This window comes from Paraburkholderia sp. EG287B, from assembly GCF_040965595.1.
Taxonomy (GTDB): Bacteria; Pseudomonadota; Gammaproteobacteria; order Burkholderiales; family Burkholderiaceae; genus Paraburkholderia.
The window spans coordinates 340982-397804 of record NZ_JBFRCG010000007.1 but is presented as its reverse complement, the minus strand read 5'-3'; the positions used below and the strand labels follow the sequence as shown (position 1 = coordinate 397804).

49 protein-coding genes and 1 pseudogene (2 of these 50 only partly in view) are annotated in these 56823 nt (G+C 63.9%); 21 read left to right on the top strand and 29 right to left on the bottom strand.

Annotation, left to right across the window (positions count from 1 at the left end; genetic code table 11):
- The 4 genes from AB4Y40_RS15180 to AB4Y40_RS15165 all read right to left on the bottom strand — a co-directional run.
- On the bottom strand, window positions 1-523 hold the 5' portion of the coding sequence (locus AB4Y40_RS15180; RefSeq protein ID WP_368688389.1) for an OmpW family protein. 179 nt of this gene lie to the left of the window's left edge; only the first 523 of its 702 coding nucleotides appear in the window; it begins with the start codon at window positions 521-523; the stop codon falls past the left edge of the window.
- A gap of 120 nt (window positions 524-643) precedes the next feature.
- A complete protein-coding gene (locus AB4Y40_RS15175; RefSeq protein WP_368688388.1) occupies window positions 644-2428 on the bottom strand; it encodes an acyl-CoA dehydrogenase C-terminal domain-containing protein in 1785 nt (594 codons plus the stop codon).
- Window positions 2429-2442: 14 nt separating this feature from the next.
- On the bottom strand, window positions 2443-3390 hold the full coding sequence (locus AB4Y40_RS15170; RefSeq protein ID WP_368688387.1) for an electron transfer flavoprotein subunit alpha/FixB family protein: 948 nt from the start codon (window positions 3388-3390) through the stop codon (window positions 2443-2445).
- A gap of 23 nt (window positions 3391-3413) precedes the next feature.
- Window positions 3414-4163 (bottom strand): electron transfer flavoprotein subunit beta/FixA family protein, encoded by a 750-nt coding sequence (locus tag AB4Y40_RS15165; RefSeq protein ID WP_368688386.1) that lies wholly within the window; start codon window positions 4161-4163, stop codon window positions 3414-3416.
- A gap of 267 nt (window positions 4164-4430) precedes the next feature.
- Between AB4Y40_RS15165 and AB4Y40_RS15160 the strand changes: the two genes are divergently transcribed.
- Window positions 4431-6170, top strand: coding sequence for an AAA family ATPase (locus AB4Y40_RS15160; RefSeq protein ID WP_368688385.1), 1740 nt, complete (start codon window positions 4431-4433; stop codon window positions 6168-6170).
- Between the two features lie 6 nt (window positions 6171-6176).
- Window positions 6177-7202, top strand: coding sequence for a LuxR C-terminal-related transcriptional regulator (locus tag AB4Y40_RS15155; protein ID WP_368688384.1), 1026 nt, complete (start codon window positions 6177-6179; stop codon window positions 7200-7202).
- Between the two features lie 12 nt (window positions 7203-7214).
- Here the strand turns inward: AB4Y40_RS15155 and AB4Y40_RS15150 are convergent, their stop codons facing one another.
- From AB4Y40_RS15150 to AB4Y40_RS15120, 7 genes are all read right to left on the bottom strand, one after another.
- A complete protein-coding gene (locus AB4Y40_RS15150; protein ID WP_368688383.1) occupies window positions 7215-8537 on the bottom strand; it encodes a DUF445 domain-containing protein in 1323 nt (440 codons plus the stop codon).
- The gene (gene phaZ, locus AB4Y40_RS15145) at window positions 8534-9385 is read right to left on the bottom strand and encodes a poly(3-hydroxyalkanoate) depolymerase (RefSeq protein ID WP_368688425.1); all 852 of its coding nucleotides are present in this window, start codon (window positions 9383-9385) and stop codon (window positions 8534-8536) included. Before phaZ ends, AB4Y40_RS15150 begins: the two co-directional genes overlap by 4 nt.
- Window positions 9386-9463: 78 nt before the next feature.
- Window positions 9464-9886, bottom strand: coding sequence for a TIGR01841 family phasin (phaP, locus tag AB4Y40_RS15140; protein WP_176365821.1), 423 nt, complete (start codon window positions 9884-9886; stop codon window positions 9464-9466).
- Between the two features lie 65 nt (window positions 9887-9951).
- On the bottom strand, window positions 9952-11658 hold the full coding sequence (locus AB4Y40_RS15135) for an alpha/beta fold hydrolase (RefSeq protein WP_368688382.1): 1707 nt from the start codon (window positions 11656-11658) through the stop codon (window positions 9952-9954).
- Window positions 11659-11705: 47 nt separating this feature from the next.
- A complete protein-coding gene (locus AB4Y40_RS15130; RefSeq protein ID WP_368688381.1) occupies window positions 11706-12170 on the bottom strand; it encodes a MaoC family dehydratase in 465 nt (154 codons plus the stop codon).
- 37 nt (window positions 12171-12207) lie between these two features.
- Window positions 12208-13851, bottom strand: a complete 1644-nt coding sequence (locus AB4Y40_RS15125) for a fatty acid--CoA ligase (protein ID WP_368688380.1) — start codon at window positions 13849-13851, stop codon at window positions 12208-12210.
- A 459-nt stretch (window positions 13852-14310) separates the two neighbouring features.
- Window positions 14311-15486, bottom strand: coding sequence for a porin (locus AB4Y40_RS15120; protein WP_368688379.1), 1176 nt, complete (start codon window positions 15484-15486; stop codon window positions 14311-14313).
- Window positions 15487-16094: 608 nt separating this feature from the next.
- Here AB4Y40_RS15120 and AB4Y40_RS15115 point away from each other — a divergent pair.
- Together AB4Y40_RS15115 and AB4Y40_RS15110 are read left to right on the top strand one after the other, a co-directional pair.
- Complete coding sequence (locus tag AB4Y40_RS15115) at window positions 16095-16910, top strand: hypothetical protein (RefSeq protein WP_368688378.1); 816 nt, start codon at window positions 16095-16097, stop codon at window positions 16908-16910.
- 390 nt (window positions 16911-17300) lie between these two features.
- Window positions 17301-18485 carry a porin gene (locus AB4Y40_RS15110; RefSeq protein ID WP_368688377.1) on the top strand — a complete coding sequence of 395 codons (1185 nt, stop codon included), beginning with the start codon at window positions 17301-17303 and terminating at the stop codon, window positions 18483-18485.
- A gap of 340 nt (window positions 18486-18825) precedes the next feature.
- Here AB4Y40_RS15110 and AB4Y40_RS15105 read toward each other — a convergent pair whose 3' ends face one another.
- From AB4Y40_RS15105 to AB4Y40_RS15095, 3 genes are all read right to left on the bottom strand, one after another.
- On the bottom strand, window positions 18826-20013 hold the full coding sequence (locus AB4Y40_RS15105) for a TIGR03118 family protein (RefSeq protein ID WP_368688376.1): 1188 nt from the start codon (window positions 20011-20013) through the stop codon (window positions 18826-18828).
- A 451-nt stretch (window positions 20014-20464) separates the two neighbouring features.
- Entirely contained in the window at window positions 20465-20692 is a 228-nt protein-coding gene (locus tag AB4Y40_RS15100; protein ID WP_368688375.1) for a hypothetical protein, read from the bottom strand.
- Window positions 20693-20918: 226 nt separating this feature from the next.
- On the bottom strand, window positions 20919-22250 hold the full coding sequence (locus AB4Y40_RS15095) for a PLP-dependent aminotransferase family protein (RefSeq protein ID WP_368688374.1): 1332 nt from the start codon (window positions 22248-22250) through the stop codon (window positions 20919-20921).
- A gap of 90 nt (window positions 22251-22340) precedes the next feature.
- Between AB4Y40_RS15095 and AB4Y40_RS15090 the strand changes: the two genes are divergently transcribed.
- Both AB4Y40_RS15090 and AB4Y40_RS15085 read left to right on the top strand, forming a co-directional pair.
- Window positions 22341-22937: a DJ-1/PfpI family protein gene (locus AB4Y40_RS15090; protein WP_368688373.1), complete on the top strand. Its 597-nt coding sequence runs from the start codon at window positions 22341-22343 to the stop codon at window positions 22935-22937.
- 101 nt (window positions 22938-23038) lie between these two features.
- The gene (locus tag AB4Y40_RS15085; protein WP_368688372.1) at window positions 23039-23473 is read left to right on the top strand and encodes a MarR family winged helix-turn-helix transcriptional regulator; all 435 of its coding nucleotides are present in this window, start codon (window positions 23039-23041) and stop codon (window positions 23471-23473) included.
- A gap of 31 nt (window positions 23474-23504) precedes the next feature.
- On the opposite strand, the gene AB4Y40_RS15080 is transcribed toward AB4Y40_RS15085, so the two are convergent.
- Window positions 23505-24281 carry an enoyl-CoA hydratase-related protein gene (locus AB4Y40_RS15080; RefSeq protein ID WP_368688371.1) on the bottom strand — a complete coding sequence of 259 codons (777 nt, stop codon included), beginning with the start codon at window positions 24279-24281 and terminating at the stop codon, window positions 23505-23507.
- Between the two features lie 598 nt (window positions 24282-24879).
- On the opposite strand from AB4Y40_RS15080, the gene dinB reads away from it, so the two are divergent.
- Window positions 24880-26025 (top strand): DNA polymerase IV, encoded by a 1146-nt coding sequence (gene dinB / locus AB4Y40_RS15075; RefSeq protein WP_368688370.1) that lies wholly within the window; start codon window positions 24880-24882, stop codon window positions 26023-26025.
- Between the two features lie 49 nt (window positions 26026-26074).
- Here the strand turns inward: dinB and AB4Y40_RS15070 are convergent, their stop codons facing one another.
- Window positions 26075-27850, bottom strand: a complete 1776-nt coding sequence (locus AB4Y40_RS15070; RefSeq protein ID WP_368688369.1) for a phospholipase D-like domain-containing protein — start codon at window positions 27848-27850, stop codon at window positions 26075-26077.
- A 122-nt stretch (window positions 27851-27972) separates the two neighbouring features.
- Window positions 27973-28716, bottom strand: a complete 744-nt coding sequence (locus AB4Y40_RS15065; RefSeq protein WP_368688368.1) for a FadR/GntR family transcriptional regulator — start codon at window positions 28714-28716, stop codon at window positions 27973-27975.
- A 308-nt stretch (window positions 28717-29024) separates the two neighbouring features.
- Between AB4Y40_RS15065 and AB4Y40_RS15060 the strand changes: the two are divergent.
- From AB4Y40_RS15060 to AB4Y40_RS15035, 6 genes and pseudogenes are all read left to right on the top strand, one after another.
- Window positions 29025-29577, top strand: a pseudogene (locus tag AB4Y40_RS15060) (hypothetical protein).
- Window positions 29578-29659: 82 nt separating this feature from the next.
- The gene (locus AB4Y40_RS15055) at window positions 29660-30781 is read left to right on the top strand and encodes a branched-chain amino acid ABC transporter substrate-binding protein (protein WP_368688367.1); all 1122 of its coding nucleotides are present in this window, start codon (window positions 29660-29662) and stop codon (window positions 30779-30781) included.
- Window positions 30782-30801: 20 nt separating this feature from the next.
- Complete coding sequence (gene lhpH / locus AB4Y40_RS15050; RefSeq protein WP_368688366.1) at window positions 30802-31809, top strand: trans-3-hydroxy-L-proline dehydratase; 1008 nt, start codon at window positions 30802-30804, stop codon at window positions 31807-31809.
- A gap of 193 nt (window positions 31810-32002) precedes the next feature.
- Complete coding sequence (locus tag AB4Y40_RS15045) at window positions 32003-32308, top strand: hypothetical protein (RefSeq protein ID WP_368688365.1); 306 nt, start codon at window positions 32003-32005, stop codon at window positions 32306-32308.
- A 62-nt stretch (window positions 32309-32370) separates the two neighbouring features.
- Window positions 32371-32598, top strand: a complete 228-nt coding sequence (locus AB4Y40_RS15040; protein WP_368688424.1) for a hypothetical protein — start codon at window positions 32371-32373, stop codon at window positions 32596-32598.
- 71 nt (window positions 32599-32669) lie between these two features.
- A complete protein-coding gene (locus tag AB4Y40_RS15035) occupies window positions 32670-33068 on the top strand; it encodes an H-NS family nucleoid-associated regulatory protein (RefSeq protein WP_342918827.1) in 399 nt (132 codons plus the stop codon).
- Between the two features lie 41 nt (window positions 33069-33109).
- Here AB4Y40_RS15035 and AB4Y40_RS15030 read toward each other — a convergent pair whose 3' ends face one another.
- The 6 genes from AB4Y40_RS15030 to AB4Y40_RS15005 form a co-directional block, all read right to left on the bottom strand.
- On the bottom strand, window positions 33110-33748 hold the full coding sequence (locus AB4Y40_RS15030) for an NUDIX hydrolase (protein ID WP_368688364.1): 639 nt from the start codon (window positions 33746-33748) through the stop codon (window positions 33110-33112).
- A 10-nt stretch (window positions 33749-33758) separates the two neighbouring features.
- A complete protein-coding gene (locus AB4Y40_RS15025; protein ID WP_368688363.1) occupies window positions 33759-34484 on the bottom strand; it encodes a haloacid dehalogenase type II in 726 nt (241 codons plus the stop codon).
- Window positions 34485-34763: 279 nt separating this feature from the next.
- Window positions 34764-35984 carry a PLP-dependent aminotransferase family protein gene (locus AB4Y40_RS15020; protein WP_368688362.1) on the bottom strand — a complete coding sequence of 407 codons (1221 nt, stop codon included), beginning with the start codon at window positions 35982-35984 and terminating at the stop codon, window positions 34764-34766.
- Window positions 35985-36170: 186 nt separating this feature from the next.
- Window positions 36171-37343: an NAD(P)/FAD-dependent oxidoreductase gene (locus AB4Y40_RS15015; protein ID WP_368688361.1), complete on the bottom strand. Its 1173-nt coding sequence runs from the start codon at window positions 37341-37343 to the stop codon at window positions 36171-36173.
- A gap of 106 nt (window positions 37344-37449) precedes the next feature.
- Complete coding sequence (locus AB4Y40_RS15010) at window positions 37450-38949, bottom strand: aldehyde dehydrogenase family protein (RefSeq protein ID WP_368688360.1); 1500 nt, start codon at window positions 38947-38949, stop codon at window positions 37450-37452.
- 251 nt (window positions 38950-39200) lie between these two features.
- The gene (locus AB4Y40_RS15005; RefSeq protein ID WP_368688359.1) at window positions 39201-40352 is read right to left on the bottom strand and encodes a branched-chain amino acid ABC transporter substrate-binding protein; all 1152 of its coding nucleotides are present in this window, start codon (window positions 40350-40352) and stop codon (window positions 39201-39203) included.
- A gap of 473 nt (window positions 40353-40825) precedes the next feature.
- On the opposite strand from AB4Y40_RS15005, the gene AB4Y40_RS15000 reads away from it, so the two are divergent.
- The gene (locus AB4Y40_RS15000; RefSeq protein WP_368688358.1) at window positions 40826-41449 is read left to right on the top strand and encodes a helix-turn-helix domain-containing protein; all 624 of its coding nucleotides are present in this window, start codon (window positions 40826-40828) and stop codon (window positions 41447-41449) included.
- Window positions 41450-41459: 10 nt separating this feature from the next.
- Here AB4Y40_RS15000 and AB4Y40_RS14995 read toward each other — a convergent pair whose 3' ends face one another.
- On the bottom strand, window positions 41460-42485 hold the full coding sequence (locus tag AB4Y40_RS14995) for a DUF1338 domain-containing protein (RefSeq protein ID WP_368688357.1): 1026 nt from the start codon (window positions 42483-42485) through the stop codon (window positions 41460-41462).
- Between the two features lie 155 nt (window positions 42486-42640).
- On the opposite strand from AB4Y40_RS14995, the gene AB4Y40_RS14990 reads away from it, so the two are divergent.
- From AB4Y40_RS14990 to AB4Y40_RS14975, 4 genes are all read left to right on the top strand, one after another.
- Complete coding sequence (locus AB4Y40_RS14990) at window positions 42641-43552, top strand: LysR family transcriptional regulator (RefSeq protein ID WP_368688356.1); 912 nt, start codon at window positions 42641-42643, stop codon at window positions 43550-43552.
- 102 nt (window positions 43553-43654) lie between these two features.
- Window positions 43655-44896, top strand: coding sequence for an NAD(P)/FAD-dependent oxidoreductase (locus AB4Y40_RS14985; protein ID WP_368688355.1), 1242 nt, complete (start codon window positions 43655-43657; stop codon window positions 44894-44896).
- 61 nt (window positions 44897-44957) lie between these two features.
- Window positions 44958-45866, top strand: a complete 909-nt coding sequence (gene lhpI / locus AB4Y40_RS14980) for a bifunctional Delta(1)-pyrroline-2-carboxylate/Delta(1)-piperideine-2-carboxylate reductase (RefSeq protein WP_368688354.1) — start codon at window positions 44958-44960, stop codon at window positions 45864-45866.
- 72 nt (window positions 45867-45938) lie between these two features.
- The gene (locus tag AB4Y40_RS14975; protein WP_368688353.1) at window positions 45939-47018 is read left to right on the top strand and encodes an asparaginase; all 1080 of its coding nucleotides are present in this window, start codon (window positions 45939-45941) and stop codon (window positions 47016-47018) included.
- A gap of 46 nt (window positions 47019-47064) precedes the next feature.
- On the opposite strand, the gene AB4Y40_RS14970 is transcribed toward AB4Y40_RS14975, so the two are convergent.
- Together AB4Y40_RS14970 and gltA are read right to left on the bottom strand one after the other, a co-directional pair.
- Window positions 47065-49344, bottom strand: coding sequence for a glycogen debranching N-terminal domain-containing protein (locus tag AB4Y40_RS14970; protein WP_368688352.1), 2280 nt, complete (start codon window positions 49342-49344; stop codon window positions 47065-47067).
- A gap of 249 nt (window positions 49345-49593) precedes the next feature.
- Window positions 49594-50895, bottom strand: coding sequence for a citrate synthase (gltA, locus tag AB4Y40_RS14965; RefSeq protein ID WP_368688351.1), 1302 nt, complete (start codon window positions 50893-50895; stop codon window positions 49594-49596).
- Between the two features lie 372 nt (window positions 50896-51267).
- Between gltA and AB4Y40_RS14960 the strand changes: the two genes are divergently transcribed.
- On the top strand, window positions 51268-51669 hold the full coding sequence (locus AB4Y40_RS14960; RefSeq protein ID WP_368688350.1) for a hypothetical protein: 402 nt from the start codon (window positions 51268-51270) through the stop codon (window positions 51667-51669).
- Between the two features lie 98 nt (window positions 51670-51767).
- Here AB4Y40_RS14960 and AB4Y40_RS14955 read toward each other — a convergent pair whose 3' ends face one another.
- From AB4Y40_RS14955 to AB4Y40_RS14945, 3 genes are all read right to left on the bottom strand, one after another.
- Window positions 51768-52553, bottom strand: a complete 786-nt coding sequence (locus tag AB4Y40_RS14955; protein ID WP_368688423.1) for an alpha/beta fold hydrolase — start codon at window positions 52551-52553, stop codon at window positions 51768-51770.
- Between the two features lie 237 nt (window positions 52554-52790).
- Window positions 52791-53846 (bottom strand): rod shape-determining protein, encoded by a 1056-nt coding sequence (locus tag AB4Y40_RS14950; protein WP_368688349.1) that lies wholly within the window; start codon window positions 53844-53846, stop codon window positions 52791-52793.
- Between the two features lie 359 nt (window positions 53847-54205).
- Window positions 54206-54856, bottom strand: coding sequence for an alpha/beta hydrolase (locus AB4Y40_RS14945; RefSeq protein ID WP_368688348.1), 651 nt, complete (start codon window positions 54854-54856; stop codon window positions 54206-54208).
- Between the two features lie 274 nt (window positions 54857-55130).
- Here AB4Y40_RS14945 and AB4Y40_RS14940 point away from each other — a divergent pair, with 274 nt between their 5' ends.
- Complete coding sequence (locus AB4Y40_RS14940) at window positions 55131-56702, top strand: DHA2 family efflux MFS transporter permease subunit (protein WP_368688347.1); 1572 nt, start codon at window positions 55131-55133, stop codon at window positions 56700-56702.
- A 108-nt stretch (window positions 56703-56810) separates the two neighbouring features.
- On the top strand, window positions 56811-56823 hold the 5' end (the start) of the coding sequence (locus tag AB4Y40_RS14935; RefSeq protein ID WP_368688346.1) for a glutaminase. Its footprint extends 914 nt past the window's final position; the window shows 13 of its 927 coding nt (coding positions 1-13); it begins with the start codon at window positions 56811-56813; its stop codon lies off the right edge, out of view.

The following is a 56823-nucleotide window of genomic DNA, read 5'->3' as shown; positions in this document are numbered from 1 at the left end:
CCGCATTGAACGCTGGATTCCAGGACGGACTCAAGGAACTCTCGACATGGCTGCCCGGCCCGGCGAACTGCTGCAATGCGCCGCGAAAGGTCGAATTGAGTTCGGTATGGGAATACCACGTGTAATTCACGCCCACGCCCGCGAACGGGCGGAATTTCGACTGCGCGTCCCCAAGGTAATACTTCACGAACAGGATCGGCGGCCACGAGCGCGTGGTGGCGAGCGGTTGCAGGTTGCCCAGGTCGAGCCCCGGACCGCTCGGCCCGACCGGCGTCACCCTGCCCTGCGCATAGAGCTTGAGCTTGGGCGGTATGCCGCTCGCCAGATCGAGCGCGATGTGGTCCGTGACGAAATACGTCAGCGAGAGTTCGGCGGTGAACGTATTGTGGATCTGCCCGCCCGTACCCGGCGATGTATAGGTGCCGAACGCCGTGGTGCTTGTCATGGGCGTCGCCGACGATTGCCCGAAGTCGAGCCACGCCCCGCCCACGCTGGTGATGAGGCTGCCCGCACTCTGGGCCATCGCGCTACTGCATATCGCCCCCGGTATCAGGGCGAGACAAACGAATTTCTTCACTTTCATTTTGATATGGATTCCGAATTGATAGCAACGGAGGTTTCTGAAAATTCCGTGCAGCCGGCTTTACAGTTGTTCGACGACGACCGCGCCCGATGTGCCGGCCTTGATCGCCTCGAGCAACGCAGAGGCTTTGGGCAGGATCTTTTCCGCGTAGAACCGTGCGGTGGCGAGCTTGGCTCGATAGAACTCCGGATCTTCCTGCGCCGCCAGCTTCTGCGACGCCACCGCTGCCGCGCGCGCCATCTGCCAGCCGCCGCACACGTAGCCCACGAGCATCAGGTAGTCCGCCGAACTGCCGAGTGCTTCGTCGGCGTCTTTGGCGAACGCGCCCAGCATCCAGGCGGTAGCGTCTTCGAGTGCCTGCACGGCCGCGGCAAAACGCGTGCCGATCGATACGACTTGCGCTTCGGCGTTGCGCTCCAGTGCGGGCAACACCTCGCGCATTTGCGCAATCAGCGCTGCCATCGCCGCGCCGCGATCGGCCGCCAGCTTGCGGCCGGCCAGATCTGCCGCCTGAATGCCGGTCGTGCCTTCGTAGATCGTCGCGATCCGCGCATCGCGCAGGAACTGGCAGGCGCCCGTTTCTTCGATGTAGCCCATGCCGCCATGCACCTGCACGCCCATCGACGCGATCTCGACACCCAGTTCGGTACACCAGCCCTTGAGCACCGGAATCAGCAGATCGATGCGAGCCTGGTGACGCGCACGCTCGTCGCCGTCGGGATGCCGGTGCGCACGATCCATCTCGCTTGCCATCACGTAGGCAAAGGCCCGCATCGCTTCGACCTGCGCCTTCATCGTCATCAGCATGCGGCGCACGTCCGGGTGATGCACGATCGCCACCGCGTTGGGCGACTTGCCGCTCGCGAGGCGCCCCTGCACGCGTTCCTTCGCATATTCGCGGGCCTGCTGCCAGGCGCGCTCCGCCATCGCGAGGCCCTGGATGCCGACCTTCTGGCGCGCTTCGTTCATCATCGTGAACATCTGCGCCAGGCCCTTGTTCTCCTGGCCGACCAGGTAACCGATCGCGCCGCCGTTTTCGCCGAAGCTCATCACGCAAGTCGGGCTCGCATGAATGCCGAGCTTGTGCTCAAGAGAGATGCAGCGCACGTCGTTGTTGGCGCCGGGCGTGCCGTCGTCGTTCAGCAGGAACTTGGGTACGAGGAAGAGCGAGATGCCGCGCACGCCTTCGGGCGCGTCAGGCAGGCGCGCGAGGACGAGGTGGATCACGTTGCCGGTCATGTCGTGATCGCCCCACGTGATGAAAATCTTCTGGCCGTGGATACGATAGCGTTCCCCCTCAGGCACGGCTTTCGTGCGCACCGCCGCGAGGTCCGAGCCGGCTTGCGGCTCGGTCAGGTTCATCGTACCGGTCCATTCGCCGCTCACGAGATTCGGCAAATAGCGCTCCTTCAGCGTCTGCGAGCCGTGCAGGCGGATCGCTTCCGTGGCGCCCGCCGTGAGCATCGGGCACAGCGCGAATGCCATGTTCGATGAATTCCACATCTCCACCGCGGCTGCATGCATCAGTTCCGGCAAGCCCTGACCGCCGAATTCCGGGTCTCCGGCGAGGCCGCACCAGCCGCCCGAAACATACTGCTCATAGGCACGCGCGAATCCGTCGGCAGCAGCCACGCCATGCCCGGTCAGGCGCGCACCCTGCGCGTCGCCGGGCTTGCTGAGGGGATCGAGCACTTCTGTCGCAAACTTCGCCGCTTCGTCGAGCACGGCATCGGCGAGCTCCGGCGAGACGTCATCGAAACCGGGCAATGCCGCGATCGCCTCGAGGCCAGCCAGTTCGTTCATCACAAAGCGCATGTCGCGCAGGGGGGCAATATAGGTCGTCATGGTCGGCTCCTTCGTCAGCCTTGCTGCAGTTTGTCCAGTTCGTGCGAGAGTTCGGGCAGCACCTTGAAAAGGTCGCCGACGATCCAGTAATCGCAGACCTGGAAAATCGGCGCTTCCTCATCCTTGTTGATCGCAACGATCACCTTCGAGTCCTTCATGCCGGCCAGATGCTGGATCGCACCCGAAATGCCCACCGCAACATAGAGTTGCGGCGCGATCACCTTGCCGGTCTGCCCCACCTGATAGTCGTTGGGCACGAAGCCCGCATCCACTGCCGCGCGCGAAGCCCCCACCGCTGCACCAAGCTTGCCGGCGATATCTTCGAGCAGCGCGAAGTTCTCTCCGGACGCCATCCCGCGTCCGCCCGAAACCACGCGTCGCGCAGCGGTCAGCTCCGGCCGCTCGGAGCGTGTAAGTTGCTGGCTCACGAAACGGGCACCGGGCATTTCAGGCGCAGGCTCCAGCGGCTCGACTGCTGCGCCGCCGCCTTGCGTGCTCTCGGCGTCGAAGGCCGTGGTACGCACGGTAATGACCTTGATGCGGTCGGCGCTGCGAACGGTCGCGAGAATGTTGCCCGCGTAGATCGGGCGCACGAACGTATCGGCGGATTCCACGGCGATGATGTCCGAAACTTGCGCGACATCGAGCAGCGCGGCCACGCGGGGCATCACGTTCTTTGCGGTCGTGGTGGCCGGCGCCAGCACGTGGCTGTATTCAGGCGCGACCTTCACGACGAGCGCCGCGAGATTTTCGGCCAGCGCGTGGCCGTAATGGGCAGCATCGGCCACGCGTACGCGGGTCACGCCGGCAATGCGCGCCGCCTGTTCGGCCACGTTCGCGCATTGCGAACCGGCCACGAGCACGTGGATGTCGTCCGAGAGACGCGCGGCGGCGGTCACGGCGTTGAGGGTCGCTGCCTTGAGCACCTGATTGTCGTGCTCTGCAATGATGAGGACTGTCATTACTGTTTCCTTTTCCTTGGCGATCAGATGACCTGGGCCACGTTGCGCAGCTTCGCCACGAGTTCCGCGGCGTCGGCCACGCGCACGCCGGGTTCGCGCTTCGGCGGTTCGGTGACCTTCAGTGTTTGCAGTCGCGGCGCGACGTCCACGCCCAGCGCGTCGGGCTTCACCACGTCGAGCGGCTTTTTCTTCGCCTTCATGATGTTGGGCAGGCTCGCGTAGCGCGGCGTGTTCAGACGCAGATCGGCGGTAATGACCGCGGGCAGGTCGACTTCGATCGTCTCCAGCCCGCCGTCGATCTCGCGCGTCACGACCGCCTTGCCGCCTTCGATCGCCACCTTCGAGGCGAACGTCGCCTGCGGCCAGCCGAGCAGCGCCGCCAGCATCTGGCCGACCTGGTTCGCGTCGTCGTCGATGGCCTGCTTGCCGAGCATCACCAGCTGCGGCTGCTCCTTGTCCACCAGCGCCTTCAGCAGCCGGGCGACGGCGAGCGGCTGCAGCTCCACATCGGTTTCGACGAGGATGCCGCGGTCGGCGCCTGTCGCCATTGCCGTGCGCAGCGTTTCCTGGCAGCCCGGCACGCCGCAGGACACGGCGACCACTTCCGTCGCGGCGCCGGCCTCTTTCAGGCGAACGGCCTCCTCCACGCTGATCTCGTCGAAGGGGTTCATCGAGAACTTCACGTTTGCGACATCCGCACCGCTGCCGTCCGCTTTCACACGCACTCTCACGTTTGCGTCGACGACGCGCTTGACTGGTACAAGTACTTTCATTGCCTGCTCCGCTCCTTTAAGTCACCCAATGATCTGGAGAACGAACTGTTCTCCGTGCTTTCCCGCGCTGTGGCCTTGTGCGCTGCAACGTAATTCGTCGCGCTCAACCGCGCCAGCTTCGCAGCGGTTGCGCTATTATTTTTCCGACCGCTTCGTTAGATGCCATGGTCTCTCAGGCTGACGCGGTGCAATATCCCCCATACAGGGGTGACCGAGCGAAAAAAAAGGGGACGCAGCCGGGGCGAACCCGCAGACACGGAGCAGCCCATGCACGTGACCGAAGCGTCAGGAGCGGTGACTGGAGGGGCGTTCGCGGCCAGACCTCCGGTTTTGCTCGCGACGAAGATCTTTCCGCCCCGGCTGCCCGCGGGCCTGATCGACCGCCCGCGCCTTGTCTGTCTCGCCGGGGAGGCCGAGAACAAACGTCTCACCGTCATCAAGGCCCCTGCGGGCTTCGGCAAGACCTCGCTTGCACTGACCTGGCTCGAGCGCTTGCGCAGGGAGGGCGTACTGGTGGCGTGGCTGTCGCTCGACAGCGAAGACGACGAGCCCGCGCGCTTCCTCTATCACCTCGCGCAGGCCCTGCAGCAGGCGTGCGACGACGTCGGCGCGTCGGCCATCGGGCTCACGACAGCGGCGTCGCTCGTGCCGGCGCAGTCGATCGTCTCGACGCTCATCAACGAGCTCGTCGAGGTCGCCGACGAGGTCTGCATCTTCCTCGACGACTTCCATCTGATCAGCCTGCCGGCCATCCACGACGCGGTGTCGTTTCTGGTCGAAAACGCGCCGTCGCACGTCCACGTGGTGATCTGCACGCGCACCGACCCGCCGCTGCCGCTCGGCCGCCTGCGAGCCGGCAACAGCCTGCTGGAGCTCGACGCCTCCACGTTGCGCTTCGACTTCGACGAAACGCGCAGCTTTGTCGAGCACGAATGCCCGGGCAAGCTGCATGCATCCAGCATCAAGTCGCTCTTTACCCGCACCGAGGGATGGGCCGCCGCATTGCGCATTTCCGCGTCGGTGCTGGCGCGCGCCGCTCACAAGCCGGATGCGGAAGTCGCGCCGGCCTCGGGCGCATCGCGCCCGTTTGCGGCCTATCTGGAGGACATGGTCAAGCGCCTGCCGGGCGGCATGGTCGAGTTCATGCTGCGCACCTCGATACTCGAGCGACTGAGCGCGCCGCTGTGCGAGGCGCTCACCGGCGTCAGGACAAGCCAGGCCATGCTGGAGTCGATCGCCGCGCGCCAGTTGCTGCTCGAACCGCTCGATCTCGACGGCAGCTGGTTCCGCTTCCATCATCTGATGCGCGAATACCTGCACCGTCGCCTGCAAACGCAGCACCGCGACGAGGTCGCCGACCTGCATCGCCGTGCCTGCCAGTGGTACGCGCAGGAGGCGCAATGGACCGACGCGGTCAGGCATGCCATCGCCGCGGGCGATACGGAAGAGGCGGTCTCGCTGATCGGCCGCTGCGCAATGGCGCTCGTCACGAAAGGCGACCTGCTCACGCTGCTCGGCTGGCAGCGGCAGTTCCCCGCGCACCTGATGCGCTCGCAGATCAAGGTCACGCTCGCCATCGCCTGGGGCATGGCGCTCGCCATGCGCTTCGACGAAGCGCTCGCGATGCTCGACACGATCGAGAAAGACGCCGATGCGTCGGGCGCCGATGCGTCGGGCGCCGATCCCGAGCCGGTTCATTGGGAATGCCAGGCAATCCGCTCTGTCGTGGCCGCCCTTCAGGACGATGCGCACGCGTGCCTCGCGCTTGCGCAACCCTGCCTCGAGTGGCCATCGACCGATATCTGGACCACCAACGTAGCGTCCAACGTCGTGCGCTTCGCGCACTGGAAAACGGGCAATCTGGAAGCACTCTATGCGGTGCCATGGGTTCCTTATTCGATCGAGGAAGACTCGCGCAACGTGTTCGCGTCGGTCTACCGGCTCACGCTGCTGGGCCACGTGGAGATGCAGCAACTGCACTTCCCGCTGGCCGAGCGTTATTTCTAGGAAGCCATGCGGCTCGCGGAGCAGCATGCCGGTCCGAAGTCCATCGCCGTCGCACAGGTCGCGCCGATGATCGCGCAGTTGCGCTACGAGCAAGGCCGGCTGGACGAAGCCGAAGCGCTGGTGAGCGACCTGATGCCCGTGATCGACGCTGCCGTGTTGCTCGACAGCGCGCTGATGGCCTACCGGATGCTGATCCGCACGGCCGGGGCGCGTTCTGACACCGTGCAGGCCTATGCGTTGATCGATCGAGCGCAGGCATTGGCCTACGCGCGCAAATGGGACCGCCTGAGCGCCGGCGCCCTCGTCGAACGCACGCGTCTCAATCTCGCCGAAGGCCGCATCGTGGAAGCCGCGGCCAGCGTTGCGCAGCTCGACCGCCTTGCGGATGCGGCCAGCGCCGCAGCAACGTCCGCTGCGGCGGAGATCGCCACCTACCGTGGGCTCGCGCGCGCGTATCTCGCGCTGGCGCAGGGCCGCACGCAGGACGCCGCCGATACGTTGACCGCCGCACTGCAAACCTTCGAGTGCCAGCACGGCTGCTATCTCGCGCTGCGCCTGCGCACGGTGCTCGCGCTCGTCTGGATGGCGGCAGGCGAGCGCGAGCGGGCCGTCGAAACCTTTCGCGAAGTCTCGAAGGCCGCGGCGCCCGCGGGGCTCTACCAATCCATCGTCGATCAGGGGCCGCAGATCGTACCGTTGCTACAGGCCGTGCGCGACGCGCTGCGTGGCGAGGCGCAAGCGAAGGCGCTGCTGGCCTACGTCGATCGTCTGCTGGACGGCAGCCGCGCACTGTACCAGCCAGGCGACACGCGCGCGCGCAATGCGGAGCGCGAGGCGCTCAGTGCGCGCGAGCGCGACATCATCGGACTGATCGCGCACGGCCAGTCGAACAAGGAAATCGCACGTACGCTCGGCATCGCGCCGGAGACCGTCAAGTCGCACGTGAAGAGCATCTTCGTGAAGCTCTCGGTGGACAAGCGCGCGCAGGCGGTGGCGCGGGCGCAATCGCTGGGGCTGGTGGGAACGGTCTGAATCGCACGGGCGTCACCTCACGATCACGAGCGCGAGCCCATGCAGCAGCACGCCAACCATCCCGCCCACCAGCGTGCCGTTGATCCGCACGTATTGCAGATCGCGGCCGATCTCCGCCTCGATCTTGCCGCTGACCTCCTGCGCGTTCCAGCCCTTCACGACGTCGGTGATCAGCGCCGAGAGTCGATGGCGATAGCGCACCACCAGCTCGCGCGCCAGTTCCAGCCACCACGCATTGAGCTTGTGCTGGATTGCGCTCTCCTCGCTCACGCTCTTGCCGAGCGTTGCGAGCACGCCTGCCAGTGCGCCACGCACGATGGAATCGTCACGTTCGACATCGGCGATCACGCGCGCACGCACGTGGCCCAGCAAGCGCTGCGCATACGCCTCGTTTCTGAAATGGCGGAGACAGTCGCGCATCAATGACCGGCCAAAGCGCCGATAGGCGGGTGAACTCCGCAACTGGGCGATCAGGTCGTGCACCGCTGCGTCGAACTGGTGTCGAAGCTCGTGCTCCGGGCTCGCCGCCACTTCGTGCAGCAGCGCGACGATGCCCTCGACGAACTTCCTCACGATATAGGCGTCGAGCGGCGCGGGCGTGTAGCGCGACGCTTCGCTGAACTTGGCCTTGATGAGGTCCACGTTGGCGGCGAGCCATTGCTCCAGTCCGGCCAGCCCCCGGTCCAGCAGCGGTTGATGATGATTGCCTTCGGTCAGGACCTCGAGGACCTCGCCGATGGCGCGGGAAACGTCGAGCGTGCGCAGTTGCGGCGTGGCCACGCGCTCGAAGAACTGCTCGACCTGCGTGTCGTCGATGCTGTTCAGCAGGCGCGGCAGCGAGTCGGCCACCACGTCGCCGACGGCGCGGCTGTTGCGCGGCTCGGCGAGCCACATGGCCAGCGCCTGCGCGGCGTTATGGCCGCTCAGGCGGCCTGTGATGAGCTCGGGCGCAAGAAAGTTGGCCTCGACGAACTTGCCGAGGCTCTCCGCAATGCGCTGCTGGTTTTGTGGAATGATCGCGCTATGCGGAACCGGCAGGCCGAACGGCCGCCGGAACAGCGCGACCACCGCATACCAGTCGGCGATGGCACCCACCGTGCCGGCTTCCGCGAATGCCCTGAGCCAGGGAAGCCCGGCCAGCCACGGATATTTCGCCTGCAGGAAAACGCATGCGAGCAGCACCGCGAACACGACCGCGAGCAGACTTGTCGCGGTGCGCTGCATGCGTTTGAGACGCCGCGTCTTGCGTGCTGCCAGTGCCTGGTCAGCCGCATTCAGCGGGCTTTCGTCGCCGTCGGTCATCGCGCTGACTTCGTCGCTGACTGACTCGTTCACGCCAGTTCCTCGCGCAGGAAACGGCGCACCACAGGCGCGACTTCCTTCGCACGCGCGATCAGGAACAGATGACCGTCGTCGATCACGTAGAGCGTCGAGTTGCGGATGCGGGCCGCCAGGATTTTCGCGTTGGTCAGCGGCACGATGGGGTCGTCGTTGCCGTGCATCACGAGCGTGGGCTGACGCAGCGCACCGAGCCACGGCAGGCTGGTCCAGCCGGAGGCGGCCAGCAGCTGATAGAGGTAGCCACGGCCGCGCGGCGGATGGATATGCCGGCTATGCTCCTCCAGCAACCCGGGATCGCGCCGGTAAGCACCGCCATAAATCTCGGCGCCCACCTGCTTCATATAGCTGCGGTCGGTGTAGCGGCGCGGTCCGATCATCTTCGCGAGCACCGAGAGCCGCGCCGGTACCATGATGACGCCCGGCGACGTCGCCGCGAGAATGAGCCTGCGGCAACGCGTGGGGTAGAGACGCGCGAACTGCTGCGCGAGCGCCCCGCCCCACGAGACCCCGAGCACATCGACCGGACCGTCGCAGCCGAGCCGCGTCAGGAGCTTGTCCGCGAGCACGGAAAGCGTCGAGAAACGGTACGGCACGAGCGGCACGGGCGACCCGCCGACACCGGGCACGTCGAAGATGACGACGCCCACGTCCCCCAGCGCCTCGACGAACGGCTCCACCAGCTCGAGATTCGCGCCGATGCCGTTGAAGAGGAGCAGCGGCGGGGAAGCGTCGCTGCCGTGACGGACGCCCACGCGCAGGACCTGGCCATCAATGTCGACGGTCTGGATCTGCATGCCGGCCGGGCCACCGCTCGAATCGGGACTGCAAGCCTCTGCTCTCATCTGCTCGACCTCTTGCACGGGTGTCTCGCCGCGGGACGCGTCATTGGAAACATCGGCGTTTTGCATCGCCGTACCCTCTTACTTCTTCGGCTGCAGGAGCGCCTTCAGTTCCTCGACGTGCTCGGCCACACGCTTCGTCACGACCGCGATGCTGTCCGACTGCGCACGGTAAGCCGTATCCGCGAGTTCCTGCATGTCGACGAGCGCCTTGTGCAGAGCTTGCTGCACGACTTCGCCCGCATTCGCACCCGGCGCCGCGCCTTGCGCGCCCAGCTTCGCCACGAGCGACTGCAGCTCGGTCATGGTCGTGCGCAGGATTTCAGCCTGCTTCAGACCGAGCGACTGCACGCCCGCGAGCGCTGCGCTGTTGGCCTGCGCGAGCGCCTCGATGTCCTTGCGGCGCGATTCGAGAATAGCGGCCACATCGACACCCGGCAGCTTGAACTGGCCGAGAACCTTCGTGTATTCGGCGAAAAGATGAGTCGGATTGGTAGATTCCATGATTAAAGCTCCATTAGTACTACGTTGAAAAAACAATGAACAGAGTCAGAACGACGGGGCGTATATCAGGCTTCGGTTACGTACGTTCCCGGTGCGTCGGCGAGCGCGGCGTGACGCTCGTTGCCGAGCGATGCCGGCGCGCTGCGGCGCTCGCCCGAACGGCTTGCCAGCCACTCGCACCAGTTGCCCCACCACGAGTCCTTTTCGGGCGTGGCGCTTGCGAGCCACGCATCCGCGTCCGCAGGCAGTTCCGGGTTCATGAAGTACTTGGCCTTCGGATTGCCCGGCGGGTTGATCAGGCTCTGGATATGACCGCTCGAGCTGAGCACGAAGCGCGTCTTGCCGCCGAATGTCCGCGCCGTGTTGTAAACACCCTTCCACGGCGTGATGTGATCCGTCATGCCCGCCACCACGTAGGTGTCGCACGTGACCTCGGAGAGATCGACAGGCGTGCCGAGCACGGTGAGCGCGTGACGCTTGCTGAACAGGTTATCCGTGAAAATGTCGAGCAGCTGGCCGTGAAAGCGCGCCGGCAAGCGGGTCGTATCGTTGTTCCAGTAGAGGATGTCGAACGCGGGCGGCGCCTTGCCCAGCAGGTAATTGTTGACCCAGTAATTCCACACCAGATCGTTGGGCCGCATCCACGCGAACACGCGCCCCATCTCCTCGCCTGCGAGCACGCCGCGAGCGAGGCTGTTCTGCTTGGCTGCCGCGATCGCTTCGGGCGTGCAGAAGAGGCCAAGCTGCGAGTCGGCGGTGCTGTCCAGCACGGCAACCATCAGAGTCGTGGCGTTGACTGTCTTTTCGCCGCGGCTCGCGAGATGGCCGAGCAGCGCCGATATCGTCATCGCGCCGGAACATGCGCCGTGCAGGTTCACATCGTCGCTGCCGGTAATGTCGCGCACCGCCTCGATGGCCTCCAGCAGCGCCGACACATACGTATCCATGTCCCAGTGACTTTGCGCCGCCGTGGGGTTGCGCCAGCTCACCGCGAACACCTGAAACTCGTTCTTCACGAGATAGTCGACCATGCTCTTGCCTTCGGAAAGGTCGAACACGTAGAACTTGTTGATCTGCGGCGGCACGATCAATTGCGGGCGGCCATAGACCTGCTCCGTGGCCGGCTTGTACTGAATCAGCTCCAGCACTTCGTTGCGAAACACTACCGCGCCCGGCGAGGTGCCTAGGTTCTTGCCCACCTCGAATGCGCTCTTGTCCACCTGCGCGGGCATGCCCTGATTCTTCAGCATGTCGAACATGGCGTTCTTCAGGCCGCCAATCAGGCTCGCGCCGCCCGAATCGACGACCTTCTTGAGCGCCGCCGGGTTGCCGAGCAGCGTGTTCGTGGGCGAAAGCGCATCGGTCAGGAGCGACATCACGAATTGCGCGCGCTCCTTGCTCTTCGGGTCCAGTGCCGAGCGGTCGACAAAGCCGCTCAGGGCGTCGCGCCATACCAGATAGCCCTGCAGCGCCATGCGATACCACGTGTTGTCCTGCCACGCAGGGTCGGCGAAACGCTTGTCGCCTGCGGGCGGCGTGCTCTTCGTATTGCCGCCCAGCACGGCCAGCAGATTGCGCACGAGCGCCGCTTCCTGTTCAACCAGCAGCGCGGGCTGCCGCACGGCCTGCGCGCCGATCTGCTGCGCCGTGGCCAGGATATCGCACGGCCGCAGCCCGACGAACGGATTGGGGCCGAGCATGCCTTCCGTTGCCGACGCCGAGATATCGTCGATCTGTTCGTTCTGCGAATTGTCTTTCGGGGTTGCCGCCATTTTTCCTGCTCCTTATCCGACGCATTGCGCGTCCTTGAACGCCCGAATTACGCCACGAGCATCGCGAGGGTCTCGGCGACCAGCGCGGGCTTGTCTTCGCCTTCGATCTGCAGTTCGTTCATCGTCTTGACGATGATGCGCCCGCCCCCTTTCTTCTCCACCGACACCAGGCTCACACGGTTGCGCACCCGGGCGCCCGCCTTCACCGGCGTCATGAAGCGCACCTTGTCCAGCCCATAGTTCAGGCCCGCCGACGCGTCTTCCGGAATCAGGCCGATCTCCATGGCGAGCGCGGCCAGCAGCGAAAGCGTCAGATAACCGTGCGCGATCGTGCCGCCAAACGGGCTCTCGCGTCTGGCGCGCTCGACGTCCACGTGAATCCATTGCCGGTCGCCCGTGCAGTGTGCGAATGCGTCGATGCATGCCTGATCGACGACGACCCATTCCGATACGCCCAGCTCGCGGCCCACGAAGTCGTCGATCGTGGCGATGCTGTATCCCTTGATGCTCATGGTAAGTATTCCTCTTTTTAACCTTGTCAATGACCGATCAGGCGAACTGCTCACGCAGCCACTTCTTGTCGATTTTCCCGACGCTCGTCTTCTTCAGTGCATCGACGAACTTGACGATTTGCGGCACGGCGTACTTCGAGATCCGGCCTGACGTCGCGAACGTCATGACGTGCTGCTTGATGTCGTTCTCGCTCGCTTTGGCGCCGGGCTTGAGTACGACGAGCGCCACGGGGCGCTCGCCCCATTTCTCGTCCTTGATGCCGATGACGGCCACTTCGGCAGCGGCGTCATGCAGCGAAATCAGGCTTTCGATCTCGAGCGAGGACACCCACTCGCCGCCCGACTTGATCACGTCCTTGATGCGGTCGGTAATCTGCAGATTGCCGGTCGGGTCGATATTGGCGATGTCCTGCGTATGCAGATAGCCGCCCGCCCAGAGCTGCTCCGATGCCTCGGGATTGTTCAGGTAGCCCTGCGTGAGCCAAGGGGTGCGCACGACGATCTCGCCACTGGCCTTGCCGTCGCGCGGGAGGTCGTTCATCTCCTCGTCGACGATGCGCAGATCGACGAGCGGAACCGGGAAGCCCGTCTTGCAGCGCAGGCGCACCTGCTCGTCGAGATCGAGCGCCTCGCCGCCTATCGGCAGTTGTGCGAGGCTCAGCACGGGGCCCGTCTCCGACATGCCGTAGCCGGCGAAGATGTCGATGCCGCGCTCGAGCGCACTGCGCGCGAGACCCTGCGGCAAGGCTCCGCCGCCAATCACGATCTTCCACTTGCTCAAGTCGACCGACTCAGACCCGGCGTTGTTGAGCAGCATGTGCAAAATCGTGCTCACGCAGTGCGAGAATGTGACGCCTTCGTCGCGCACCAACTGCAGCAGACGGTCCGGCATGTAGCGGCCCGGATAAACCTGCTTCACGCCCATGACCGTCGCGATATAGGGCATGCCCCACGCGTGCACATGGAACATCGGCGTGAGCGGCATGTACACGTCGCCGCGATGGAAGCGCTGTCCGGACACGGGACTCCCCAGCGCCGCCATCAGCGTGAGCGTATGCAGCACGAGTTGACGGTGCGAAAAGTAGACGCCTTTCGGCAGGCCGGTGGTGCCCGTCGTGTAGAAGGTCGTGGCACGGGTGTTCTCGTCGAAATCGGGAAAGTCGTAGTGCGCTTCGCTCTGCGCGAGCATCGCTTCGTATTCCGCCACGAAGTCGATCGAATGCGCGGCGGCCACACTGTCCGGCTCGTCGATATAGACGAAGGTGTGCACGTTCCTGACCTTGTCCTTGATCGATTCGACGACCGGCAGGAAGTCGGTGTGCACGAGCAGCACCTCGGCGCCGGCGTGGTCGATCGTGTATGCGATTTCATCGGGCGAAAGACGTACATTGACCGTCTGCAGCACGGCGCCCATCATCGGCACGGCGAAGTAGCATTCCAGATAGCGATGGCTGTCCCAGTCCATCACGGCGACCGTGGTGCCATGCTGCACGCCGAGCCTCTTCAGGCTGCTGGCGAGGCGCGCGATGCGCTCGCGCAGCGTCGAGTAGGTCATGCGCAGCTGGCCGCGGTAGACGATCTCCTGGTCCGGCGCCTGAACGCATGGGGTATGCAGCAGTTGCTTGATCAACAGCGGATAGGCATGGGCCGAAGGCGCCGCTTTCTGCACGTCGTCCTGCATCAATCTCTCCTTGAGTCTGAAAGTGGATGGCGGGCTGGCACAGATTCGTCGTACTGCTGGTGGACAGTGACATCCCGAATGACGTCATCTTCGGCTCAGACAAGGGGGCGGAACATCCCCTGAACGGGGGAGCGAGGGGGGAGTGACAATGGAAAAAGGGGCGGACGATGGCGTGACAGGGGGACGCGTACGGTGAGCCCGGGGGCCCTACCGGCCCTCGCTCGTGGCCTCTGGCGCTTGCGACAGGACATCAACCGTATGCCATTCGTGAACAGCGCTGGCAGCCTGGGGGGCGACTACGGCCGGCGGCGGCGGGCAGGAAACGGTCAACAAGAGCCGTCCACCATGGCTTGCGGTTGAACGGTGGAGCGTCAGCTACGCGCTCGACAGCGGACTGACGCTGCTACGCTGGTCCGAGCACCCGGCGCGGGGTCCGTGTCGGAGGGTATGAACGCGTCTCTAGAACATCGTGCGAAGTCCGACTGCCACGCCCACCTGATTGGTCCGGCCAATGGTGTTCGTCGGAACGCCCTCGCCGTTGACCCCGCCAGGGTAGTCGGCGGAGAAGGCGCCTGTGCCGCGCGCAAAGTCCGTGATCCCGTAAATTTCCGTGCGCTTCGTGAACGAGTATTCGGCGAGAACGGTAGCCGATTGATTCGTGCCCCTGCCGAGCGTGCCGTCGAGCAGTTCAGCATTGCGCGTCTGCCCGTAGTAGTAGGCGAACGTGAACAGCAGCGCGGGCATGGCGTGCCAGTTCGCGCCGAGGTACCAGGTGTCGTCGATACGGTTTGGACTGCCGCCCTTCAGTGTCGGCGCGCCGGCTTGCTGCATGTAAACGTCAGTCAAACCAGTCTGGTCCTGGCCGCGGAGCCAACCGGCCAGGAGGCGGATGTCATGGGTAATCTGAAACGCGCCGCTGATGTGCAGGAAGTTGGATTTGGCGCCATTGATCGTGCTGCCGACACTAGTGCCCACCGAAGAGCCGGTCGCCGATGTTGGCACAGAGACCTGCTGGAAGCCCGCATTGAGCATGGCGGGGCCATACGTGTACGTCAGTTCCACGGCGTAGGTGGCGCCGAGACCGAGCGCGCCTGCCTGGTTACCAAAGCCATAAAGGGCATTGATGTCCAGGCCACTGAAGCTGCCCTTGTACTTCACCGAGTTGTCGACTTCGAGGTAAGGGCCGATGCCGTTGTACATCCAGCTGTTTTGCCAGTAATTGCCAACGGTCAGCGGGTCGAAGATATCGCCCAGGGTGTCGTAGGCCGGCGCATATTGCCTGCCAAAGGTCAGCGAGCCCCACGTTTTGTTCGACAGACCCACGAAAGCTTGCCGACTGAACAGTGTGCCAGGGACGTGTAGTTGCCCATTGAAGGCTTCGAAGCCATTTTCGAGGCGGAAGACCGCGGACCAGCCGTCGCCCAGATCCTCACTGCCCCTCAAGCCCCAGCGGCTGTGGGTTTCCGGGCCGGAGGTCATGGCGACCTGGTCGTCGCCGCCCGGCCCGGCATTCGTCTGATACCGGATGGCTTCGTCGACGATGCCATACAGCGTGACTGAGCTTTGTGCAAATGCCGACGACGACGCGGCGGCGAAAAGCGCGCCCATAGCGCTGGCAATGAGTATCTTGTTCATTAGCAATCCACAGTAACTGGTTAGCAAACTGGGAAGGCATTTCAACGCTCGAACAACCAGACCGTGAACGGGAGCGTAGCGTGTCATTTCATTGAGGCACAGCTATTAGTTGCGGAGTGTTGTTTATTTGCTCTGCCTATTTATCTCTGCGGCAGTAGAGCATTAGTATAAGGAATGAATTAAGCGAAACGATACTTTCCTCTTCTTCTGTTGCGCGGTTCGCATTCATGGCCTCTCCTGACGGCAATATCAAATGCAACCGTAGTGTCCATCCCCCCAGTTCTTCTCGCCCTGTCGCATTCGAACCTGGCGCACAGATTACATCGGCGGATTGTCGGGGGATGAATTTTTGGCTTTCTGCGAGAGTTCGCCGCAGGATCGAGCCCTGCCTCACACGACCGCTCGCGTACCCGGTGGACCAGCCGGCCGGCTTCTGTGCGTTCGACTTGCTACACTGCGGTGGTACTTGCGCCTGTTGCATCTCACCACGTAAAACACACGTCAATCGCCGTTGCCCGTCTGAAACGTCTGAAGCAAGTCGAGGCGCTCACAGGCGCCTCCGGGACGGACCCGGTGCCGCACTCCCGAGATTGGCCCGGAGGTTCATCATGTTCACGACATTTTCCCGCCTGTCGAGAACCGTCCTGGTTGTGGCTGTGTGTACTGCATCGACGGCAGCCTTCGCCAGGCATGCGAGGCAGTCACAGGTGCCCCCCGAACCGATTTCTTCCCTGTTACTGAGCGACGACGAACGCATTGAGTTCTGCACGGAGATGCACCGTGCGTCGACGCCCGAAGAACGTCGGGTGGTCGTGGAGCGCATGCGCAATACGCTCATTCCCCGCGCAAAAGCACAAGATCTTTCCCTCCCGCGCTGGTTGCTGGAAGGACGTCCGACGAACGGGTTCGGCGGCCCCAATGGCAGCATACCCGGACTGGATTGCGAATCGGGTATCGGCAGACTTCACGCACAGGCCGTCGCGCCTGCGCGGCAGGCACCCGCCCACAAGACGCCCCCCACTGAGCCGCCACCCGGCAAGACGCCTGCTCAGGAGACGTCAGCCAGCGACATACCGGTCGTACACGACCGCGGTATCGCCTATGTCACGGGCGGCGTGGGGGAGGATGAAGCCACTGCACTTCGCAGGCTCGCGCCCGGCTATAGCATGCGGGCAACATTCACCGCCGCATCAGGCGAGTATCTGTCGGGTGTCGCCGTGCAGATATTCGGGTCCAACGGGAAGGTCGTCTTCGCTGGCACATCAGCCGGCCCCTACCTGTTCGCACGGTTGCCCCCTGGCCACTATCGCGTCGTGGCCACATTCGACGGCGTGGAGCATACTCGCGTGCTCTATGTTCCCACGCGCGGCAGCGTCCGATTCACACTGACATGGTCGACGTCGCGCGCGGCTTCGTCCAGCTAGCGTTGGTGACCGGCGCACTGAGCGCTACGCCGTCTGCCGCCGGATGCGTAAACAGGTCTCGTCCTGACTGACCCCTAAAGCAACAAAATGCGCGCAGTTTCGACAGCGCTTTAACGAATGATCGACCGCGAGCAAAACTCGATCGCGTCCACGCAGGAAACGCCTACTTAACCCAACGCTGTTGCGGTGGCACAACTCGTTATGGAAACGAATAGGTTTGCCACTCGTCTCGCCACAGGTCGCAAAGTCAAATCGCGGCTCAATTGCTGCAATTTTATGAATGAGTCAATTCGCTTGCAGTAATTATTTTCAAGGGCGATTCGGCTTCTGCTCCGGACGCGGCTATAGACTGGCGCGATTGTTTCCTCTTACGCCATCGGGTGTCATCTCATGAAGAAGATTTCCATTGCCGTCGCCGTTTGCGCAGCATCTGCAGCGTCGGCGGCCAGTGCTCAGAGCTCGGTCACCCTGTACGGCCTGATCGACGCGGGCATCTCTTATACGAACAACGTTCAGAACGGCGCGCCCGGCCACGGTAGCTCGCGCGTCGCACTCGCAAGCGGCAATATCAGCGGCAGCCGCTTCGGTCTGCGCGGCAGCGAGGATCTCGGCGGCGGTCTGCATGCGATCTTCGTGCTCGAAAACGGCTTCAACGTCAACAACGGCACGCTCGGCCAGGGTGGTCGCATGTTCGGCCGTCAAGCGTTCGTCGGCCTGAGCACCGATCAATACGGCACCCTCACGATGGGCCGCCAGTATGACTCGATGGTCGACTACGTGGCGCCGCTGTCCGGCACGGCCGGCACGTTCGGCGACTCAGGCTTCGCGCACGTGTACGACAACGACAACCTGCAACATACGGTCCGCTTCAGCAACTCGGTGAAATTCGCGAGTATCGACTACGCCGGCTTCAAGTTTGGCGGCATGTACGCATTCAGCAACAGCACCAGCTTCGCCGTCGATCGTGCGTACAGTGCTGGCGTGAGCTACAACAACGGCCCGCTGCGACTGGCCGCGGCCTACCTCCAGATCAACGGCTCGGCAGCGGCGAGCACCCCTGCGGGCACAGCGAACCAGAACGTTGCGGCTGACCCCAGCGAGTTCAAGTCGACCGCAGGCGGCGGCAACCTGACGGCGGATGTGCAGCGCACGGTCGGTGCAGGCATCGGCTATACGTTCGGCCCGGCGGCGGTCAACTTCGTCTATACGCACAGCCAGTACCAGAACACGTCCGCATTCGGCCTGAACCCGGTGAGCGGTTCGACGCACTTCGACAACTATGAACTGAACGTCAAGTACGCCCTCACGCCGGCGCTGAATCTCGGCCTCATGGATACTTTCACGGACGGTCATCTGAACGGTGTGAGCAAGTCGAACGTCGGCTCCGATCCGAAGTGGAATCAGGTCAACGCGATTGCGCGCTACTCGCTGTCGAAGCGCACGGAAGTGTATGGAGAAGCGATGTACCAGCGCGCGATCGGTCACAACAACGTCGCAGTGATGTACAACGCCGGCGGTTTCTCGGCGACGAGCAATCAGGTGATGGCTGCGATCGGCATGCTGACCCGCTTCTAAGCGGCCGTCAGAACCTTCATCCCGCGGCCATCGAGGCGGATCGTCGTAGAAGGACTGCGAGACGAGGAATATCGCATTCGGCATTGGCGTAGAAAATTGCCCGCCGCGTTGGTGGGCAATTTATTTCATCAGCTGCCACTGCGCACGTACGTTTGCACGAGCCACGGCCGGGCATTGCGTTCCGGCGATTCGCATCGCGCATTTTGGGCGATCGGCAGAGAACAGGCAGATCCCCGTCTAACCGGGAAGCGCCGGCCGCGTCTAGCGAGTTCCGCGACCGGCTGAAGTGGAGTCCTTCGGCTCAATTCGATTCGGCATCACCGGGGAACCACGCTGCGGATCATTGCCCGTTCTGAGCGGACGTTCGTCCTTTGGTGCCATTTACTGGCGCAATGATACCGAAGAGTCCATTCGACTCCTTGTTAGGACCTGCCGAAAAGTACAGCGTGTCCGGGCTCGAATTGCGCCCTCCTCCGAGTGTCAGCGTCCACAGGCCGTCGATAGCCAGTGGATTGCCGAACTCATTCTCCAGTTGATCGACGAACGTGCCGTCATTGTCGAAGACATTGATTCGGCCGTTGCCGAAGTTGCCAACGAGGATCTTGCCGCTGAAGCGCCCAAACGCAAACGACGCTCGCGTTACGCCCCAGGGCGAGTCGAGCGGCCCCTGGCTCGCAAAGCGGCGCAGCAGGTGGCCGTCGGTATCGAATACATCGACGAATCCATGACCACGGCCTGCAACGTCGTCATGCTTCGGGCCGTCTTGCTGCGCATATGTGACGAACAGGTCTCCGTCGATGTTCGCGATACCAAACGGGGCGTAGCCGGCCGGGATGTTCGGGTCGGCGAAGCCACCGTCCGTCGTCGCGGGCGCGAACAAGCCGTTCGAACCGTTCGGTCCGAATACATCGATCCGGCCCGCACGGAAGTTCGTCGCAAAGAGGAATCCCCCTTGCGCATTCACTCCGAAGACGAGCCCTTTGTAAACGGCCCCGCTGGCGGCGGAGGGATTGGACGAATTATCGACCGCGATCACAGCATTGTTCGCCGGATTCAACCCACCGGCCCAGGCGGAAATCGTGCCGTCTTCGGTCGCGAAGATGAATACGGCCGGGATGTTGGTACCTGGGACGAGAAAAGACGACGAAGGATTCCAAACTATCCCGGTTGGCGCCGCGGGCGTGGGTTTCGGTGGATTGTTGGCAAAGACGGGATGACATGCGCCGGCCGGTATGACGTTGCCTGGCAGCGGGATGGAGACCTGCAGCGCCACCTTTGCCCCCTGGCCGTCATAGAGCGTGGAGCAGCCTGTGGCATTGTCGTTGATCCAGAATGGACTGCCTGCCGGACTAAAGGCGATACCCCAGGCGTTCTGCAGTACCCCGTCGACCTTCGGGGCAGAGCCTGCCAGGTTGGATATAAGCGGTGTGACGACGTAAGCCTCATCGGCAGCAGCATGTCCGATTGTGAAACCGGCGGCGAAAACAATCACGGCCGCCGCTTTGAGACCCCACGAGATCTGAGACATATCTTCCCTCCTCGTCTGACTGGCGAGATATCGCCGCAGGCTAAACGACCGCTGCACTTCAAATATTCCCGCTCGACGCAAAAAATTTCCGCCAGCCACCCGGTCGCGGGCATGGTTGCGCGAGCCAGAGACGAGCGAGTGGGGGCATGCCCATGACGGTTTTCACCCTGTTTGCAGGCTCGTGGCGACGCTATTCACAATTCGTCGTCGTTGATGACTCATCCAAAGTCCAGATTTAATGCGGTTGAATGGGACAGATGAGTGCGCTGTCGAACGACAGAGGCCGTTTGGTTTTTTGGACAGCGCTATTAGGCGGCCTGAAACGGATAGCACGCTGCCGATCGCGGTCGCGCAGTACCCATCGAGATGTGGCACGGTGGCAGCAGGTTCGACTTGTGTGTTATTCGCCCCTTTCGTCTCGCGCCGCCACGGCACCGCCGCATTCACTCGTTCACACCGCGATCTCTGCCGGAATGTCCCGCACCACCTCGGTCAACTTGCCCGAACTGATTTCGTAGAAGAAACCATAGAGCTTGACGTGCTTCGGCACTGCCGGGCTCGCACGAAGCAACTTGATGTCATAGTTGAGCGACTCCTCGAAATCCATGATGGCGAGGCTATCGTGATCGAACAACTTCGAGATATCAGCGTGATGATGATCGTGATACTCCTCGACCATCAGATCCGGCGTCAGGGTGAGGACATCTGTTCAAAAAGACCACTTTTGAAAAAGCTCGCACAGCCGATTTGCGCGAGCACTCTCCGAACTGGCGGTTTAAATGGCTGTTGAACCTCGAAAGCAGCCGTTTTTTGAACGAGGCGACGTTCGTCCGTCAGGGGTTGTTTGCGGCCTTCGGGGATGTACCCGAAACCTGCCAGACATATCCCGCCATCCCGCACTCCGTTCAATACGTATATTCGGCAACCACACGAGCCACTGTCTCCAGCGACCGCTCGAGCGTGGCCAGATCGACGGAACCGATGGCGAGGCGAATGGCGTGAGGCACATAAGCCGACGTCGAAAACGGCAGTGCGGTCGCCACGGAAATTCGTTCGCGCATCAACGCCATCGCGATCGCGTCGGCGCGGACCTCGGGTTCGAGTGGCATCCAGATGAAGTACGACGCTGGGTGCCCTATTCTCTTGAGCGGACCCAGCACTTCGGCGGCAAGGCGCTGACGTATCGCAGCATCGCGCCGCTTCTCGTCTTCGAGCCTCGCTGCCGTGCCGTCTTCCATCCAGCCGCACGCGATGGCTGTCATGGTCGCCGGCGTGTTCCACGTCGTCGCCCGGATCGTCCGTTCGAACCTCGGCACCCATTCGTGCGGTGCGTGGATGAATCCGATGCGCAGACCCGTCGCAACACTCTTCGACAGGCTCGACACATAGACCGTTGTCTCCGGCGCGAGCGATGCCAGCGGCGGCGGCGCATCGTCCGCGAGGAACGCATAAGCGGCGTCCTCGATCAGGATCAGCCCATGTCGTCGTGCGATGGCGACGAGCTCGCGGCGCCGCGTCGCGCTCATCACCCAGCCGAGCGGATTGTGCAGGGTCGGCATCGTGTAGACGGCGCGCACCTTGCGCCGCTTGCACAAGGCCGCCAATGCGTCCAGATCCGGGCCGCGTCCGGCGGCCGGGATCGGTGCGAGTTCCAGCCGGCTCGCCTCGGCAGCCAGCTTGAACCCCGGGTAGGTCAGCGCGTCCACCGCTACCACGTCGCCGGGTTCGAATAACGCCATCGCCGTCGTCGTCAGTCCATGCTGCGCGCCGCTCACGAACAGCGTGGTTTCGGTGCTGGCTTCCAGGCCCCGGCAGGCCAGGTGACGCGCCGCCGTCGCCCTCTCGTGTTCGCGTCCGCCGTGGGGCTGGTAGCGGAGCAGCGACTCCAGGTCACCGGCCGCCGCGAGCTGGCGCAGCGCTGTCCTGAGCAGGTCGGTCTGATCGGGCGACGACGGATAGTTGAAGCTCAGGTCCACGGTGTCTGCGCCCCACGCATGCAGATCGATGCCTTGTCCGCGGGGCAGCGGCTCCTTGACGAAGGTGCCGCGGCCGGTTTCGCCGCTGACGAGCCCCATCGCCTGCAGCTCGGCATAGACACGCGTTGCCGTGACCAACGCCAGGCCCTCGCGCGCAGCCAGCTCGCGGTGCGTGGGCAGACGCGTGCCGGGACGCAGACGGCCCGCACGGATTTCGGCGGCGAGCCGATCGACCAGCGGTTTGTAGCGGGGTTCCGGCATGGCCCAATGTATCCATGACAATAATTTGATTGTATTGATTGTCCGCCCTACCATGGCTCGACACAACCGCTTCCACCGTATGAGGGCGCCATGCACATCGCCATTCTGACCTTCGAAGGCTTCAACGAACTCGACTCGCTGATCGTATTCAACCTCCTCAACCGGGTCCGGCAACCCGACTGGCGGGTTTCGATTGCCAGCCCGGCGTCCAGTGTGCGTTCGATGAATGGGCTCGTGCTGGAGGCGCAAATTTCGCTAAACGAAGCATGCGAAGCCGACGCGGTGTTGATCGGCAGTGGCGTACGGACGCGCGACGTCACCGCCGATCCCGCGCTGATGTCGCAACTCAGGCTCGACCCAACGCGCCAGCTGCTTGGCGCGCAGTGCTCCGGCACGCTGATACTCGCGAAGCTGGGCCTGCTGCAGGGCGTTCCCGCATGCACGGACCTGACTACTACGCCGTGGGTCGAAGAGGCGGGTGTAGCCGTGCTCAATCAGCCGTTCGTGGCCAGTGGGAATGTCGCGACGGCGGGCGGGTGTCTCGCATCGCACTATCTCGCGGCCTGGGTGATCGCGCGCCTCGCCGGCGTCGAAGCTGCGCGCAGCGTGATCCACCATATAGCGCCAGTGGGAGAGAAGGAAACCTACTTGACCCGCGCGATCGCGAACATTTCGCCGTTCCTTTAATCGCAAGCCACTGACCGTCTATGCGCCTCATCGAAAGGGCCGATCACCGCATGATATAATTCGCACGCGAACTAAATCGCACATATTTTATCTGCGCGGAAATGAAACATCGCCTCGTCTTTCTATTGAATGTGGGACAGCGCCGGCTGCAACGGTGGTCGCAAACACGTGCGGCCGGCGGCGGCGTCACAGCAGCCCAGGCGGGGCTGCTGTTTTTTTTGGGTGAGCACAACGGCGCACTCATGAGCGAAGCCGCTGCCGCGCTGGATCTGGGCGCACCAGGCATGAGCGGTCTCGCTGACCGGACAGAAAAGGCAGGGTTGATCGAACGTCGGGCCGACGAGACCGATGGCCGGGCGTCGCGCCTGTGGTTGACGGAGGCAGGACGTACCGCGCGCCAAAAGTCGAAGCTGCGCATGAAAGACTTGAACGCCAGATTGACCGAAGGCTTTACGGAAGCGGAGATCGACGTCGTGGCGCGATGGCTGACCAGCCTGCAGACGAAGTTTCCGCTCGCCGAAGACGGCGACGCGTAACCTCGACCGTGGCCGGTCAGCAAGGCACTGGCTAGTGCTGGGCAACCCTCGCGAAGTCCGGCTTGCGCTTCTCGGCAAAGGCCGCGAATGCCTCCCTTGCCTCGGCGCTCGTCAGCCGCTCCTGAAACTTCGCGCTCTCGCTGTCCATTTGCGCAACCAGCGTTTCGGCTTCGCGCATCAGCTTCTTCATGGCGCTCAGTGAACCGGCCGGCTTGGCGGCGATTCTTTCGGCCATCCTGCGTGCATCGTCGCGTAGTTGCTCCTTTGCGCAGACCTTGTTGGCAAGGCCCCACGCGACAGCGGTTTGCGCGTCGAGCGACTCGCCCAGCGCAAACATCTCGAAGGCCCGCACGTGGCCCACGCGCAGCGGCAGCAGGTAGCTGGACGCCGCCTCGGGGACGAGCGCGAGATTGACGAACGGGGTGATCAGTTCTGCGTCCGGCGCGAGCAGGACGTAGTCGCAGTGCAGCAGCATCGTCGTGCCGATACCGACCGCCTTGCCCTGGACCGCCGCGATGATAGGCACGCTCGACTTCGCCAGGGCATGCAAAAAGCGATGCACGTGTCGCTCACTGGGCCCCTTACCCGATGCTATGGCTGCGAACTCGCCCACATCGTTGCCCGCGGTGAACATGTCTCCGTCCCCTTGCACCAGCAATACGCGCACACGGCTGTCGTGCTCCGCGTTCTCGATGATGTCGGCCAGCGTGCCATACATCTCATTCGTCAATGCATTCTTCTTGTCCGGTCGGGCAAGCGTAATCGTCAGAATGCCGTCGGCTTGATCGACGTGAATTTCCGCGCTCATGTGCTCTCCTGAAATTTAGTTTGCATGCGAAGTATATAGGTAGTTCGCATGCAAAGTAAATCGGAGGGTCGATGCCATGCAATTTGGGGCCGGCTCGCGAACCCCGCTCCTGATGACGTGTGAATGCTGAATCTCTAGCGGACCGGAATTCGACCAGGTACTCCATTCGCGACGTCGCGCCACTCCTCGCCCGCACGCAGGCTCCGTAGCATTGAGGCATTACGAAACAGACAAGCAACCGGAGGACTGAACATGCTTATTCTCACCGCCGTTATCGTGATCGCCGGCGTGGCGATCTGGAGCGTCTACCGGCGTTTGCATTCGCGCCAGGACTGACACCATGAGAGGCTGTTTCACCGGCCTCGTCGCAGCAGCCCGCCACGCCGGCGGGCTTTTTTTGTTTCCGCGCCCAGGTTTGTGGGGAGGCCACATAAGAAGACGTTTGCGAACCCTTGCGCACTCGAAAAATATCTCCGAATCAGATTCAGCATCCCGACAAAATTACTGTATAAATGTACAGTTCCGGGAATATCCGCAAAACGCAACGTAGCGTGTCGGTCGCGCGGAGCCATCGAGAGCTATTTTTGAGTACCAAGGCATGCCAGATGATCGGCGCATAGCCCACATCGACATGGACGCATTCTTTGCGTCGTGTGAACTTTCGCAGTATCCCGAACTACGAGGCAAAGCCATGGTGGTTGCCGGTCGTCGCTCGGACGCGCCCCGAACGAAGCCGGACGGCACACGCGAGTTCTCGCGGCTACGCGACTATGTGGGCAGAGGGGTTCTGACGACCGCGACCTACGAGGCTCGCGCACTCGGCGTTCATTCCGGCATGCCCGCGATGAAGGCCGCCCGGTTAGCGCCGGATGCGATTCTCCTTCCAGTGAACTTCGACCTCTACCGAACCTACTCGCGACTGTTCAAGGATGCCGTCCGGTCAATCAGTTCGAGCATGGAAGACGTTGGAATCGACGAGGTCTACGCAGATGTTTCACTCACGAATGGGGATTCCGAGGCAATCGCGCGCAAGCTCAAGTCCGCGGTCTTCGAAGCCACCAATCTCACCTGCTCCGTCGGCATCGCGCCAAACAAGCTGCTTGCCAAGCTGTGCTCCGATATGCAAAAGCCGGACGGCATCACCATCCTGACGCTGGAGGACGTGCAATCGAGGATTTGGCCAATGGCCGCAAACAAGATCAACGGCGTCGGCCCCAAGGCGGCCGCCAGGCTCGCGTCTTTTGGAATCGCGACGATCGGTGAGATCGCTGCACGCGACGAGCACTGGCTCGTCGAGCACTTTGGACGAAGCTACGGGGCGTGGCTGCGCAGAGTCTCACACGGACTCGATGACAGGCCGGTGGTGACGTATAGCGAGCCTGTCTCGATGAGTCGCGAGACCACGTTCGAGCGCGATCTACACGCGGTGCGGCACAGACAGGAACTCAGCGCCGCTTTTACCCGCCTATGCGAACAGGTGGCGCTCGACCTCCAGCGCAAGGGCTATCTGGCGAGGAAGATCGGCATCAAGCTGCGCTTCAATGACTTCAAGACAGTCACGCGTGACGTCACGCTTCCTGAGCCTATTGATGATGCGAAAGCGTTGCGGCGCGCGGCGACCGAGTGCCTGAAAAGAGTCGAACTCGTTAAATCCATCAGGCTGCTGGGCGTCAAGGCCGGCAACCTCCAGCACGCCGGAGAAGCTTCCGGTAACGAGTCGCCTCAATTCACGCTGGATTTTTAGCCGGCAACGCGCAGCGCCCTCGTCGTGCGAGGCGTGCCCGGTGACGGCATCAGCTGGCCGGGTCTGAAGCCAACGCAATCCGTGCCTTCTCCTCTGGACTATTCGCCTTGTAATACTTGTCGGCCCATTTACGGTCAGGCAGCAACAACAGCCGCTGCACGGTTCTATGCTGCTGCTCCTCGATGCGAACGGCGCGGGCACGATAGTGCTCGTATAGCCGCATGAATTCAGCGAGGTAAATGCCGGCGATGCGCGTGTCTTTTATTTCGAGCAGATTCTCGTCGTTGAAATGCTCGGAGTTGTTGCTCATGTTGGCCGAGCCCGTGTAGACAATCGGATTGTCTCCTTCGGCGTCGATCACAATGAACTTGTGGTGGATGATGACCGGAGCGTAACTGGGCGCGACTTCGCCAGGAAAGAGCCGCAGCTCGGGTTCGAATCCTTCGGGCACGGTTGCCGGGGAAAAGTACGATGCGTCGATGACGTCGCGGTTTTCCCTGCTTCGATGATAGAGCGCGAGGTTTGCCAGCGCAGTCGTGCTCGCGGCTTCTCCCGCTTTTTGCGCCTCTTGCGCATTCTCAGCGGACTTTTCGCTAATGTTGTTGACGAGCCCGAACATCATCAGCCCCTTGTCGCCGGCGGCAAAGGAGGCGTCGCGAAGCGGTTCGTCGGTCGGCATGAAGAGGCAAAACAGGACGGAGTGCTGCGCCTTTCCTATCGCTTCGACGATGGTATCGATCTGGGTACGTCGGGTTTTCGTTTCCGGCGAGAAGCAAACACGCACCGCTGCGCTTCCCACCGTCACGGAATCGGACCAGCCATTCGTGAGTTCCGCGGTCTGGTTGATCGGCGGATTGCTGGCAATGGCTTTCGTTCTGTCGTCGTACAGTTTCGCGAGGTCGGCCGAATCGAATAGGTGAAGCACGTTGGCCTGTTCCGTAATGCCTTCCGTCGTGAAATTCGCAGACCCTGCCACGACGAACGCCGGGTTGCCTTGCCGATCGCCCCGATCCGTCACGATGAGCTTGTCGTGCATGATATGCGTCTTGTCGCGCGGGCAGAACGTCACGACGCTGCCTAGTTCATCGACCGCGGGTTGATTCGGTGATGGTGCGGGCGGCTTGCCTTTTTCGCGAACCAGGTGCGAGTCGTAGACGACGGCGACATTCGCTTTGCCGTGAGCACTCCCAAACTCCTTGAACGCCGGGATCGCCCAAAGCGGGTCAGTCAGGTGATAGACGGCAGCCGCCGCGCGCGACGCGTCCAGGAATATTTCCTTGAACACGAGCTGCATGTCGTTGGCGAGCCATGTTCGAAGTTCAAGCGCCTGTGCGGCCGGCGGCGCGGTATGCGGGTCGATTCCCATGGCCTTCACCTGTCGTGCGAAAGCCTGTGAGCTCACCACCGCACGGTTGAACCAGGTACCCACGCCGTCTTCGATATGCGCCGGAAGCGTGACGTCAACCGAACTCGCCTCCGCGGTCAACAGATTCACATTGTCCGGCGTACCGACCACCGGATAGACCGTGTACTTGAACTGCTTGCCTCTGTCGGCCTCTTCGATACGCGCGTCCCACCACATGAATTTTTGAATCGGCGCGATGTTCGAAGGCGCATCGGGCTTCCCATCCGGCACCGGCCCGTTGAAGGTGATTCGATTGGGGAGCCAGCTGCTCGCCTCATGGGTCTTTCCGTCCGGGCTCGTGAAACCCGGGGCCCGCTCAATGGCGAAACCGAGGAAGTCGGCACGTGTCGCACCGTCTGGCCAGTCGAGCGCGAGTAAGACCAGCGTCGGGGAGAGATAGCTGCGGACCTTCGTCGACATCGTTGACCTCTGCTGTGTTAGCCAAAGGCCCCAGTTTCAACCATCAGTTTGTTGAAACGGTGAACGAAGTATGTTGCCTGGATGTCGTTTCGATGACGCTGCCCAGAGACGCGACAAACTCACTACTGCGGTGTGATATCTCTTTGCACGCGATGAATATGCTGCTCGACATAGAACGCCGCCGCATCGGCGTCTCCGCAGACAATGGCTTCGTAAATCAGCCGATGCTCGGCAACGTACAGTCGAATGCGAGCCGGGTCGTAAATCCCGTCGTCCTTGAGCCGCTTCCACAGCGACTGGTCCATGGTCGATGCGATTTCTTCCGCGAGCTTTGCTAGCAACGCATCCCCCGTCATCACCGCCAGCTGACGATGAAAGAGCCGGTCGCTGTTGTTCCACAGCGCGCGCTCTTCGGGCGTCGCCACCTCCGTCAACGTCTCCATCTGGTCCAGATAGTGCTCGGCCAGCCGGTCTCGCTGTTTGCGTGCCGCCGCTCGCCTTGCAATGGCGGGCTCGAGGATCAGGCGCACGTCGAGCGTCGCCGACGGGCTGAAGTCCGATGTGGATTCCCCGGGCTGCGTTTCCACGCTCGGCGCTGCGGCGAGAATCTGGTCGGCCGTGGATGCCACGTAAGTGCCCGAGTTGCGCTTCGTCACAACCAGGCCCTCGTTTTGCAATTGTCCGATGGCTTCGCGCGCGGCAGGCCGCCCAACGCCAAACAGCGTGGCCAGTTCGCGCTCCGACGGTAACCGGGCATCGGGCAGGAATCGGCCGCTGCGGATCTCGGCCCGGATCTTTTCCGACACCTGCTCGTAAATCTGCAGGGGCCGAAAGTTGCCTTCAAGTTCGAAGCGAGCGGATGCCATCGTGTGTTCCCGGTGCGGCGTGAGGTGGTTCTCAAATATACCACTTTCGCGACCACTTCCTGATGCCCACTACGGCGCGTCCACGCTAAAAATCGGGAAACTCCGAACCACCTTTCCGCCTCCATTGCGACTTTTTGGTCGGATAAAAGTCCACGTCGACACCAGATCGGCACAGATTGGCTTGCCATTCACCCACTAGTGGTATAGATTCGTTCCACACCGCTCCCCGAGAAATTGGCCGGACTGAAGCCAGAAAGCCCCTGGCCGCATGCATCCGCTTTTCGACGCCCAGAACCCAAGGCTTCCGAATGACCTCACGCGACGTCCGAAATTTCGACGCGGCCGCGACGGCTGCGCTGCTGGACTACCGCCTCCTCGTACGCGCGCTGGCCGAGACCGTCGTCGAATACGGCGCCGGCAAGGTCGTCAGCCCCGAGCGTCTGGTCATCCCCATCCAGCAAGGCGGCTTGATGCTGTCCATGCCGGCGAGCGCGCCAGACATCGCCATCCACAAGCTGGTCAATGTCTGCCCGACCAACACCAGTCGACAGTTGCCGCCAATCACGCGGAAGCCCTCGCGGCCATCTTCCCGGAGGCGCAGTTGCGGGCAAAGGGCCGTTCGAAGGCCGATGCGGACGAATTCGTTGCGATGGCAGTGCCTGGGTGGTCGATGACCCCGTCGGCGCGAAACACGAAGCCGGTGACCTCATCCAGGCCAACGTGGACTGGAACGCTGTTTCCCCGCTGGCCAACGCCCTCTCCGGAGAATTCCACGCGACGAAACCCATTCTCTTCAAGAGCGTAGGCTGTGCAGCATGGGACCTGGCGGCATGCCGGGTCGCTCGCGACGCCCTGCGCTAAACGTCGTTCGTGACGGCGCCGCGCCGTCACAGCAGCAGTGCAAGTCCGCTTTCGCCTGGCAGTCCAATAATCCGGAGACATCATGCGCCATCTCGCCACCACCCTCGCCGTCGTCACGGCCGCCGGCTTCGCCCTCACCGCACAAGCTCAAACTGTCGCCACCATCGGTCACTCGGCGCCGCTAACGGGCCCGCAGGCGCCGAACGGCAAGGACAACGAAAATGGCGCCCGCCTCGCCATCGACGAACTGAACAAGAGCGGCGTGACGGTCGACGGCAAGAAGGTGACCTTCAAACTGGATTCGGAAGACGATCAGGCGGACCCGAAGGTCGGCGTCCAGGTCGCGCAAAAGCTCGTCGACAGCGGCGTGGTTGCCGTCATGGGTCCATACAACTCCGGCGTGGCGATTCCGGCATCGCGTGTCTATAACACCGCCGGCATTCCGATTCTCCCCGTCGCTTCGAATCCGGCGCTGACGAAACAAGGCTTCAAGAACATCTTCCGTATCGGCGCAAGCGACGAGCAGTTGGGCGGCACGATGGGCCAGTTCGCCGCGAAGACGTTGAAGGCGAAAACCGCGGCGGTGATCGACGACCGCACGGCGTACGGGCAAGGGGTGGCGGAGCAGTTCATCAAGGAGGCGAAAGCGAACGGCATCCAGATCGTCGACCGGGAGTTCACCAACTCGTCGGCGACCGACTTCCTGGGCATCCTTACCACCATCAAGGCGAAGAATCCCGACGTCATCTTCTTCGGCGGATACGCGGCTCAGGGCGCCCCGATGGCCAAGCAGATGCGCGCACGCGGACTGCGTGCGAAGTTGCTGGGCGGCGACGGCATCTGCTCGGCCGACATGGGCAAGGTCGCGGGCGAAGCCGCGTCGATCGTGTATTGCGCGCAGGGTGGCGTCGCGCTCGACAAGACTGCGGCGGGCCGTGACTTCCTGAAGAAGTACAAGGACACCTACCACACCGACACGCAGGTCTATGCCGTCAACTACTACGACGGCGTGAAGCTGCTCGCCGACGCAATGGTCAAGGCCGGCACCACCACCGACAAGGCGAAGCTCGTCGCCCAGTTGGCGAAGACCGACTACAAGGGCGTTGCGGGCACTTACTCATTCGATGCAAACGGCGACCTCGTGGGCGCGCCGACGACCGTCTACATCATCAAGGACGGCCTGCCGGTTCCGTACGGTCAGTGAGCCAATAGCGTAAAGACATCATGAAGACTACTCGTACCATTACGACCGTCGAAGTGCATACCGGCGGCGAAGCGTTCCGTATCGTCACCAGCGGATTGCCTCGCCTGCCCGGCGACACGATCGTGAAGCGTCGTGCGTGGCTCAAGGAAAACGCCGACGAAATCCGCACCGCGTTGATGTTCGAGCCGCGCGGTCACGCCGACATGTACGGCGGCTATCTGACCGAACCGGTCAGCCCGAGCGCCGACTTCGGCATCATCTTCCTGCACAACGAGGGCTACAGCGACCACTGCGGACACGGCGTGATCGCGCTGTCCACCGCAGCGGTCGAGCTTGGCTGGGTGCAGCGCAGTGTTCCGGAAACGCGTGTCGGCATCGACGCTCCCTGTGGCTTTATCGAAGCGTTCGTTCAGTGGGATGGCGAACACGCCGGCAACGTGCGATTCGTGAACGTCCCCTCGTTCATCTGGAAGCGCGATGTCACTGTCGAGACGCCGTCCTTCGGCACGGTGAAAGGCGACATCGCTTTCGGCGGCGCGTTTTATTTCTATACCGACGGTCAACCGCATGGCCTTGCCGTGCGCGAGTCGTCGGTCGAGGAACTCATCCGCTTCGGCGCAGAGGTGAAGGTAGCCGCGAACAACGCCTACCCTGTCGAGCATCCCGAGATTCCCGAAATCAACCACATTTACGGGACCATCATCGCCAACGCACCGCGCCACGAAGGCTCGACGCAAGCCAACTGCTGCGTATTCGCGGACCGCGAAGTGGACCGCTCGCCGACCGGCTCCGGCACGGGTGGACGCGTCGCCCAGTTGTATCTGCGTGGCGAACTCGGCAAGGACGAGACGCTCGTGAACGAGTCCATTATCGGCACGGTCTTCAAAGGTCGCGTGCTCAGCGAGACGACCGTCGGCGACTTCCAGGCAGTGATCCCGGAAGTCGAAGGCAACGCGTTCGTGTGCGGCTTCGCGACCTGGATCGTCGACGAACGCGACCCGCTGACTTACGGGTTCCTGGTCCGCTAGCCCCTTCCTCCTCGTGGTACCCGTTGGCGCGGAACGCTGTGAATCAGCGTCCGCGCTTTTTTACGTATCGCAACAATCGAAATAACGCGCCGTTACGAAACTCGCACCGCCGTTGCACTTGTGTCCGGTCCCGCCGCCTACACTCCGAACCGTGCTGACCAGAAACGCACGACACGTGCGGAGGAGTAGTGAAATGAAAAGGACGATTCTCGGCGTGGTACTGGGCGCGGCCGCACTGGCTGCTTCGAGCGCAGCGTTTGCGCATGTCGATCTGGCCGTGGGGGTCAACCTGCCTGGCGCCGCCTACGCCCCGGCTGAACCGGTGTACGTTGCTCCGCCGCCCGTTGCCTACGCGCCTCCTCCGGTTGCGGTGGCCTGGCGCGGCGACGATGACTGGCGCGCGCGTCAGTGGCGGGAGCACGAATGGCGCGAACACGAGCGTCGCGAACACCAATGGCGTGAGCGCGAGTGGCACGACAATGGCCGCTGGGGCAACTGAGCCGGTTCCAGAACTCAAATCTCACACAAGTGTTTATCATGAACATCAATAATCGAATTAGAATGCTTGCCGCGGCGGCCACTTTGGGACTGGCGGCCGCCGGAAGCGCACATGCCGCCGGCTGCCTCAAAGGCGCTGTCGTGGGTGGCGTAGCCGGACATTATGCGGGCCACCACGCCGTTGCTGGAGCCGTTGGCGGCTGCATCGTGGGGCATCACGTTGCGAAAAAACATGCGGAGGATTGGGCTGCGGAACATGAAGCCGAACGCTCCCAGAAGCCAAGCACCTGATTCCCGCTGGACCTTTCGCTACCGCCGCCAGGGACGCCTATTCAAGCTGTGATATCCTGGCGGCACGCGACTTGCGCTATATTCTGCTCAAGAGTTGCATTCAGAGCGAAGCACAACTAGAAATGGACGAACGAAAACGCGAAAGCATCGTGGCCTATCTGCGGCGTCGGATGGCCGAATTTGGTATTGAACCCGAAGATATCGCCGCATCCATTGCGGCAGACGCCGCGCAAATGCGCGCCGCACGTTACCGGGATGCGGCTGGCCACACGTGGGACGGCAAGGGCGACGCCCCGCGGTGGGTGGTGCAGGCGACGAGCGCGGGGCAGTCGCTCGAGCATTTTGCCGTCGGCGAGGCGGCTGAACCTGAACAGCAGTCAGTGAAAACCCCAAGCGTGGATTGGCGCAAGGACCCCTTTGCCGGCAGCCGCCTGGCAACCGTCAGAGCGGAACACTCCGGCGCCGCCTGAAGCATCACCGTTAGCTGCCGCCCCGGCGTCAACGAGAAACTTCAGTCGAATTCGACGCCACTGTTATTGCGCAGCGCATCCAGTCGTCGAATTTGTTCCGGCAGAATCCGGCCTTGCGACAAGGCTGGAAGGTCATCGATATCGAAGAATTGAACGGCGTCGGTTTCGGCGCCGGCTATTTCCCCTGCGCGCACGATTTCCCCGAGGAAAACCAGCTTCCAGATGTGAAACACGGAAGGCGGATGTCCGTGCTTGAGCATGTCCCACACGGCCAATAGTCGAACGATATTCACGGTGTAGCCGCTTTCTTCACGCGCCTCCTTTGCCGCGTTCTCAGCGGGGGAAACGCCTACGTCGGCCCAGCCGCCGGGCAGGGACCACAAACCATCCACGGCCTCTCGCACGAGAAGGATCTGACCGGACGGATTGAAGACGGCGCATCGGACATCGAGTTTAGGATTCGCGTATCCCGTTTCGAAAGCAAACAGCGCGGCGACATCGCCGGTTTGCATCGACGCCATTTCCGCGAGTTGATGATGCGCGATGCCGGCGATTTCCGTATACCGTTCCGTGTCGAACGGGCTCGTCGCGTAATGCAAACCCGATTGCGCAAGCGCCAGTAGCCGGCGCGCCTGCGCAAGACGTGTTCTCAGCGATTCCTGTTCGGCGGGCGTGGGCATTTATACCGCCTTACTTCTTCGCCGCGGCTTTCTGATGCGCCTTCGCAAAGTCCGCCATGCTGTTGAAGCGGAAGGCGACGTTCGGCTGCCAGCCGGGATTCATGGTCGCGCCAAAGCCCGGCTGCGAATGACGGCGGTAAATCCAGCACGACGCCAGACCAAACTCACTGGCAGGCTTGTGGTCGTGGAAAAGACTTTCGGCAGTGTGAAGGATTTTTTCCTTCTTGATGCCACGCTCGCCCAACTTCTCGAGCATGTATTCGAAGTTTCGCGGCGATGGCTTGTACGAGCCGATATCTTCCGCCGTGAAAATGGCGTCGAACGCGACCTGCAACCTTGCGTTGCTGTAGCTGAAGGTCTCGTTGTCGACGTTGGAGAGTATGACCAGCTTGTAGTGCTTTTTCAGGTACTGAAGCGCGGTTACGGTGTCCTCGAATGCCGGCCAGTTCCGCACCGACCGCCCGTACGCCATGCACTCCTCGTGCGTGAACGACAGTCCCCATTCCTCGGCCAGTCGCTTGTAGACGATCGGTAGCAGTTCCTGGTATCGCTTGGCCGGTGTGTATTTCTGCTGCGACGACTCGTGGCGCGCATGGGCCTCCAGAACCTGGTCCCTCGACAGCGGCGTCCTGGCCCGTTCGATCAGGGACTCGAGGCCGGCGAAGATGCCGCTTTCCCAGTCGATCAACGTGCCGTAGCAGTCAAAAGTCAGTGTGTCGAAGTCGGTCAAATCCACGGGTACTCCTTTCGGAAGTGCATGGCGGTGATCGCAGTCGAGGAAGCGTTTCTGGAAAGCATCGACTGTTCGCGCGTAAGCTTCTCGGCCAGATCGGTGTCCTTACGCGCAATCGCGACGATGATCTCCGTTGTTCCGCTGGTCAATAACTCGGCATCTCACTGTCGGCCGCTTCCTTTGAGCTGTCAACCAGGCGGTTGCCCTTACGTGAAGCGCTTCGTCGAGCTTGCGCAGTCGGTTGCGTAACGGGAAACGCGCGGCATTGGAGCCGCGCGAAATTTAAACAGATGCCGACGTGACGTCCGCCGTGCGCGTGGCATGCGTGGCCCGCTTCAAACGCGCCACGCCCTCGCGAATCTCGTCCACGTTCGGCGCAGCGAACGAAAGGCGCAGCGACGCGGTATCCGGCGCGTCGGCGAAAAACGCCTTGCCGGGAACGAAAATCACCTTGTTCGCAATCGCATTCGGCAAGAGCGCATCGATCGCCACGCCCGGAATACGCGCCCACACGAACATGCCGCCTTCGGGCTGATGAAACGCGATCTCGTCGCCGAACTGCGCGCGCAAGCCATCGCAAAGCGCCTCGCATTTGCGCTGATACGCCTGCGTGATGTGCGGAAGATGCCGTTCGAGCGCGCCCGCCGCCAGATAGTGCGCGGCGATGGCCTGGGTCCACGGCGTACTGCACAGGTCGACGGTCTGCTTGGCGATCACGCAGCGCCGCGCGATTTCGGCGGGCGCGACGGTCCAGCCCACGCGCAAACCAGGCGCGACGACTTTCGAAAGACTCGAGAAGTGCACGACCCAATCGCGCGCGCCCGGCACCTCGCTCGCCAGCGCCAGCATCGACGGCACCGCATTGCCCGCGAAACGCAAATCGCCGTACGGATCGTCCTCGACGATCACGAAGCGGTACTGAACGGCAAGACGCAGGAGCGCAAGGCGCCGCTCGCGCGTGAGCGTGGCCCCGGTGGGATTCGCGAAGGTCGGCACCGTGTACAGCAGCTTTGGCCGGACGATCGCGCCCGAAGCGAGCCGCGCGGCGAGTTCGTTCACGTCGAGACCGTCGCCGTCTACCGGTATCGTCACGACGTGCGCCTGCTGGAGCCTGAGCGCCTGCAGCGTGGCCGGATAGGCGGGCTGCTCGGTCAAGGCCGTGTCGCCCGCATTGAGCAGCACGCGCAACAAAAGGTCGAGGCCTTGCTGCGACCCCGTTGTGACGAGCATCTCCTCAGGAGCGCAGGTCGCACCGCGGCGCGCCATCAGCGCGAGCAGCTGCGTTTTCAGTTCGGGCAAACCGTCGGTCGGACCATATTGCAGGCAGCGCGTGGAAGCCTGCCAGGCCTCCGCCGCTGCCGCCTGCAGGCCATCGGTGTCGAACAGGTCGCTGGCCGGATAGCCGCCAGCGAAGGAAATCATGCCTGGCTCTCCCAGGTACTTGAACAGCTCGCGAATGGGCGAACCGGCGGGATGCTGAAAGGGCGCGGTGAAATCGTACATGGCGGACATGGAGTCGATGGCGGTTAAGCGCGGCAACGGAAAAGCTTCGATTGTGGTCAGCCCTCACGGGCGTATCAAACGAAATCTATTCACCACGTCATGCGGTTTGCTCATCAAGCCGTCGCGCAATGAAAAAAGCCCGTGAAATCACGGGCTCCTTTTTTGTGCAGGCTAACTGCCCCGCAGTCACACGACGTTCTTTTCGACGATCGGCCGGTTTTCCAGTACGCGCGACCAGTCGAGCGAAGACAGATCGAGCGTCGTGTAGCGGCCGTTGAGGATCAACTCGCTCACGCCACGCCCGGTTGCCGGCCCCTGCTGCAGACCGTGCCCGCTGAAACCATTGGCAAACACGCAATTGTCGATGGCCGGGTGATAACCGATGATGGCATTCTGGTCGAGCACGTTGTACTCGTAATAGCCGGACCAGCAATTCTCCACGCGCAGCGCCTCGAAGCCCGGCACGCGGTGCGCGAGCGTGGGCCAGATCACGTCGTCGAAGATGGCGTGATCGACTTCGTCGAGCGGCAGATCGTTGGGGTCGTTCTCCGCACTCGGCGACGTCCCGGTGATGTACGTCTTGCCCTCGGGGCGGAAATACACGCCGGACGGATCGATCAGCAACGGGCACGCGGCGAGCCGCGCCGGCGACGACACGTTGAAAATGCTGCGGCGGCGCGCATACACCGGAATGTCGATGTCCATCATTTCCGCGAGTTTGCGCGCCCACGCGCCGGCTGCGTTCACGAGCGTGTCGCACGCATGGCGTTCGCCGTCGCTCGCGATCACGTGCGTGACCTTGCGGCCGCTGCGCACGACGCCGGTGACATCGGCCGGCACGTAGCGCGCGCCGAGCGACTGCGCCTTCTTGCGCAACGCCTGCACGAGGCCGTAGCCGTCGAACCAGCCCTCGCCGCTGCGGCCATACGCGCCGCTTGCGAGATCCTCGACGTTGAGCCACGGAAACTTCGCGTGCAGCGCGTCGCGCGACATCAGTTCGATGTCCGCGCCAAGACGCGTTTGCAGCGCGTGATTTTCGCGCAGCGTCGCATCGCCCGCTTCCGTGGCGAGGAAAAGATAACCGCCCTCGTGCAGATCGATCGACGGACGGCTGCCGTTCACTTCGAGCCGCTCGCCAATGCCGCGCAGAAACTCGATGCCGAACAGCGACATCTGGATCGACAGCGGCGTGGAAAACTGCTGCCGGATCGACGCGGCAGAAAGCGCCGACGACGAGCGCGCATAGCTCGGGTCGCGCTCGAACACCGTCACGGAAACCGTTGGGTCGGCTGCGCGCAGAAAGTAAGCAATAGAACTACCGATTACCCCGCCGCCAACGATAACGACTTGAGAACTCACGACTTGCTCCAAATTGCGGATAACTGCGGCGCGCATGGATGGGGTTTGCGCGAATCGATCCCTCGACCGGGTGCACGATGCCCCCGGTCCCGTACTTCAAATGCGCTTATTCGACGTTGAAGTCGATGCCCTGTGCGAGCGGCAGCGCCGACGAATAGTTGACCGTGTTGGTCGCGCGGCGCATATACGCCTTCCACGCGTCGGAGCCCGACTCGCGACCGCCGCCCGTTTCCTTCTCGCCGCCGAACGCGCCGCCGATCTCCGCGCCGCTCGGCCCGATGTTCACGTTCGCAATGCCGCAATCGCTGCCCGCGGCCGACGTGAAGCGCTCGCTCTCGCGCAGATCCGTCGTGAATACGCACGACGACAGGCCATGGTGGGCGGCGTTGTTGGCGTCGATGGCGTCGCCGAAGTCGCTGTACTTGAGGACGTAAAGGATCGGCGCGAAGGTTTCCTTCAGGACAACTTCGGTTTGCGACGGCATCTCGACGATCGCCGGGCGCACGTAGAAGCCCTTCTCGTTGCCCGCCACCGAATGGCGTTCGCCGCCGAACACCTTGCCGCCTTCGCGCTTCGCCTGCTCGAGCGCCGACTGCATGCGGGCGAACGATTGCTCGTCGATCAGCGGCCCCATCAGCGTGCCCTGCTCCAGCGGATTGCCGATCACCACCTTGCCGTAGAGCGTCTTCAGGCGCTCGACTGCCTTGTCGTACACGCTCTCGTGCACGAACAGGCGGCGCAGCGACGTGCAGCGCTGGCCGGCCGTGCCGACCGCCGAGAACAGGATGCCGCGCAGCGCGAGTTCGAGATCGGCCGTGGCGGAGACGATGCCCGCGTTGTTGCCGCCCAGTTCGAGCAGCGAGCGGCCGAAGCGGCGCGCGACCTCGACGCCGACGGTGCGGCCCATTTCGGTGCTGCCCGTTGCGCTGACGATGTTCGAGCGCGGATCCGCCACGAGTTTGGCCCCCACTTCACGGCCGCCCACCACGAGGCTCGTGAGGCCTTCGGGTGCGTCGCCGAATTCCTTCAGCACGTCCTGCATGATCTTGTTGACGGCAACCGCGGTGAGCGGCGTCTTTTCCGAAGGCTTCCAGACCACGGCGTTGCCGCACACGAGCGCGAGCGCGGCGTTCCACGACCACACGGCGACCGGGAAATTGAACGCGGAAATCACGGCACACACGCCCATCGGGTGCCACGATTCGGCCATGCGGTGGCCGGGACGCTCCGATGCAATGGTCAGACCGTAAAGCTGACGCGAGAGGCCGACCGCGAAGTCGCAGATGTCGATCATTTCCTGCACTTCGCCCAGGCCTTCCTGGAAGATCTTGCCGGTTTCCAGCGAGACGAGGCTGCCGAGCGCGCGCTTCTGTTCGCGCAGCTTGTTGCCGAGCAGGCGCACGAGTTCGCCGCGACGCGGCGCGGGCACGTTGCGCCAGCTCTTGAACGCCTCCTGCGCCTTCGCGAGCGCGGCGTCGACGTCGGCGGCGGACTGGCTCGCGACGCGGCCGATCAGCTCGCCGTTGATCGGCGAATGCACGGCGATGTCGCCCGCTTCCGCGAGTTGGGAAATACCGAGATCCGAGAGGATGGAGGAGGCTTTCATAGGTAGAATCCCTTAAAAAATTTCCGATACGAAACATTGCTACTTTAGGAAACTATACACGCGCAATTTTGCGGCGACAACACGAAAATCCTCGGGAATTTCGCCATGTCGCGTGTATCGCTTCCGCCCGGCTTTTCGCCATGAAAATGGCATGAGGCTGCCCTGCGGGCGGGCCCTCGATTTCCTGTTGGAAACAATGGATTGGGCGCCGGCAGTGCCGGCGCCCTTCAAGGTAGCAGAGGCGAGTGATCTCAGTCCGCGGTGCGCGTCGTGACAGGCACCCACGCCACGTTCTTGACCTGATACAGCGTCGAACTCGGGCTCTTCAGGTCGCCCTGGGCATTGAAGGCGATCTTGCCCGTAATGCCGTCGTAGTTCGTGGCCTTAAGTGCAGCGTTGAACTGTGCCGGATTCGCCGAGCCGGCCTTCTCCATCGCCGTGATCGCGACCCACGCCGCGTCGTAGGCGAACGGCGCGTAGGCGAGCATGTCGATGCCGTACTTCTGCTTGAACTTCGCCTCGAAGCCCTTACCCTTGGGCAGCGTGCCGAGCGGCTGGCCGTATTCCCACACCGAGGCGCCATCGGCGGAATCGCCGGCGAGCTTGATGAAGTTCGCGTCCATGACGCCGCCGCCCGCGAGGAATTGCGCCTTCAGGCCGAGCTGGCGCATGCGCTTGACGATCATGGCGGCCTGCGCGTCGAGGCCGCCGAAGAACACGAGATCCGGATTCGTGCGCTTGATGCTCGTGAGTTGGGCGCTGAAATCGACCGCCTTGTCGTTCGTGAACTCGCGCGCGACGATCGTGCCGCCGCTTGCCTTCACGGCCTTCTCGAACTCGTCGGCCTCGCCCTGGCCGAAGGCCGTGCGGTCGTCGATGATGGCAATGCGCTTCGCCTTCGTCACCGTCGCCGCATAGTTGCCCGCGTTGCCGGCGTTTTGCGAGTCGGTGGCGATCACGCGGTAGATGGTCGGCGCGCCGCTTTGCGTGATGGCCGGGTTGGTGGCGGCCGGCGTGATCATCGGAATGCCCGCCTTCGCGTAGATCTTCGAGGCCGGCAGCGTGGTGCCCGAATTGAAGTGGCCGATCACGACGGCCACGTTGTCGTCCACGAGTTGCTGCGCGACCTGCACGCCAATGCGCGGATCGCTCTGGTCATCCTGCGAATCGATCACGAACTTGACCGGCTTGCCGCCGATGGTGGGATGCGCGGCATTGGCTTCGTCCACGGCCAGACGCACGCCGTTCTCGATGTCCTTGCCATACGCGGCGCCGCCGCCCGTGAGCGGGCTGGCCACGCCGATCTTCACGACCATTTCCTGCGCGCTCACCGCGCCGGCAACCAACATCAACGACGCTGCGATCGCGCAGCCACGACGAGAAGCGAGGAAACGAGGAGACATGCGAAATTCCTTCGGGATCTGGAGCCGGCACGTGATGCGTCCGAATGGTCGCTCGGACCTTCGGCGCACTGGATTCGTCCCGCGATGCTGAGCGGCGGGACGTAAGCGGATTGTCGGCAGCCGTTTCGGTGGCATCAAACGAAATCTATTCACCACGTAATGCGCTTTTCTCATCAAGCCCGTGCACGCGGGGAATACGGCAACGCGTGACGCAGCCCCGCAGGCATTGGGAGATACCCGATAGCGCCGATATGCCCGCTTGTGCGTGGGTGTCATGCGAAAGCGCGTTGTGCACGCGCCATGCCTTGCGCCGTCTGGGTTTGCCTCAGAAATCATCAACTTCCGGATGGTCGATTTACTTAGCCATGCTTGTTAATCGCCGCATGACGCAGCAAACTCGCGCGATACGCAAATGTTATTATCGGAAACATAGAGTACGATACGAACCACCAGCGAACACCCCGAGTTCCCGAATGGAAACCCCGTCCCTCAAGCCCGCCGAGAATGCTTCGGCGGAACTGGGCAAGCGCGTCAAGGCGGCCCGGCTGAAGCTCGATTACACGCTCGAGGCCGCCAGCCGCGTGTGCGGCGTGTCGCGCTCCACGCTCTCGAAGGTGGAAAACGGCGTCATGTCGCCCACGTTCGACGTGCTGCAGAAGATCGTGCACGGTCTGAAGATCGACCTCGGCGAACTGTTCGGCTCGGCGCCCAGGCCGCGCGCGAGCGGACGCCGCGCACTCACCCGCAAGGGCGGCGGGCAGCAGCATTCGGCAGGCTGCTATCAGATGGAGTTGCTGGCCACGGAACTCGCCCACAAGGCGATGCACCCGTTTCGCATTCGCGTGACGGCGCACTCGCTCGACGAGTTCACGGAATGGGGCCGGCATGAAGGCGAAGAATTTCTCTTCGTGTTGAGCGGCTCGGTCTGCCTCTACTCCGAGCTTTACGCGCCGACGCATCTCGAAGCCGGCGACAGCCTCTATTTCGACAGCCGCACGGGGCACGCGGCCGTCTCCACGAGCGAAGAGGACGCGGAAGTCCTCTGGCTCATCAACGAGCCACACCCGGACACGCAGGACGGCGCGCCGGGCGTGTGATCCCTCAAGCTTATGCGGCGTTCGCGGTCATCTTGAAGATGCCCGTGGCGTTGCCCGCATCGAAGCGCAAATCGGTCTGCCAGCGCCGCGTGGCCTGATCGAACGTGCGCTTGCGCGTGATGAACTCGTAGAACGAGCCCGGCACCTCGCGCGTCACGCGCTCGCCGTCCGCCGCGCGGAACTCGCGCTGCACGGTGTCGGCGCGATACGCCGTCTGAAACACACGGCCCGAGCGCGAGGTCTCGACGCTGGGCTTCATCGGGCGCCCCTTGGCTTTCTCGTCGTCCGAAAGCTTGAATACGTCTTCCACACGGTCGGTCGCGTGATTGAAGGCGTTGCCTTCCGTTGCGATCCACGCCATTTCCGCCGATTCCCGCAGCAATGTCTCGTAGTCCGAAATAGACGGCACTTCGTGCTGTCGCGCGAACGCCCCGACGATCACGGGCAGCAGCTGCAGCGCCGCGTCGAGCGGCAGCGAGCCGTCGCGTTCGAGTTCGGAGAGCTGCGCCATGGCCAGCGGCGTAAGCGGGTCTTTCGACGCCCCCACCACGTTCGTCACAGCTTGCTGGAACGCCGCCGAAAAGCGCTCGGGGTGCAGCTCGCTCACGAAGAACTGCGCGATCTCGTCGGGCGCGTCTTCGTGGGCGTAGGCGCGTCCCGTCATGCCGAGCTTGTCCAGCGGATAGCGGCCATTCAGGCGAAAGCCGAGCGGACGCAGGATGCGCGTGAACGCCGCTTCGCCGGGCGGCAGCGCACCGCTCTGCGCCCAGCGCACCGTGCGCAGCGCGCCATGGTCGAAGTACACCGCGCCGCCCTGCGCCACCGTGTCGTTCGTGTACGTGCGGCCGTTGGGCGAGCGCTCGAGCAGGTCTTCGAACAGCGCCATGTTCATCGCCTGGGCGAGTTCGGCGCGCGTGACGGTGCCGCTTTCCCAGTCGGCGAGCGTCGACGGAAAGTTCAGCGTTGCAAAGAGGGTTTCAGTTTTCTCGCGGCCCAGCAGTGCGGACAACAAGCGTTCTACGTTCGAATTGCGCATCACCAATCTCACAGGAAACGACCGCGTGGCAGCGGTCATCAAACGGGCCTCTGGCCATCGGTTTCGGCCAACTATACGTAAAACGCATTATTCAAATGGTTGCGCGCCGCGTAAAGCGAGATTAAATTGTCACTTGATGAGTTTCTGGAATCACCATGCGCAAGTTCAAGATCCCGAACATCGGCGCGCTGACGGCCTTCGAAGCCGCGGCGCGGCACGAGAGCTTCACTCACGCCGCCAAGGAGCTGTTTCTCACCGAAAGCGCGGTCTCGCGCCAGATCGCTACGCTCGAATCGAATCTCGGCGTGCGCCTCTTCGTGCGCGCCAAACAGCGGGTCGTGCTCACACGCGCGGGCCGGCTCTATAGCACCCAGGTGCGCCGTGCGCTCGAAAACCTCGATCGCGATACGCTCTCCATCATCGCGCACGGCAGCGGCGGCGGTTATCTGGAACTCGCGGTGCTGCCGACCTTCGCGTCCGAGTGGCTGATTCCGCGCCTCAAGGACTTCTACGACCGCACGCCGGACGTGCGCGTGAACATGGGCGTGCGCACCGAGACGTTTTCGTTCGAGGAGTCGCATTTCGAAGCCGCGATCCACTACGGCAAGCCGACCTGGCCCGGCACGTCGTCCGACTTTCTGTTCGGCGAGGAAGTGGTGCCCGTCTGTTCGCCGTCGCTGCTCGCGCGCCCTGTCAAGAAGGCGCATGAACTGCTCGCCTACCCGCTGCTGCACTCCACCACGCGCCCCGACGCCTGGACGCGCTGGTTCTCCGACCTCGGCGTGGAAGACAACGCCACCATGCACGGCGTGCGCTACGAACTGCACACGATGCTGATCGCCGCGGCCGCCGCCGGCCTCGGCGTGGCGCTCGTGCCGAAGTTCTTCGTCGAAGGCCAGCTCGAGCGGTTCGGCGTCGTCATGCCGTTCGAAGCCCCGGCGATTGCCGATGGCGGCTACTACTTCGTCTATCCCACCGAACTCAGCCACGGCAAGCCACTGGAGCTGTTCCGCGCGTGGCTGCTCGAGCAGGCGAGCGCCTACAACGCTTCACAAGCGCAAGACTGATCGGCAGGTCGAACACGCGAGATGCACGATCAGAAAAAAGTTTCCTATAGGAAATAGTTGGGTTAGCATCGGACGAAATCACTTCTTCGTCGCGAGACTGACATGGAAGACGTCGTCGTCATCGGTGCGGGCATCATCGGGGCCAGCGCCGCGCTCAACCTGGCGCAGCGCGGCATGCGCGTGCATATCGTCGACAGCGCCCCGCCCGGTTCGGGCTGCTCGTTCGGCAACGCGGGCCTGATCGCGGTCGATCATCTCGCGCCGCTCGCGAGCCCCGAGACGATGGCCGGCCTGCCCCGCATGCTGCTGCGCCGCGACAGCCCGCTGCGCCTGCACAAGCGCAGCCTGCCGCGCATGGCGCCGTGGGTGCTGGAGTTCGCCGCGCAGGCGCAGCGCCCGCGCTTCCGGCGCAATACGCGTGCGCTCGCGAGCCTCGTGACCGGTGCGGCGCAAGCCTGGCGTCGTCTGCTGGATCAGCACATCGCCGTCGACCTCTTTCGCGACGTCGGCTCGCTCTACGTGTTCGAACAACCCGTTGCGCACGCAACGGAACGCGCGCAACTCGATCTGCTCGACCGGCACGGTGTGCGCTACGAAAATCTCGCGGCGGAGCAGGTGCGGCGCGACTATCTGCCGTCGCTCACGCCGCATATCAGCCATGCGCGCTACTTTCCCGGCATGGCTTCGGTCACGCATCCGCAGCAGGTCGTCGAGCGCATTTTCGGGGCCGCGCTCGCAGCGGGCGCGAGATTCACGAGCGCTACCGTCGACGCCTTGCGCGCCCTGCCCGACGGCCGTATCGACGTCACGCTGAACGGCGCGACGCACCCAGTTGCCAAGGTACTGATCGCGGCCGGCTCGCGCAGCGCCGAGCTCGCGCAGCAGCTCGGCGCGAGGATTCCGCTGACCAACGAGCGTGGCTATCACGTCCAGCTCGACGCGCCCTCGCAGGACACGCTGCGCGTGCCCCTGAGCTTCGTCGAGCGCGGCTTCACCTGCAACCCGATGGCGCAAGGCATCCGGCTTGCCGGCACCGTCGAACTCGGCGCGCGCGGCGCACCCGACTGGCGCCGCGCCGACATGCTCGCCACGCAGTTCCAGACGCTCTTTCCCGGCGCGCGGGCGGCGCAGGTCGCGAGCCGCTGGTACGGCGAGCGCCCCACGCTGCCCGACTATCTGCCGATGATCGGCGAGATGCGCGGCGCACGGAACGTGTTCGTCGCGACCGGCCATCAGCATCTGGGCCTCACGCTCGGGCCGCTCAGCGGCGAACTCGTCGCACAATTGATGGCGCACGAGACCCCCGCCGTCGATCTCGCGCCGTTTCGCATCGACCGCTTTTGAGGCCGGCGGCCGGAACGCACGCCGCCCCACCTACGCATCATTCATCAGGAGAGAAGATTCGATGGAGCCCATCGCGATTTACGACGCAACCGCCACGGCGCGCCTGCTCGACTTCGGCGTGCTGGTCGACGCCCTCGCCACGGCCGCGCAGGACCACGACGCGGGCCGCATTCACGCGCCCGTGCGCACGGGCGTGCCGCTCAAGGGCAACGGCGTCATGCTCTCGATGCCCGCCAGCGCCGACGACATCGCCATCCACAAGCTCGTGAGCGTGTGCCCCGCCAACGCGGCGCTCGGCCTGCCGACCATCTTCGGCGCGGTGACGGTGTGCAATGGCGCGACGGGGCAGCCGGAGTTCATCCTCGACGGCCCGACAGTGACCGGGCGGCGCACCGCGGCGCTCTCCATGCTGGGCGTGCGCCTCTTTCACCCCGGCGCGCCGCGCGCGTTTCTGGTGATCGGCACCGGACAGCAGGCGCGTTTTCATGCCGAGGCAATCGGCCAGCTCTATCCGGCGGCGACGCTCTACGTGAAAGGCCGGACCGAAGCGTCCGAAGCGGCATTCCGCGCCCATTTCGCGCAGTCCGGCGTGGACGTAACGCCCGCGCATAGCGGAGTCCCGCAAGCAGCCGACGTGGTGATCGCCGCGACGACGAGCAAGACGCCCGTGTACGACGAAGCGGCACGCAAAGACCGGCTCGTGATCGGCGTGGGCGCCTTCACGCCCGACGCGGCCGAAATCGGCCAGGAAACGGTGCGGGCGAGCCGCGTCTTCGTCGACGATCTCGCCGCCGCGCGCGAAGAAGCCGGCGACCTGCTGCAGGCCGGCGTCGACTGGGCGAACGTGCGCACGATCGGCTCCGCTGTGGCAAACGGCGCGGCACAGGACGGCAGTCCTGTGCTCCTGAAGACGGTTGGCAGCGGTGCGTGGGATCTCGCGGCGTGCCGCGTAGCCCGGCAAATGCGCTGACCCGCACGCGCGGCATAGAATCGCGCATCGACCGCGCAGCGCGGTCCCATCCGGGAACCAAGGCAGAGCACCATGACGACGAGCGCCCCCCAATCCGCCGTGAAAGTCCTGCGCGGCGGTGTCATCGAAACCACGCATATCGCCCACATTGCCGTGGTCGACACCCAGGGCCGCCTGCTCTACGCATTGGGCGACCCGCATCGCATAACGCTCGTGCGCTCGGCGGCCAAGCCCGCGCAGGCGCTCGCCGTGGCCGAAACCGGCGCGCTCGAACGCTTTGGCTTCGACGACGCCGATCTCGCGCTCATGTGCGCCTCGCATAGCAGCGAGGACCGCCATATCGAGCGGACGCGCGCGATGCTCGCCAAGGTGTCCGCCACGGAATCGGACCTGCGCTGCGGCGGCCATGTGCCGATCTCCGACGCCGTCTACAAGGCGTGGATCAGGCGCGACTTCACGCCGGGCGCCGTGTGCAGCAACTGCTCGGGCAAGCACGCGGGCATGCTTGCGGGCGCGCGCGCGATCGGCGCGGCGCTGGCCGATTACCATCTGCCTTCGCACCCCTTGCAGCAACATGTGAAGCGAGTCGTGGCCGAGGTTTGCGATCTTCCCGAGACGGGCGTGGAGTGGGGTATCGACGGCTGCAATCTGCCCACGCCGGCCTTCCCGCTCGACCGGCTCGCCCGCCTGTTCGTGAAGCTCGCCGATGCGCAGGACCACGCGGCTTTGCCAGGCCCGGCCGCGGCCGACGCGCGCTCGCAGGCGCTCGCCCACATCTATCGCGCGATGACGTCGTATCCGGAACTCGTGGCGGGCGAAGGCCGCTTCTGCACGGCGCTCATGCGCGCGTTCGAAGGCGCGCTCGTCGGCAAGCTCGGCGCGGCGGGCAGCTATGCGATTGGCGTGCGTGCAAGCGCGGCGACCGCGCCGCATACGGGCGGCCCGGCATTGGGTATCGCGGTGAAGATCGAAGACGGCGATCCGACCGCGCTCCATGCCACCGTCGTGGAAGTGCTCAGGCAACTGGGCATCGGCACGCCGGAACAGCTGGCACAACTAACGAAATTCGACGCCCCGCGCATCGTCAACACGATGGGCGTCGAGACGGGTTACGTCGCGCCGCAGTTCACGCTGCAGCGCGCCGCTTCGTAATCAGCGCAGAAATAGGCGCGCGGGCTTTGCAAGCCCGCGCCCAGATTCACAGCAACGCCACGACCTTCACGTCGCTGCGATCGGCCGATGCCACGACCTTGCCGTCCACACGGCGGAACATGAGCGTCACCGTATGCTTGCCCACGCGCAGATCGCCCACTTCGAGCCAGTCGATGCCTTCGGGCAGCATGGGCTGCTCGACCCGCACCTCGTTGCGCGCCGCGTCGATCGTCACGCCAAGACACGCTTCGAGCATCATGAACGGCGAACCCGCAGCCCAGGCTTGCGGCAGGCAGGCCACCGGATACGCCGTGGGCGGCTCGCCGCGCCGGCGCGGGAACCCGCAGAACAGTTCGGGCAGACGCATATCGAACGTCACCGCGGCCTCGAACAGCGCCTGCAGTAGGCGCACCGCTGCCGCCTTGCGGCCATAGCGCGCGAGGCCGCGTGCGCACAGCGCGTTGTCGTGCGGCCAGACCGAGCCGTTGTGGTAGGCCATGGGGTTGAAGCGCGCCTGGCCCGCCGCGAGCGTACGCACGCCCCAGCCCGTGTGAAACAGCGCCGATTCGAGCACTTCCGCCACGGCGCGGCCGCGCGCCTCCTCGGGCAGCCCGAAGGCGAGCAGATGTCCCGCGTTCGACGCGAGCACGCGGCACAAATCGCCGTGGCCATCGAGCGCGATGCCGTAGAACTCCGACTCCGGCATCCAGAACTTCTCTTCCACGCAGCGGCGGATTTTGGCGGCGCGCGCGGCGTAGCGCGCCGCGTCTTCGACCTGGCCGCGATGCGTGGCGAAACGCGACATCGTCTCGAACGCCGCGCTCGCGTACGCCTGCACTTCGACTAGCGCGATCGGTCCATCGGGGAAACGGCCGTCCGCGTGGAAGACGGAGTCGTGGCTGTCCTTCCAGCCCTGGTTCGCAAGCCCGCCTTCCGATTCGCGCCGGTAGTCGAGCAGACCGAGTTTGTTGCGGTCGCATACACCTGCGACCCAGGCCGCCGCGCGCTCCAGCGCCGGCCACAACTCGTCGATCAGCGAGGTGTCGCCCGTGCGTTCGACATAAGCGCCCGCCAGCACGACGAAGAGCGGTGTGGTGTCCACCCCGCCGTAGTAGAGCGCGAACGGCACTTCGCCCGTGGCGGCCATCTCGCTCTTGCGCATTTCGTGCATGATCTTGCCGACCGCCGCGTCGCGGAACGCCGAATCCTCACGCGCCTGATGTTCCGCGAGAAAACGCAGCACGCCCTGCGCGAGCGCGGGCGTGAGCCACAGCGTCTGCAGCGAGGTGATGACCGCGTCGCGGCCGAACGGCGTGGAGAACCACGGAATGCCCGCATACGGATACGGGCCGGTCGGCAGGTCGGTCGTCAAGAGACCGAGGTCGGCGATCGAGCGGTTGATCCACGCATTGAAGAGCGGATTGCTCGAACGCAAGTGCGCCGCCGCGCGGCGGCGTTCGCGCATCACGATATGCGAGTCGACCAGCGCGGCGCGCTGGGCGGCGCGGCCCACGCGCTGCTCCTGCGAGTCCGCGAGGCAATGCGGCGGCTGGAAGATGCCCGCGCTCTGCGTGCCGGGCGCGGCGCCGGGCATGGCCTCGACTTCGATCGCCACCGTGAGATAGATCGAGACGCAGGCCTGCGCGGGCAGATCGACCGTGAAGTCGGCGCGATCGGCGAGGAGTTTGTTCGGCGTGGGCGAGAACTCGATACGCACGCGCCGCGCGACCTTGTCGAGGCCGATGTACTCGAGCCGGACTTCGCCGTCTTCCACACGCGGCGGCATGAGCGTGCCGCGTTTTTCGCGCTTCAGGCCGCGCACCTCGAACATGTCGCGGAAGTCGCTCGCGAACGAGATCGAAAGCGGCACCACGGCGTCTTCGGTGCCGTAGTTCGTGAGTTCGATGGCCTCGGTCATCATCGTGCCGGAGAGCACGCGCTCGCGCTGCACGTGAATCACGCCCTCGGGCGTGGTCGTGCCGCCGAGCGGCGGCAGCGGACGATTGGTCAGGTGGGCCGTGAACACGGCGTTGTCGCTGCTCACGCTGCCCGAGAGCAACGAGGGCACGCGCCCACCGAAAGTGAGGCGCAGCGACGAGAGCACGCGCGTGTCGTTGACGAACAGGCCGTCGTCGATGCCGGTGATGTCGCCGAGCGGATCGTTGACGATGAAGGTGCCGCCCGACTTCAGCACATGCTGGTCGGCGCTTGCGACCTCGGGTGTTTCGGGCGCGATGAACGCGCCGTCGGTTTCTCGCGTGTCCTGGTCGGGATGATCCACGCCGCTTGAGCGCGTGACGCCACCGAGTGTTTCAGGATCCTGCATTGCGTGCCTCCTGGGTCCCATGCAAAGGGTTACGGTACGGTTCGCTTGCGGTTGATTGTAGTGGCTTCGGCGCACGCGTTGGGCGAATGCGCGAGGAACGGGCGAAAGATACGCGCGAAAATCGGTGGCACATCGCGGCAAGAGCAAGGATCGTGCGCGGAAAAAATTGCGGGCGCCGGCACGACGTAACGTGCGGGCGCCCGTGGAGGCAATGCGCTCGCGCGCCGGAAGCGGCGCGCGGCCCGAGGATCAGCGTTGCGAAATCGGCTTCGCGACGCGCGGCGTTTCGCCGATGAAGAGCTGGCGCGGACGGCCGATCTTCTGCTCGGGGTCGGCGATCATCTCGTTCCACTGCGCGATCCAGCCCACCGTACGCGCCATCGCGAAGATACAGGTGAACATCGAGGTCGGGATGCCCAGCGCGCGCTGCACGATACCCGAGTAGAAGTCGACGTTCGGGTACAGCTTGCGCGACACGAAGTATTCGTCTTCCAGCGCGATCTTTTCGAGCTGCATGGCGAGCTTGAACAAAGGATCGTCGTGCAGGCCCAGTTCGTTGAGCACTTCGTAGCACGTTTCGCGCATGAGCTTCGCACGCGGGTCGTAGTTCTTGTACACGCGGTGGCCGAAGCCCATCAGCTTCACGCCCGAGTTCTTGTCCTTCACCTGTTCGATGAACTTCGGGATGTTATCGACCGAGCCGATTTCTTCGAGCATGTTCAGCGCGGCTTCGTTCGCGCCGCCGTGCGCCGGGCCCCACAGGCAGGCGATACCGGCCGCGATACACGCGAACGGATTCGCACCCGACGAACCGGCCAGACGCACAGTAGACGTCGAAGCGTTCTGCTCGTGGTCGGCGTGCAGGATGAGAATGCGGTCGAGCGCGCGCACGAGCACGTCGTTGACCTTGTACTCTTCGCTCGGCGCGGAGAACATCATGCGCATGAAGTTCGCGCTGTACGACAGGTCGTTCTGCGGATACACGAACGGCTGGCCGATCGAATACTTGTACGCCATGGCGACGAGCGTCGGCAGCTTCGCGATCATACGGATCGCCGACACCTCGCGATGCTTCTCGTTGTTGATGTCGAGCGAGTCGTGATAGAACGCGGACAGCGCGCCGACCGCCGCCACCAGAATCGCCATCGGATGTGCGTCACGGCGGAACCCCCGGAAAAAGAAGTGCATCTGCTCGTGAACCATTGTGTGGTTCGTCACCGAGGCCACGAATTCGTCCTTCTGTTGCTGCGTGGGCAGCTCGCCCTTGAGCAGGAGGTAGCAGCTTTCGAGGAAGTCGGCGTTTTGCGCGAGGTTGTCGATCGGGTAGCCGCGATAGAGCAGTTCGCCCTTGTCGCCGTCGATATAGGTGATCGCCGAGTTGCACGACGCCGTGGACATGAAGCCCGGGTCATACGTGAACATGCCGGTCTGGCCGTACAGCTTACGGATGTCGATCACGTCCGGGCCCTGGGTGCCCTTGTAGACCGGCAACTGCACGCCTTCAGCGTGGCCGGGGATCGTGAGCGTGGCGTGTGTCTTCGAGTCGATCATTTTCTGTCCTTGAATTGCTGTCACATCGCAATACTTCGCGCAAAACCTCGCGCAACAGGACGCAGCCGCCGGAAAGGCCGGCATCGCTGCGACCGCTTGCCGCATTCTACGGCGCGGTGCAGCATCGATTGATAGCACAGCCAGCAACAATCCCTCTTCAAGCTCGCAACACTGCCAGGCTTGCGGCTTCCTTAACGCCGATTCCTGCAACAATATTTTGCTCTTGCAGCGCAACATGTCGCACCCCATCTTTGCGATACTGCTTGACATGCAAGGGTTTTCCATTACTTGCATTTTGTAATCCAGCCTGATCTCACGGGCGGCCGTTTTCACCGCCACACGCGCTTAAAGCAAAACGTAAGGAAGCAACAGATGAACATCTCGGTCGACACCCTGTTCGCAGAAGACGAACAAGCAGAGGGCGCCGTTGTCACGGCACTCAATCACCAGGACATCGTGGTCGCACTGTCCGCTGCGCTTGCCAGCGAACGCGTGGCCGTGCTGCACATGCTGTATCCGCGCACCGACGCGCGCACGCATCGCAGCCTCGATCACCTCGTGGACGCGCTCAACGGCCACGGCCTGCACCAGGTCGCCCGCCTCGTTTCGCAAGAAGCGCACTATCTCGTGTTCAAGGATCCGGTGAAGGCATGGAAGGCCTTCCATGAAATCCGCAACGATTCGCTCGCGATCGGTGTGCACCTCTATTACGCGGGCCTCGTCGGCGAGGCTGCCGAGCACACGCTCGACGCCCACGCGCACGGCCGAGACTAAGCGAGAGTCCTTCGGACTACGGTATTTCTCGCAGCAACGAAAAGGGGCGGCCGCATCGCGTGGCCGCCCCTTTTTCGCATCGCGTGAATCTGCGCGCGTCAGCGCCCGTGGCCGCTCACGAAGCGATCGATCAACTCGTTGAACGCCGCGGGCCGCGCCAGATTCATCCCATGCGATGCGCCCGCCACACTTGCGCGGCGCGCATCGGGCAGCCAGGCATCGAGCGCGGCCACGGCCCGATGAAACACTTCCGGGCTCAGCTCGCCGTCGATCAGCAGCACGGGGCATTGCACCTCGGCGGCCTGCTCGCGCGAGTACGCAGGCAGCGGATCCTGGAACTGCGGCCCGAGCGTGTGCGCGTTGTCGGTGGCCATGCGGCGAAACCCATGTGTGCTCTTCGCCCAGAAGCCGGGCCGGCTCACCGAATCGACGAACAACTCCAGCCCCGCGTCCACCTGGCCCGACTCGATCAGCGCCACGGCGCGGGCGCGCAGTGCATTGACGTTCTCGGGCAGCGTGGCGAGCGTCTGGCCCGGCTGCTGGACCGGCCCGCCAGGATCGGCGAGCGTGAGCGTGCGCACGTGCTGCGGATGGCGCCGCGCGAACTGGAACGACACGAGGCCGCCGCGCGAATGCCCGATCACATGCGCCGGGCCGGCGCCGAGGGCTTCGATGAACGCCGCGAGTTCATCCGCATGCTGCCGCCAGCTGAATGGCAGGCCGCGCGCAGCGTCCGCGGCGGGCCAGTAGTGCGTGAGACTCACCGATACACAGCGATATTGTTGCGCGAGGCCGGCCAGCTGCGGCTGCCAGTAGCGGTAATCGCAAAGCGAGCCGTGCACGAAGAGAAGGAGTTCGCCCTCGCCCCGTTCGACATAGGGCATGGGCAGGCCGCCGGGCAGTTCGATGAACGTACCGGGGGCCGGAAAAGCGGCTGGATTCACGGCTGGACGAGGTGGAGACAACGGGACAGCGGCGCATTGAAAGGACAAAACGGCCTACGGGCAGTCCATCGCGGCGCACGCCGGCAAAGTGGCGTATTGTCCCACGCCCGCGGCGCGAACACCGGGCACGCCGGCGCCCCGGAGAAGCGGCGTTGCCTCGTGCGCCGGCTTGCGCCGTTATTCGACCATTTCGAAAGCGTGCTCGCTCATGAGCGAGGCCGCCGCGCCCGCACCGCGCACCGCGCAGGTGAGCGGCTCGTCGGCCACCCGCACGGTCACGCCAAGTTCGGCGGCGAGGCACTGGTCGAGCCTGCCGAGCAGCGAGCCGCCGCCCGTGAGCACGATGCCGCTATCGGCGATATCGGTGACGAGTTCGGCGGGCGCCGTCTCGAGCACCTGCCGTACCGCGTTGATCACCACGCGCAACGGCGCGGCCAGCGCGTCCACCACGTCGTGGCTCGTGATCTCGACCGTGCGCGGCAGACCGTCTTCCATGCTGCGCCCGGTCGCGCGGATGCGTTCGATGGGTTCGCCGTAGAGCGCGCAGCCAATCGTCTTTTTCACGTGTTCGGCGGTCTGGTCTCCCAGCACGACGCCATAGAGCGTACGCACATGGTCGACGATGGCGCGGTCGAACTGGTCGCCGCCCACGCGCACCGAGCCGCTGCACGCCACGCCGCCCAGCGCGACGATGCCCACTTCCGTCGTGCCGCCGCCGATATCCACGACCATCGAGCCCGTCGCCGCGTGCACCGGCAGACCCGCACCGAGCGCCGAAGCCAGCGACTCGCCGATCAGGTTCACGCTCGCAGCGCCCGCCGCGAAGGCCGCCTCGCGAATCGCGCGGAGTTCGACGCGCGTCGCGCCCGCCGGCACGCACACCGTGAATGCCGCACGGCGGCCGAGCAGACGGCGCGGCTGCGCCATCGCCACGAAGCGGCGCATCATGTGTTCGGCAGCGGAAAAATTGGCGATCACGCCGTGCGAGAGCGGCCGCACCGTCTCCATATTGGCCGGCGCGCGGCCGAGCAGATCCTTCGCCTCGCGGCCCACGGCGGCCACCGTCGTCTCGTTCGCACCCGCGCGCCGCTCGAAGCAGACCACGGAGGGCTGGTTCAGCACGATGCCCTTGTCGGCGGTGTAGATGAGCGTGTTGGCCGTACCGAGATCGAGCGCCACGTCCTGGCGGAACAGCCTTTTGGAAAAAATGGATTGCGGCTTGGCTCGGGCCATATTGGTCTGAAGTTCGGTTCTTTTTGGCGACCCGGCAGACGACGCGCCGCCGGATGGCATTCCCGATGGCGGCCTCGTCCAGGCAGCGCGAACCAGCCGCGCGCCGGGCGGAACGGGCCTACGCGGCCCACAGGGTCGCGGCGACTCCCCGTAATAACGGCCGCGACCGGCGCGAACTTTAGCCGGTCGAAAAACAACTGCATAGCCTATCCGGAAAATATGGCCGAAATACGACACTGCGGGCTTGTGCGACTGCCAATTTGTACCGATTTAGCCCGCTGATGGCACCGGATCGCGGCCGATTCACGCTGATTAACGGGGACCGACCTGGTCCCCGCCAGCAATCGGATCGGACGCGGTTAGCCGCGCGCGAGCGCGCGCACCAGGGCGTCGCGCCCGAGCATGACGCCTTGCGGCGTGATCGTGTGGCCAACGCCCGGCAGCGCGAACGCGGTGACCGCGAAGCCCGCGTCGCTGAACGCGGCGGCGGCGCGCTCCAGTTCGCTCGCCGGAATCACTTCGTCGTCCTCGCCGTGCACGAGCGTGAGCACCGTGCGGCTTTTCGCGATGACGGGCGTGACGAGCCGGCCCGCATAGGCGACCACGGCCGCCGCGCCCGCCGTCTGCGTGGCCACGTGGTAGAGCGACATGATCGAGCCTTGCGAGAAGCCCACCAGCGCGAGCGCGTCGTGGCCGAGCCCCCAGTGGGCGAGTTCGGCGGCGAGCCGCCGCTCGAACACCTGCGAGGCGACGACGACACGCGCCTCGCGATTGGTTTCGCTGATGTCGCGCAGGCTGAACCACTGGCGTCCGCCAAAGCCGCCGTCGAACGGCTCGCTGCCGTCGAGCGACGTGAACGCGACGCCCGGCAGCGCATCGCGCCATACGTCGGCGAGCGGCGTGAGGTCCTGTGCGTTGCTGCCTACCCCGTGCAGCAGCACGACGAGCGCATGCGCGGCGCCATCGGCCGGCGCCAGACGCCAGCCCCCTTCGAATGCTTCCCAGCCCATGGTCGGACCTCCCCTGTACTGACGATCGTATTGTGTGTCCAGCGCACGCTTTTTGCGCGGCGCGCGGCAGGCGCAAGGATACGCTCGCCACGCCGCGCGTGTACGAAAGACTCCATTTCCCGGCATTACATAAAGCCGCAACCGCAGCACGATCGCGCGAAAGCCATTCGCAAGCCCCATGACCCTGCACCGCATGGGGATGCTCCGCGGCCGGCGATGGCGAAGGGCGATTACAGGTATCCTGTGCCGCAAACCGAATCCGCGGAGAACACGCTTGAACCAGCCCGCCGCATCATCGGCGCCGCCCGCGCCACCGCCCCCGCTCCAGGGAGGCAGCCTGGTCCTCGGCACCATCGCGGTCTCGCTCGCGACCTTCATGAACGTGCTCGACACGTCGATCGCCAACGTCGCCATTCCGACCATCTCCGGCGACATGGGCGTGTCCGTCGACGAAGGCACATGGGTCATCACCGTGTTCGCGGCGGCCAACGCCGTTTCCATTCCGCTGACCGGCTGGCTCACGCAACGTTTCGGCCAGGTCCGCCTGTTCGTCACCTCGATCCTCTCGTTCGTGCTGGCGTCGTGGCTGTGCGGCATCGCGCCGACCCTGCCGTTCCTGCTCGTCGCGCGCGTGCTGCAAGGCGCCGTGGCCGGCCCGCTCATTCCGCTTTCCCAGGCCGTGCTGCTCGGATCCTGGCCGAAAGACAAATCGTCCACCGCGCTCGCCTTCTGGGCGATGACCACGACCGTCGGCCCGATCGCGGGACCGGCGCTCGGCGGCTGGATCACCGATAGCTACAACTGGTCGTGGATCTTTTACATCAACATTCCGGTGGGCCTCTTCGCGGGCTTCGTCACGTGGACGATCTATCGCAACCGCGAGTCACCCACGCGCAAGCCACCTATCGACGTCGTGGGCCTCGGTCTGCTCATCACCTGGGTTGCTTCGCTGCAGATCATGCTCGACAAGGGCAAGGACCTCGACTGGTTCAATTCGCCGGTGATCGTGACGCTCGGCATCCTCGCGCTCATCAGTTTTGCGTTTTTCCTCGTGTGGGAGCTGACCGAGGAGCACCCGATCGTCGATTTGCGTTTGTTCGGACAACGTAACTTCCTCGGCGGCACGATTGCGATCTCAGTGGCGTACGCGGTGTTCTTCGGCAATCTGGTGCTGCTGCCGCAATGGATGCAGGAGTACCTCAACTATCGCTCCGTGGACGCAGGCCTCGTGACCGCGCCGCTCGGCGTGTTCGCGGTGATCCTGTCTCCGGTCGTGGGGCGCCTGTTGCCGCGCTCCGACGCGCGCATCATCGCGACGATCGCGTTCGTGATGTTCGCGGGGGTGTTCTACATGCGTTCGCAGTACGTGATCGAAATCGATACCTTCCATCTCGTGCTGCCCACGCTGCTGCAAGGCATCCCCATGGCGCTCTTCTTCGTGCCGCTCACGGCGATCATTCTCGCGGGGCAGCCCCCGAGCCGCGTGCCGGCGGCGGCTGGCCTCTCGAACTTCGTGCGCGTGTTCTGCGGCGCAGTGGGCACCTCGATCGCGACCAACGCCTGGAACAACCGCACGATCCTGCATCACGCGCGACTCACGGAACAAGCCTCGGTCAACAACCCGACTTTCGTGCAGGCGATGGACCAGACCCAGAAGGTGCTGAATATGAGCGAGCCCTCCGCACGCGCGCTGTTCGACTTCCAGCTCACCACGCAGGCCGCCATGATGGGCCTGAACGACATTTTCTATATCTCGGCGATCATCTTTCTCGTGATCATTCCGCTCATCTGGATCACGAAGTCGACGAAGGGCGGCGGAGGCGGCGGCGCGGCGGGAGCGCATTGACGCGCGAGGTCGACTCGGGGCGCGCAATGAAGCCGTGGCGCCAAGCGCGAGCCGCTACAATCGCGGGACCGCGACGGGCGCTCCGCCGCGATTGCCTGGCTCCCTCCCATGACTCACACGT

What these genes read in the sequence shown, in the direction of transcription:
- AB4Y40_RS15175 (WP_368688388.1), bottom strand. Translation starts at nt 2,428, where the DNA reads ATGACGACCTATATTGCCCCCCTGCGCGACATGCGCTTTGTGATGAAC.
- AB4Y40_RS15170 (WP_368688387.1), bottom strand. Translation starts at nt 3,390, where the DNA reads ATGACAGTCCTCATCATTGCAGAGCACGACAATCAGGTGCTCAAGGCA.
- AB4Y40_RS15165 (WP_368688386.1), bottom strand. Translation starts at nt 4,163, where the DNA reads ATGAAAGTACTTGTACCAGTCAAGCGCGTCGTCGACGCAAACGTGAGA.
- AB4Y40_RS15160 (WP_368688385.1), top strand. Translation starts at nt 4,431, where the DNA reads ATGCACGTGACCGAAGCGTCAGGAGCGGTGACTGGAGGGGCGTTCGCG.
- AB4Y40_RS15155 (WP_368688384.1), top strand. Translation starts at nt 6,177, where the DNA reads ATGCGGCTCGCGGAGCAGCATGCCGGTCCGAAGTCCATCGCCGTCGCA.
- phaZ (WP_368688425.1), bottom strand. Translation starts at nt 9,385, where the DNA reads ATGAGAGCAGAGGCTTGCAGTCCCGATTCGAGCGGTGGCCCGGCCGGC.
- phaP (WP_176365821.1), bottom strand. Translation starts at nt 9,886, where the DNA reads ATGGAATCTACCAATCCGACTCATCTTTTCGCCGAATACACGAAGGTT.
- AB4Y40_RS15135 (WP_368688382.1), bottom strand. Translation starts at nt 11,658, where the DNA reads ATGGCGGCAACCCCGAAAGACAATTCGCAGAACGAACAGATCGACGAT.
- AB4Y40_RS15130 (WP_368688381.1), bottom strand. Translation starts at nt 12,170, where the DNA reads ATGAGCATCAAGGGATACAGCATCGCCACGATCGACGACTTCGTGGGC.
- AB4Y40_RS15125 (WP_368688380.1), bottom strand. Translation starts at nt 13,851, where the DNA reads ATGCAGGACGACGTGCAGAAAGCGGCGCCTTCGGCCCATGCCTATCCG.
- AB4Y40_RS15120 (WP_368688379.1), bottom strand. Translation starts at nt 15,486, where the DNA reads ATGAACAAGATACTCATTGCCAGCGCTATGGGCGCGCTTTTCGCCGCC.
- AB4Y40_RS15115 (WP_368688378.1), top strand. Translation starts at nt 16,095, where the DNA reads ATGTTCACGACATTTTCCCGCCTGTCGAGAACCGTCCTGGTTGTGGCT.
- AB4Y40_RS15110 (WP_368688377.1), top strand. Translation starts at nt 17,301, where the DNA reads ATGAAGAAGATTTCCATTGCCGTCGCCGTTTGCGCAGCATCTGCAGCG.
- AB4Y40_RS15105 (WP_368688376.1), bottom strand. Translation starts at nt 20,013, where the DNA reads ATGTCTCAGATCTCGTGGGGTCTCAAAGCGGCGGCCGTGATTGTTTTC.
- AB4Y40_RS15100 (WP_368688375.1), bottom strand. Translation starts at nt 20,692, where the DNA reads ATGGTCGAGGAGTATCACGATCATCATCACGCTGATATCTCGAAGTTG.
- AB4Y40_RS15095 (WP_368688374.1), bottom strand. Translation starts at nt 22,250, where the DNA reads ATGCCGGAACCCCGCTACAAACCGCTGGTCGATCGGCTCGCCGCCGAA.
- AB4Y40_RS15090 (WP_368688373.1), top strand. Translation starts at nt 22,341, where the DNA reads ATGCACATCGCCATTCTGACCTTCGAAGGCTTCAACGAACTCGACTCG.
- AB4Y40_RS15085 (WP_368688372.1), top strand. Translation starts at nt 23,039, where the DNA reads ATGAAACATCGCCTCGTCTTTCTATTGAATGTGGGACAGCGCCGGCTG.
- AB4Y40_RS15080 (WP_368688371.1), bottom strand. Translation starts at nt 24,281, where the DNA reads ATGAGCGCGGAAATTCACGTCGATCAAGCCGACGGCATTCTGACGATT.
- dinB (WP_368688370.1), top strand. Translation starts at nt 24,880, where the DNA reads ATGCCAGATGATCGGCGCATAGCCCACATCGACATGGACGCATTCTTT.
- AB4Y40_RS15070 (WP_368688369.1), bottom strand. Translation starts at nt 27,850, where the DNA reads ATGTCGACGAAGGTCCGCAGCTATCTCTCCCCGACGCTGGTCTTACTC.
- AB4Y40_RS15065 (WP_368688368.1), bottom strand. Translation starts at nt 28,716, where the DNA reads ATGGCATCCGCTCGCTTCGAACTTGAAGGCAACTTTCGGCCCCTGCAG.
- AB4Y40_RS15055 (WP_368688367.1), top strand. Translation starts at nt 29,660, where the DNA reads ATGCGCCATCTCGCCACCACCCTCGCCGTCGTCACGGCCGCCGGCTTC.
- lhpH (WP_368688366.1), top strand. Translation starts at nt 30,802, where the DNA reads ATGAAGACTACTCGTACCATTACGACCGTCGAAGTGCATACCGGCGGC.
- AB4Y40_RS15045 (WP_368688365.1), top strand. Translation starts at nt 32,003, where the DNA reads ATGAAAAGGACGATTCTCGGCGTGGTACTGGGCGCGGCCGCACTGGCT.
- AB4Y40_RS15040 (WP_368688424.1), top strand. Translation starts at nt 32,371, where the DNA reads ATGCTTGCCGCGGCGGCCACTTTGGGACTGGCGGCCGCCGGAAGCGCA.
- AB4Y40_RS15030 (WP_368688364.1), bottom strand. Translation starts at nt 33,748, where the DNA reads ATGCCCACGCCCGCCGAACAGGAATCGCTGAGAACACGTCTTGCGCAG.
- AB4Y40_RS15020 (WP_368688362.1), bottom strand. Translation starts at nt 35,984, where the DNA reads ATGTACGATTTCACCGCGCCCTTTCAGCATCCCGCCGGTTCGCCCATT.
- AB4Y40_RS15010 (WP_368688360.1), bottom strand. Translation starts at nt 38,949, where the DNA reads ATGAAAGCCTCCTCCATCCTCTCGGATCTCGGTATTTCCCAACTCGCG.
- AB4Y40_RS15005 (WP_368688359.1), bottom strand. Translation starts at nt 40,352, where the DNA reads ATGTCTCCTCGTTTCCTCGCTTCTCGTCGTGGCTGCGCGATCGCAGCG.
- AB4Y40_RS15000 (WP_368688358.1), top strand. Translation starts at nt 40,826, where the DNA reads ATGGAAACCCCGTCCCTCAAGCCCGCCGAGAATGCTTCGGCGGAACTG.
- AB4Y40_RS14995 (WP_368688357.1), bottom strand. Translation starts at nt 42,485, where the DNA reads ATGCGCAATTCGAACGTAGAACGCTTGTTGTCCGCACTGCTGGGCCGC.
- AB4Y40_RS14990 (WP_368688356.1), top strand. Translation starts at nt 42,641, where the DNA reads ATGCGCAAGTTCAAGATCCCGAACATCGGCGCGCTGACGGCCTTCGAA.
- AB4Y40_RS14985 (WP_368688355.1), top strand. Translation starts at nt 43,655, where the DNA reads ATGGAAGACGTCGTCGTCATCGGTGCGGGCATCATCGGGGCCAGCGCC.
- lhpI (WP_368688354.1), top strand. Translation starts at nt 44,958, where the DNA reads ATGGAGCCCATCGCGATTTACGACGCAACCGCCACGGCGCGCCTGCTC.
- AB4Y40_RS14975 (WP_368688353.1), top strand. Translation starts at nt 45,939, where the DNA reads ATGACGACGAGCGCCCCCCAATCCGCCGTGAAAGTCCTGCGCGGCGGT.
- AB4Y40_RS14970 (WP_368688352.1), bottom strand. Translation starts at nt 49,344, where the DNA reads ATGCAGGATCCTGAAACACTCGGTGGCGTCACGCGCTCAAGCGGCGTG.
- gltA (WP_368688351.1), bottom strand. Translation starts at nt 50,895, where the DNA reads ATGATCGACTCGAAGACACACGCCACGCTCACGATCCCCGGCCACGCT.
- AB4Y40_RS14960 (WP_368688350.1), top strand. Translation starts at nt 51,268, where the DNA reads ATGAACATCTCGGTCGACACCCTGTTCGCAGAAGACGAACAAGCAGAG.
- AB4Y40_RS14955 (WP_368688423.1), bottom strand. Translation starts at nt 52,553, where the DNA reads ATGCCCTATGTCGAACGGGGCGAGGGCGAACTCCTTCTCTTCGTGCAC.
- AB4Y40_RS14950 (WP_368688349.1), bottom strand. Translation starts at nt 53,846, where the DNA reads ATGGCCCGAGCCAAGCCGCAATCCATTTTTTCCAAAAGGCTGTTCCGC.
- AB4Y40_RS14945 (WP_368688348.1), bottom strand. Translation starts at nt 54,856, where the DNA reads ATGGGCTGGGAAGCATTCGAAGGGGGCTGGCGTCTGGCGCCGGCCGAT.